Source organism: Kitasatospora sp. NPDC034533 (assembly GCF_055575155.1).
This window is the reverse complement of record NZ_JBVITE010000022.1, coordinates 57544-103719: the sequence shown is the minus strand read 5'-3', so window position 1 is coordinate 103719 and position 46176 is coordinate 57544. Positions and strand designations below refer to the sequence as shown.

The 46176-nt window shown below is 74.5% G+C and carries 39 protein-coding genes (1 of these 39 only partly in view); 20 read left to right on the top strand and 19 right to left on the bottom strand.

Annotated elements, in window-relative coordinates; all coding sequences use genetic code 11:
* Positions 1-90: 90 nt before the first annotated feature.
* Positions 91-897 carry an SDR family oxidoreductase gene (locus ACZ55U_RS18140; protein ID WP_465527128.1) on the bottom strand — a complete coding sequence of 269 codons (807 nt, stop codon included), beginning with the start codon at positions 895-897 and terminating at the stop codon, positions 91-93.
* 295 nt (positions 898-1192) lie between these two features.
* Positions 1193-1453 (bottom strand): hypothetical protein, encoded by a 261-nt coding sequence (locus tag ACZ55U_RS18135; RefSeq protein ID WP_465527127.1) that lies wholly within the window; start codon positions 1451-1453, stop codon positions 1193-1195.
* Positions 1454-1765: 312 nt separating this feature from the next.
* Between ACZ55U_RS18135 and tgmA the strand changes: the two genes are divergently transcribed.
* The 3 genes from tgmA to tgmC are packed head-to-tail and all read left to right on the top strand — an operon-like array spanning position 1766 to position 4148.
* The gene (tgmA, locus tag ACZ55U_RS18130; protein WP_465527126.1) at positions 1766-2041 is read left to right on the top strand and encodes a putative ATP-grasp-modified RiPP; all 276 of its coding nucleotides are present in this window, start codon (positions 1766-1768) and stop codon (positions 2039-2041) included.
* Complete coding sequence (gene tgmB, locus ACZ55U_RS18125; RefSeq protein ID WP_465527125.1) at positions 2038-3006, top strand: ATP-grasp ribosomal peptide maturase; 969 nt, start codon at positions 2038-2040, stop codon at positions 3004-3006. The genes tgmA and tgmB overlap by 4 nt, the downstream gene beginning before the upstream one ends.
* Complete coding sequence (tgmC, locus tag ACZ55U_RS18120) at positions 3003-4148, top strand: ATP-grasp peptide maturase system methyltransferase (RefSeq protein ID WP_465527124.1); 1146 nt, start codon at positions 3003-3005, stop codon at positions 4146-4148. Before tgmB ends, tgmC begins: the two co-directional genes overlap by 4 nt.
* A gap of 126 nt (positions 4149-4274) precedes the next feature.
* Here tgmC and dnaE read toward each other — a convergent pair whose 3' ends face one another.
* Entirely contained in the window at positions 4275-7877 is a 3603-nt protein-coding gene (dnaE, locus tag ACZ55U_RS18115) for a DNA polymerase III subunit alpha (protein WP_465527123.1), read from the bottom strand.
* Between the two features lie 145 nt (positions 7878-8022).
* On the opposite strand from dnaE, the gene ACZ55U_RS18110 reads away from it, so the two are divergent.
* The 4 genes from ACZ55U_RS18110 to ACZ55U_RS18095 all read left to right on the top strand — a co-directional run bounded on the left by ACZ55U_RS18110 (position 8023) and on the right by ACZ55U_RS18095 (position 12259).
* The gene (locus ACZ55U_RS18110) at positions 8023-8961 is read left to right on the top strand and encodes a LysR family transcriptional regulator (RefSeq protein ID WP_465527122.1); all 939 of its coding nucleotides are present in this window, start codon (positions 8023-8025) and stop codon (positions 8959-8961) included.
* A gap of 186 nt (positions 8962-9147) precedes the next feature.
* Positions 9148-9765 carry a SigE family RNA polymerase sigma factor gene (locus ACZ55U_RS18105; RefSeq protein ID WP_465527121.1) on the top strand — a complete coding sequence of 206 codons (618 nt, stop codon included), beginning with the start codon at positions 9148-9150 and terminating at the stop codon, positions 9763-9765.
* Entirely contained in the window at positions 9765-10463 is a 699-nt protein-coding gene (locus tag ACZ55U_RS18100) for a hypothetical protein (RefSeq protein ID WP_465527120.1), read from the top strand. The genes ACZ55U_RS18105 and ACZ55U_RS18100 overlap by 1 nt, the downstream gene beginning before the upstream one ends.
* Positions 10464-11038: 575 nt before the next feature.
* Positions 11039-12259, top strand: a complete 1221-nt coding sequence (locus ACZ55U_RS18095; RefSeq protein ID WP_465527119.1) for a glycosyltransferase — start codon at positions 11039-11041, stop codon at positions 12257-12259.
* 69 nt (positions 12260-12328) lie between these two features.
* Here the strand turns inward: ACZ55U_RS18095 and ACZ55U_RS18090 are convergent, their stop codons facing one another.
* The 3 genes from ACZ55U_RS18090 to ACZ55U_RS18080 form a co-directional block, all read right to left on the bottom strand.
* Positions 12329-13828, bottom strand: coding sequence for a glycoside hydrolase (locus tag ACZ55U_RS18090; RefSeq protein WP_465527118.1), 1500 nt, complete (start codon positions 13826-13828; stop codon positions 12329-12331).
* 231 nt (positions 13829-14059) lie between these two features.
* Positions 14060-15316 (bottom strand): MFS transporter, encoded by a 1257-nt coding sequence (locus ACZ55U_RS18085; protein ID WP_465527117.1) that lies wholly within the window; start codon positions 15314-15316, stop codon positions 14060-14062.
* Positions 15307-15852: a MarR family winged helix-turn-helix transcriptional regulator gene (locus ACZ55U_RS18080; RefSeq protein ID WP_465527116.1), complete on the bottom strand. Its 546-nt coding sequence runs from the start codon at positions 15850-15852 to the stop codon at positions 15307-15309. The genes ACZ55U_RS18085 and ACZ55U_RS18080 overlap by 10 nt, the downstream gene beginning before the upstream one ends.
* A gap of 242 nt (positions 15853-16094) precedes the next feature.
* On the opposite strand from ACZ55U_RS18080, the gene ACZ55U_RS18075 reads away from it, so the two are divergent.
* Positions 16095-16895, top strand: coding sequence for an ABC transporter ATP-binding protein (locus ACZ55U_RS18075; RefSeq protein ID WP_465527115.1), 801 nt, complete (start codon positions 16095-16097; stop codon positions 16893-16895).
* On the top strand, positions 16892-19480 hold the full coding sequence (locus tag ACZ55U_RS18070; RefSeq protein ID WP_465527114.1) for an FtsX-like permease family protein: 2589 nt from the start codon (positions 16892-16894) through the stop codon (positions 19478-19480). The genes ACZ55U_RS18075 and ACZ55U_RS18070 overlap by 4 nt, the downstream gene beginning before the upstream one ends.
* Positions 19481-19524: 44 nt before the next feature.
* On the opposite strand, the gene ACZ55U_RS18065 is transcribed toward ACZ55U_RS18070, so the two are convergent.
* Positions 19525-19983 carry a MarR family winged helix-turn-helix transcriptional regulator gene (locus ACZ55U_RS18065; RefSeq protein ID WP_465527113.1) on the bottom strand — a complete coding sequence of 153 codons (459 nt, stop codon included), beginning with the start codon at positions 19981-19983 and terminating at the stop codon, positions 19525-19527.
* Between the two features lie 53 nt (positions 19984-20036).
* Here ACZ55U_RS18065 and ACZ55U_RS18060 point away from each other — a divergent pair, with 53 nt between their 5' ends.
* Positions 20037-20903 carry an alpha/beta fold hydrolase gene (locus ACZ55U_RS18060; RefSeq protein WP_465527112.1) on the top strand — a complete coding sequence of 289 codons (867 nt, stop codon included), beginning with the start codon at positions 20037-20039 and terminating at the stop codon, positions 20901-20903.
* Between the two features lie 84 nt (positions 20904-20987).
* Here the strand turns inward: ACZ55U_RS18060 and ACZ55U_RS18055 are convergent, their stop codons facing one another.
* From ACZ55U_RS18055 to ACZ55U_RS18045, 3 genes are all read right to left on the bottom strand, one after another.
* Positions 20988-22382: an erythromycin esterase family protein gene (locus ACZ55U_RS18055; protein WP_465527111.1), complete on the bottom strand. Its 1395-nt coding sequence runs from the start codon at positions 22380-22382 to the stop codon at positions 20988-20990.
* 222 nt (positions 22383-22604) lie between these two features.
* The gene (locus tag ACZ55U_RS18050; RefSeq protein WP_465527110.1) at positions 22605-22952 is read right to left on the bottom strand and encodes a VOC family protein; all 348 of its coding nucleotides are present in this window, start codon (positions 22950-22952) and stop codon (positions 22605-22607) included.
* A gap of 237 nt (positions 22953-23189) precedes the next feature.
* Positions 23190-23702: a GNAT family N-acetyltransferase gene (locus ACZ55U_RS18045; RefSeq protein ID WP_465527109.1), complete on the bottom strand. Its 513-nt coding sequence runs from the start codon at positions 23700-23702 to the stop codon at positions 23190-23192.
* Positions 23703-24067: 365 nt separating this feature from the next.
* Between ACZ55U_RS18045 and ACZ55U_RS18040 the strand changes: the two genes are divergently transcribed.
* From ACZ55U_RS18040 to ACZ55U_RS18030, 3 genes are read left to right on the top strand one after another with little or no spacing between them, the layout of a single operon-like run.
* Entirely contained in the window at positions 24068-24607 is a 540-nt protein-coding gene (locus tag ACZ55U_RS18040) for a (2Fe-2S)-binding protein (RefSeq protein WP_465527108.1), read from the top strand.
* On the top strand, positions 24604-25608 hold the full coding sequence (locus ACZ55U_RS18035; RefSeq protein ID WP_465527107.1) for an FAD binding domain-containing protein: 1005 nt from the start codon (positions 24604-24606) through the stop codon (positions 25606-25608). The genes ACZ55U_RS18040 and ACZ55U_RS18035 overlap by 4 nt, the downstream gene beginning before the upstream one ends.
* A complete protein-coding gene (locus ACZ55U_RS18030; protein WP_465527106.1) occupies positions 25605-27722 on the top strand; it encodes a xanthine dehydrogenase family protein molybdopterin-binding subunit in 2118 nt (705 codons plus the stop codon). The genes ACZ55U_RS18035 and ACZ55U_RS18030 overlap by 4 nt, the downstream gene beginning before the upstream one ends.
* 790 nt (positions 27723-28512) lie before the next feature.
* Here the strand turns inward: ACZ55U_RS18030 and ACZ55U_RS18025 are convergent.
* The gene (locus tag ACZ55U_RS18025) at positions 28513-30462 is read right to left on the bottom strand and encodes an AfsR/SARP family transcriptional regulator (RefSeq protein ID WP_465527105.1); all 1950 of its coding nucleotides are present in this window, start codon (positions 30460-30462) and stop codon (positions 28513-28515) included.
* Positions 30463-30572: 110 nt separating this feature from the next.
* Between ACZ55U_RS18025 and ACZ55U_RS18020 the strand changes: the two genes are divergently transcribed.
* Entirely contained in the window at positions 30573-31451 is an 879-nt protein-coding gene (locus ACZ55U_RS18020; RefSeq protein ID WP_465527104.1) for an alpha/beta hydrolase, read from the top strand.
* A 155-nt stretch (positions 31452-31606) separates the two neighbouring features.
* Here the strand turns inward: ACZ55U_RS18020 and ACZ55U_RS18015 are convergent, their stop codons facing one another.
* The 5 genes from ACZ55U_RS18015 to ACZ55U_RS17995 form a co-directional block, all read right to left on the bottom strand.
* Positions 31607-31891, bottom strand: a complete 285-nt coding sequence (locus ACZ55U_RS18015) for a hypothetical protein (protein WP_465527103.1) — start codon at positions 31889-31891, stop codon at positions 31607-31609.
* Positions 31888-33042, bottom strand: coding sequence for an inorganic phosphate transporter (locus ACZ55U_RS18010; RefSeq protein WP_465527102.1), 1155 nt, complete (start codon positions 33040-33042; stop codon positions 31888-31890). Before ACZ55U_RS18010 ends, ACZ55U_RS18015 begins: the two co-directional genes overlap by 4 nt.
* A 210-nt stretch (positions 33043-33252) precedes the next feature.
* Complete coding sequence (locus tag ACZ55U_RS18005; protein WP_465527101.1) at positions 33253-34524, bottom strand: hypothetical protein; 1272 nt, start codon at positions 34522-34524, stop codon at positions 33253-33255.
* Between the two features lie 536 nt (positions 34525-35060).
* Entirely contained in the window at positions 35061-35603 is a 543-nt protein-coding gene (locus ACZ55U_RS18000) for an NUDIX hydrolase (protein WP_465527100.1), read from the bottom strand.
* A 275-nt stretch (positions 35604-35878) separates the two neighbouring features.
* A complete protein-coding gene (locus tag ACZ55U_RS17995) occupies positions 35879-36235 on the bottom strand; it encodes a beta/gamma crystallin domain-containing protein (protein ID WP_465527099.1) in 357 nt (118 codons plus the stop codon).
* A 398-nt stretch (positions 36236-36633) separates the two neighbouring features.
* On the opposite strand from ACZ55U_RS17995, the gene ACZ55U_RS17990 reads away from it, so the two are divergent.
* Entirely contained in the window at positions 36634-37251 is a 618-nt protein-coding gene (locus tag ACZ55U_RS17990) for a TOPRIM nucleotidyl transferase/hydrolase domain-containing protein (protein ID WP_465527098.1), read from the top strand.
* A gap of 156 nt (positions 37252-37407) precedes the next feature.
* Here the strand turns inward: ACZ55U_RS17990 and ACZ55U_RS17985 are convergent, their stop codons facing one another.
* Together ACZ55U_RS17985 and ACZ55U_RS17980 are read right to left on the bottom strand one after the other, a co-directional pair.
* Positions 37408-37734 (bottom strand): nuclear transport factor 2 family protein, encoded by a 327-nt coding sequence (locus tag ACZ55U_RS17985; protein WP_465527097.1) that lies wholly within the window; start codon positions 37732-37734, stop codon positions 37408-37410.
* 62 nt (positions 37735-37796) lie between these two features.
* Positions 37797-40571: a DUF7824 domain-containing protein gene (locus ACZ55U_RS17980; protein ID WP_465527096.1), complete on the bottom strand. Its 2775-nt coding sequence runs from the start codon at positions 40569-40571 to the stop codon at positions 37797-37799.
* A 66-nt stretch (positions 40572-40637) separates the two neighbouring features.
* On the opposite strand from ACZ55U_RS17980, the gene ACZ55U_RS17975 reads away from it, so the two are divergent.
* Both ACZ55U_RS17975 and ACZ55U_RS17970 read left to right on the top strand, forming a co-directional pair.
* Positions 40638-40814, top strand: a complete 177-nt coding sequence (locus ACZ55U_RS17975) for a hypothetical protein (RefSeq protein ID WP_465527095.1) — start codon at positions 40638-40640, stop codon at positions 40812-40814.
* A gap of 100 nt (positions 40815-40914) precedes the next feature.
* Positions 40915-41394 carry a hypothetical protein gene (locus ACZ55U_RS17970; protein WP_465527094.1) on the top strand — a complete coding sequence of 160 codons (480 nt, stop codon included), beginning with the start codon at positions 40915-40917 and terminating at the stop codon, positions 41392-41394.
* A 367-nt stretch (positions 41395-41761) separates the two neighbouring features.
* On the opposite strand, the gene ACZ55U_RS17965 is transcribed toward ACZ55U_RS17970, so the two are convergent.
* Positions 41762-42367, bottom strand: a complete 606-nt coding sequence (locus ACZ55U_RS17965) for a DUF2690 domain-containing protein (RefSeq protein WP_465527130.1) — start codon at positions 42365-42367, stop codon at positions 41762-41764.
* Between the two features lie 952 nt (positions 42368-43319).
* On the opposite strand from ACZ55U_RS17965, the gene ACZ55U_RS17960 reads away from it, so the two are divergent.
* The 3 genes in view from ACZ55U_RS17960 to ACZ55U_RS17950 are tightly spaced (each overlapping or abutting the next) and all read left to right on the top strand, a layout consistent with a single transcriptional unit that may run on beyond the window.
* Complete coding sequence (locus tag ACZ55U_RS17960) at positions 43320-44423, top strand: bifunctional DNA primase/polymerase (protein ID WP_465527093.1); 1104 nt, start codon at positions 43320-43322, stop codon at positions 44421-44423.
* The gene (locus ACZ55U_RS17955; RefSeq protein WP_465527092.1) at positions 44420-46045 is read left to right on the top strand and encodes a DNA primase family protein; all 1626 of its coding nucleotides are present in this window, start codon (positions 44420-44422) and stop codon (positions 46043-46045) included. The genes ACZ55U_RS17960 and ACZ55U_RS17955 overlap by 4 nt, the downstream gene beginning before the upstream one ends.
* On the top strand, positions 46042-46176 hold the beginning of the coding sequence (locus ACZ55U_RS17950) for a DUF6009 family protein (protein WP_380698979.1). It continues 270 nt past the right edge of the window; 135 of the gene's 405 nt are visible here — the first part of the coding sequence; the start codon lies at positions 46042-46044; the stop codon falls past the right edge of the window. The genes ACZ55U_RS17955 and ACZ55U_RS17950 overlap by 4 nt, the downstream gene beginning before the upstream one ends.

Genomic DNA, 46176 nt, shown 5'->3' with positions numbered 1-46176 from the left:
CCGCCGCGATCTGGCACAACGACCAGACCGGGCAGCCCGTCATGCGTTCCCTCACCGCGTACGACCACTGAACCCCTTGGCATCAATCATCTAGGGGGTACCCGTCGCCGTCGTCGCGATGCCGCCGTCCACCGGGATGACGGTGCCCGTGAGGTAGGCCCCGGCCCTGCTGGCGAGGAACACGGCGACACCCGCCATGTCGTCGTCGCGGCCGAGCCGGCGCAGAGGGGCCGCCGCCGCGATCGTGTCGCCGATGGCATCGAGCGCGGACGCCGTCATCCGTGACGGGAACACTCCGGGTGCTACCGCGTTCACCGTGACGTGCTGAGGGCCCAGCTCCCTGGCGAGCACATGGGTGAGTTGATGGAGTGCCGCCTTGCTGCTCGCGTACGAGTAGTTGGGCGACTGGGCGACGTGGATGGCAGCGATGCTGCCGATGTTGATGATCCGCGCGGGATCGTCGACGGTGCCCGCCCGGCGAAGTGCGGGAAGCAGCGCCTGCACCAGCCAGAACGGCGCCTTGAGGTTGAGGTCGATCACTGTGTCCCACGCCTCGTCCGGGAACGTCGCCAGCGGCTCGCGCCACATCGCTCCCGCGTTGTTGACAAGGATGTCCAGGCGTTCCGAGTCGGCCTCGACGAGATCGGCGAGGCGCCGGCACTCGTCGTGCCGGGACAGGTCGGCGGGAATTGCTCGGACGTCGCCGAATTCGGACATCAGGTGCTGCGCCTCCGCGCACGCGTCCGCCTTGCGTGAGCTGATGACGACGCGGGCGCCCGCCTGGAGGAGACCGCGCGCCATCATCATGCCGATTCCCTTGGTACCGCCGGTGACAAGGGCGTACTTCCCGCTCAGGTCGAAGAGTTCTGTACGAGTGGTGAATTCGGCGTCCGCCATGGATCTCCGTCCCTTCTGCCGTGAAACGATGCGCCGACACGGTCGCGCACGCATGCGGGGCAGCTGAATCGAACTGGTGGGGAAAAGGCCTGCAACGCGTTTCCATGGGCGTTGTCGGCGCTTTCGACTCAACCAGGTTGACAGGCGTCCGTGGCGTCTGGGAGACCCTGGTGAGACCGGTACTGTCAGAACCCCTTTGCCCGGTGCGCTGAGTCCGGAGATAGCCGAGATCCTCCCGGGCCGGCCGGGCCGGAATCGCCGTTGCACACGGTCTGGTCGAGGCTCTTCCGCCCGGCTACGGCCGGTAGCGCCCGGCGAGGTCGCCGTAGCCGCCCGCCGTCCAGACCCTCTCGCGGAACTCCGCGAGGTCGAGCGCCCCCGTGCCCTGTCCGGCGGTGGGCGGGAAGTGCGCGGTGCCGCAACGGGCGCAGTACCAGGCCTGGTTCCAGAGCCGTTCGGCACGGGGCCGGCCCTCCAGTCGCCGCCGCCTGGCGAGGAACAGCGCGATCGCGCCCGCCACCAGCGCGACCGCGACGGCCAGGAGGACGTAGGACACCAGGAGCACGGTCGGGGTGCCGTGCGCGTCGGCGAGGGGGCCGGCGCGGGTACGGCGTCGTTGATCGGCATGTGCGAAGTCCCCCGAAAGCATGGCGGTCGAGCGACCGTTCGCATCCGGATGGACGCCGCCGCACGGCTCGCGGTTGCGGCCCCCGGAGGCCGGGAGGTGCGCCGGTGCGGGCGGGGCGGGAGGACGGCGCCATTCCGTCAACCTGGCATATTCCGTCCTCCTGGACGGACTTGAAAGCGACCCCGCGCAGCAGCAGAGTGTTGGCCAGTGAACCGGCACCATCGATACGAGGAGGATGCAATGACGCAGACGCCCGTACCGTGGGGCATCGGCAGGATGGCGCCGTACGCGGCCACCGCTGCCACGCTCCCGGCGCTCACGCCCGTGATCGACCCCGAGACGCAGATCGCGGTCGTCGTGGACGAGGACGGCCGCACGGTGGAACTGGGTTCCCACGGCACCAGCACCAGCGGGCTCACCCCGACCACCACCCGCCCCGGCGACGGGGCCGCGCCGGGCGGCGCGACGGACACCGACAGCACCGAGTCCTACGACCAGGATCAGAGCGGCAGTTGACGCTCCACCGCACACGGCCGGTGCTGGTCCTGACCAACCCCTACGACGTCACCGCGGACGTCGTCCTGCGCGTCCTCGCGCGACGCCGCGTCCCCGTGGTCCGTCTCGACCCCGGCACCGACCTGCACACGGGCTCCTCGCTGACCGCCTCGTTCCGTACCGGCGGCCGGCGGGGCACCCTGCGCACCCCGAGCCGTGAGCTCGACCTCACCGAGGTGGGGTCCGTGTGGGTGCGCCGGGCCTCGCCCTACGAGGGGCCGGCCGACCTCGACGGCCCGGAGCGCCGCTTCGCGGCCTCGCAGTCCCTGTGGGGCGCGGGCGGCGTCCTCGCCTCCCTCCCCGGGGCGCACTACGTCAACCACCCGTGGGCCAACCGCGCCGCGGAGCACAAGCCCGCCCAGCTCGCCGCCGCGCAGCGCTGCGGGTTCGCCGTCCCGGACACCCTGATCACCAACGACCCCGAGGAGGCACGGGACTTCGTGGCGGTCCAGCCCGCCGGGGCGGTCTACAAGCCCGTGTGGAACACCCCGTACGCCGTCGACGGCGAGCCGCGGGCGGTGTGGGTGCGGGAGGTGCGGGCGCGGGAGATCACGGACGCGGTCCGGGCCTGCCCGCACCTGTTCCAGGCCCGGGTGCCCAAGGCGTTCGACGTCCGGGTGACCGCCGTCGGCGACCGGCTGTTCGGGGTGCGGATCGACAGCCCGGACCTCGACTGGCGCCGCCGCCAGGACCTGATGGCCTGTACGCCGATCGCCGTGCCCGAGCCGGTCGCGCGGTCCGTGGCCGGCTACCTGGACCACTTCCGGCTGGTGTTCGGGGCGTTCGACTTCGTCGTGACGGATGACGGCGACTGGTCCTTCCTCGAATGCAACCCCAACGGTCAGTGGGCGTGGCAGCCGACCGGGACCACCGAGCGGATCGCCCACGCCCTCGCCGACGAGCTACAGAGAGGCCCCGACGCATGAGCACCTCCCAAGAGCTGCGCGCCACCTTGGTGGCCGGCCTCGCCGAGAACGGCGCGCTGTCCGATCCGGCCTGGATCAAGGCGGCCGAGGCGGTTCCCCGCGAGCTCTTCGCCGGGTCCTACTTCGTCCCGGTCGAGGGCAGCGACCCGACCGGCTACCGGGCGGTGCGGCCGACGGACCCCGGCTGGCTGGAGGGGGTCTACAGCGACCGCACGCTCGTCACCCAGCTCGACGGCCGCATCGGCGCCGACGACGTGGGCGGCGCGGAGCCGGTGGTCGGGGCCCCCTCGTCCTCCTCGACCCTGCCGTCCCTCGTCCTCGGGATGTGGCAGCTGCTCGGGACGGACAGCGGGCACCGCGTCCTGGAGATCGGCACCGGCACCGGCTACTCCACCGCCCTCGGTGCCCACCGGCTCGGGGACGCGAACGTCACCAGCGTCGAGTACGACCCGCGGGTGGCCGAGCGCGCCGCCGCCGCCCTGCGGGCCGCCGGCTACGCGCCCCGCCTGGTCGTCGGCGACGGGCTGCGCGGCGACCCGGGCGGCGGCTCCTACGACCGGCTGATCGCCACCTGTTCGGTCCGCTACCTGCCGCTGCCCTGGCTGCACCAGGTGAGACCGGGCGGCCGCATCCTGGTCACCGTGTCGGGCTGGAGCTACGCCTCGGGCCTGGCGGAGCTCACCGTGACCGGGCCCGGCGAGGCCACCGGCCGCTTCCTGCCGGGCCACACCAGCTTCATGATCGCCCGCCCGCACGACCGCCCCCCGCACCCGGCCCTCGCGATGCTGCCCGGCGACGAGCGGCCGAGCGTGATCGACCCGGCCGTCCTCGACGACTGGACCGGCGGCTGGGTCGCCCAGCTCGCCGCCCCCTCCGCCGAGCGCATGGGCGCCGGAGGGGCGCAGATCCTCTCCGACGTGGCCACCGGCTCCCAGGCCCGCACCGCGCCCCGCCCCGACGGGGGGTGGACCGTCACCCAGCGCGGCCCGCTGCGGCTGTGGGACCGGGTCGAAGAAGCCGTGCGGCTGTGGCGGAGGGCGGGCGAGCCGCACCAGGACGGCTTCGGGATCACGGTCTCGGCGGCCGGACAGCGGGTGTGGATCGGCGAGGAGGACGGCCCGGGCTGGAACCTGCCGATCTGATCCGGGGCCGTCGCCTCACGCGGCGCCTTCCCGGCCGCGCGCCGCGCCCGGCGGAGGTGCCGCTTGGTCACGGCCGCCTTGGTCACGGCCGGTTCGGCGGCGGGGCCAGGGCGTTCACCCGCCCGGTCACACCGGGCCGGCCCAGGCCTCCGCGCCGAAGGCCGCCTTGATCTCGGAGACGATGGTGGCGGCGTCCACGGTGGCGGGCAGGCCGTAGACGGTCGTCTTGCGGGAGTCGCGGACCACGAGGCGCAGCGGGGTGTCACCGGGGTGGGCGGCGAGGATCCGCTTGAGTTCGGCGACGGACCGCGGGGTGACCTTGTGCGCGGGCAGCAGGATCCGGGCCGGCGGCCCGCCGGTGTGCTCGGCGGCGGACAGGTCCAGCAGCTCGATCTCCCGGCCGTGCAGGCTCAGGGCGCCGTCGCGTTCCTCGATCCGGCCGCGGACGGCGACGGCGTTGTCCTCGGCCAGGGCGTGCCGCACGAGCGGGTACACGGCGGGGAAGAAGAGGACCTCCAGGCCGGCGTCGCGGTCGGCGAGGGTGGCGACCGCCCAGGGGTTGCCCTTCTTGGTGACCTTGTGCCGGACGTCGGTGACCAGCCCGCTGAGCCGGATGTCGCCGCTGGTGCGGCCGGAGGTCAGGAGGTCGGCGACGGAGCAGTCCCGGGCGGCGGCGAGGAGGTGCTCGGCGCCGTCCAGGGGGTGGGCGGAGACGTAGAGTCCGAGCATCTCCCGTTCGGTGGCGAGGAGTTGGCGGCGCGGCCACTCGGTGTCGTCGGCGGGAGCGTCGAGCCCGAAGGCGGGGAGGGTGTCGTCCGTGGCGGCGGCGTCGGCGAACAGGTCGTGCTGGCCGAGGCCGGCCGCCTTCTTGACCGGGATGACCGCGTCGATGGACCTCTCGTGGACGGCGGCGAGGCCCTGGCGGGTGTGCCCGAGGGAGTCGAAGGCCCCCGCCTTGATCAGCGAGTCGACGGCCCGTTTGTTGAGGGCCGGCAGCTCGACCTTGCGCAGGAAGTCGGCGAAGGAGGTGAACGGCCCCCGGCGCCGGCGGGCGTCGACGATCGCCTCGATGACGCCGTCGCCGACGTTGCGCACCGAGCGCAGGCCGAACCGGACGTCGTCGCCGACGGCCGTGAACTCGGCGACCGACTCGTTGACGTCGGGCTGCAGGACGCGGACCCGGTTGCGCCGGGCGTCGGCGAGGTAGAGGGCGGCCTTGTCCTTGTCGTCGCCGACGGAGGTGAGCAGGGCCGCCATGAACTCGGCCGGGTGGTTGGCCTTGAGGTAGGCGGTCCAGTAGGAGACGAGGCCGTAGCCGGCGGTGTGGGACTTGTTGAAGGCGTAGCCGGAGAACGGCAGCATCACGTCCCACAGCGCCTTGGTCGCCTCGTCGGAGTACCCGCCCGCCCGCATGCCGGCGCTGAACCTGTCCCACTCCGCGGCCAGCACCTCCGGCTTCTTCTTGCCCATCGCCCGGCGCAGCATGTCGGCGCCGCCGAGGGTGTAACCGGCCAGCCGGCGGGCGATGGCCATGATCTGCTCCTGGTAGACGAGCAGGTGGTGGGTGGGGCCGAGGATCGGCTCCAGGGCCTGGGCGAGTTCCGGGTGGATAGGGGTGGGTTCCTGCTTGCCGTTCTGGCGCAGCGCGTAGTTGGTGTGGGCGTTGGCGGCCATCGGGCCGGGCCGGTAGAGGGCGTTGGCGGCGGCGATGTCCTCGAAGCGGGTGGGTTCCATCAGTTTGAGCAGGGCGCGCATGCCGGCGCCGTCGAGCTGGAAGACGCCGAGGGTGTTGGCGTCGGCCAGCAGCCGGTACGTCCGGGCGTCGTCGAGGGGGATGACGGTGGTGGCGGGGTCGTCGGTGGCGGGCGCGACGGTGGCCAGCCGGATGCCGCGGTTGGCGCGGACGTTCTCGATGGCCTGGTCGATGACGCCGAGGTTGCGCAGGCCCAGGAAGTCCATCTTGACCAGGCCCATGGCCTCGCAGGACGGGTAGTCGAAGCCGGTGATGCGGGCGCCGTCGGCGGCGCGCATGTGCAGGGGGATGCGGTCGGTGAGCTTCGTCTTGGAGAGGATGACGGCGGCGGCGTGCACGCCGGTGCCGCGGGTGAGGCCCTCGACTCCCCGGGCGGTGTCGATCACCCGGCGGACGTCCGGTTCGTTCTCGTAGAGCCGCCGGATCCCGCCGGCTTCCGCGTGCCGGGGGTGGGCGGGGTCGAAGATCGCGGCGAGCGGGGCGGACTTGCCGTTCTGGTCGGGCGGCAGCGCCTTGGTGATGCGCTCGCCGTGCGCATAGGGGTAGCCGAGGATGCGGGAGGAGTCCTTGATGGCGTTCTTGGCCTTGATCCTGCCGAAGGTGGTGACCAGCGCGGTGTACTCGTCGCCGTACTTGTCGATGACGTAGCGGACCATGCGCTCGCGCTGACGGTCGTCGAAGTCGAGGTCGACGTCCGGCGGGTTGATGCGCTCGGGGTTGAGGAAGCGTTCGAAGAGCAGGCCGTGCTCCAGCGGGCACAGTTCGGTGATGCGGGTGGCGTAGGCGACGAGGGAGCCGGTGGCGGAGCCCCGGCCGGGGCCGAGCGGGATCCGGTTGTCCCGGGCGTGGCGGCAGATGTCGGCGACGACCAGGAAGTAGGAGCTGAAGCCCATCGGGCCGATGACGGCCATCTCGGTCTCGAAGCGCTCCAGCACGTGGGCGGGGACCGGGTCGCCGTAGCGGGCGGCCAGGCCCTTGAGGGCCTCCTTGCGCAGCCACGACTCCTGGGTCTCCCCCTCGGGCACGTCCGGGTAGCGCGGCATCTCGTCGACGTGGTCGAAGACCTCCGCGTAGGACTCGATCCGCTCGGCGACGAGCAGCGTGTTGTCGCAGGCCTGCGGGAGTTCGGCGAAGAGCGCGCGCATCTGCCGCGCCGTCCTGAGGTGGTAGCCGGAGCCCTCGAAGCGGAAGCGGTCGGGGGCGTCCTTGTTCTTGCCGACGCCGATGCACAGCAGGTTGTCGTGGGCGTCGGCCTGGTCCTCGGTGGTGTAGTGCGCGTCGTTGGTCGCCAGCGGCGGGATGCCCAGCTCGCGGCCGAGGCGCAGCAGTCCTTCGCGGACGTCGCGTTCGATGGCCAGGCCGTGGTCCATCAGCTCCAGGAAGTAGTTCTCCCGGCCGAAGATCTCCTGGTAGGCCGCGGCGGCGGCCTTGGCCTCGTCGTACTGGTCCAGGCGCAGCCGGGTCTGGACCTCTCCGGAGGGGCAGCCGGTGGTGGCGATGATGCCGTGCGGCCGTTGGGCGATCAGCTCGCGGTCCATGCGCGGTTTGCCGGCCGGGAACTGGCCCTCGTAGCTGGCCAGGGTGCTGAGCCGGAAGAGGTTGCGCAGGCCTTCGGCGGTGGCGGCCCACATGGTCATGTGGGTGAAGCGTCCGCCGCCGGAGACGTCCTTGGAGCCCTCGCCGTCGCCGCCGGCGGTGCGGCGGCCGCCCGGGGCCCAGAACTCGCGCGTGCGGGCGAAGCGTGAGGAGGGGGCGACGTACGCCTCGATCCCGATGATCGGTTTGACGCCCGGGAAGTCCTTGGCGACCTGGGCGAACTCGTGGGCCCCGAACATGTTGCCGTGGTCGCTCATCGCGACGGCGGGCATCCGCTGGCGCGCCACCTCGCCGAACATCGGGCGCAGGCGCTGTGCGCCGTCCAGCATCGAGTACTCGGTGTGGTTGTGCAGGTGGACGAAGGATCCGGATCCGGGCATGCGGGGGCCACCTCGTGACTCGTGGGTCTTCGGGGTCACAACCGTCCGTTGGACCGGTTCATCTAAGTCACGGTGCTGACGGCGGTTCAAACAACGGGGTGGCGGGTGAGCCACAAGCGATGCTTGTACCGGTAGGTTGCCGGGTGTGGATCTCAACGCCGTGCGCACGTTCGTCGCCGTCACCGAGGCCGGCCGGTTCCAGGCGGCCGCGGACGATCTGCGCCTCACCCAGCAGGCCGTCTCCCGGCGCATCGCCGTGCTGGAGCGGGACCTCGGGGTGCGGCTGTTCGAACGGACGGCGCGCGGCGTGCTGCTGAGCGTCGACGGCCAGGCGTTCCTTCCCCACGCCCGCTCGCTGCTCCGGGCCGAGGAGCGCGCGCTCGCCTCGGTGCGCCCGGGTGCGCGGGCGCTGCGCGTCGACGTGGTCGGCCGCCGGGTCGGCCCGGCCGGGCTGCTGCACGACTTCCACACCGCCCGCCCGGACCTGCCGCTGGACGTGGTGACCCTCTTCGACCTCGACCAGGCCGTCGAGGCCCTGCGGGCGGGCTCCGTCGACGCCACCTTCCGTGCCGTCCTCACCCCCGGGCGCCGGCTGCCCGACGGCATCGAGGGCATCGGGGTGTACGACGAGGCCCTGAGGCTGTGCGTCGGGCCGGCGCATCCCCTGGCCCACGCGTCGGCGGTCGCGCCGGCGCAGCTCGCCGGACGGCGCGCCTGGATGCCCGGCAACACCGCCGGTACCGAATGGGCCGCCTACTACGAGGAGTTCGCGGCGGCCTTCGGCATCACCCTCGACACGATCGGGCCGGACTTCGGCATCGAGGTGCTCCTCGACACGATCGCCGGCTCCGACTCGCTGGCCACCTTCCTCGGCGAGCGGACCCCGCTCGTGTGGCCGGCCGGCCACGACCTGCGGCTCATCCCGCTGCGCGACCCGACGCCGGTCTACCCGCACTCCCTGCTCTGGCACGCGGACAACGCCCATCCGGCCCTCGCCGCGCTGCGCGACTACCTGCGGGCGGTGCGGCCCGGCCCTCCCGCGGGCGGCGTCTGGGCGCCGGGGCGGGGCGGGGGGCCGTCGTGAGGCCGGCCCCGCCGTCTCACCGGCTCGTCCGGTAGCGGTGTCCCCGTCCTCCTCGGCTGTCCTTCGGCCGTCCGCGCCGGCGCCGGGGTGCCCGAGGGCGCCGTGCAACCCTTTCGGCCGCGCGGCGGTGAGTAGGGCAGAGCGGCGGCCCGAGCGGGTCGCCGCGTGGACGCGACGAGGAGACGGATGACCGCGATCACAGGGCACATCCCGGTGGAGGACCGGCCACGGCCCGTCACGACACCGGCTTCCGCGAGCGGGGCCGGCCTGCGGGAGCTCGGCTTCGAGGCGTTCGCCGCCACCCGCTGGCCGCGGCTGGTGCGCACCGCCTACCTGCTGACGGGCGACCACCACGAGGCCGAGGACGTGGTGCAGGCGACGTTCGCCAAGGTGTTCAGGAACTGGTCCCGGATCAGCCGCCTGGACGAGCCGGACGCCTACGTCCACCGGGCCCTGGTGAACAACAACCTGGGCCGCCACCGGCGGCGCCGGGTCCGGCAGCTGCTGGTGCCCGTGCTGCCCGACCGGGCGTGCGCCGCGGGCGGCGGCCACGGGGTCGAGGAGCGCTCGGTGCTGATCCAGGCGCTGGCGGAGCTGCCGCAGCGCCAGCGGGCGGTGGTCGTGCTGCGCTACTGGGAGGACCTGAGCGAGCGCCAGGTCGCCGAGGTGCTCGGCTGCTCGCCGGGCACCGTGAAGAGCCAGGCCAGCCGGGGCCTGGCGAAGCTGCGCGGACACCCGGCGCTGGCCCCGTACGCGGTGGGCACCGGTTCGAGCATCGACGGCACGGACGGAGGCGACAGGTGATGGACACCGAGGACATGGTGCGCGGCGCGCTGCGGGAGGAGGCGGCCCGGGTCGCGGTGGCGGACTGGTCCGCCGGGCCCGTGCGGGACCACGTGCAGCGGCAGCGGCGGCGCCGGGTGGCGATGGGGGCGTCGGCCGTGGTGGCCGCGCTCGCGGTCGTGGCCGGGGCGGGAGCGGTGCTGTCCGAGCAACGCGGGGCCCAGGTCGCGGCGCCGGCCTCGCGGCCGCTCCTGCTACCGGAGGGGCCGGCTCCGGAGGCCGTGGTGGTGGAGCCCGGCCGGCAACTGCCGCTCGGCCGCCCCGGCTGGTGGATGCGGCTGACGGACCGGGAGGTCTGCATCCACGACGCACCCTCGTACCAGAGCGACCCGGGGTGCGGCGGGTACTCCTGGGCGGGAGACGCGACCGAGATCACGATGCAGTACTACGGAAGCCCGCCGGAGTACCGGGAGGGCCTGTACAACCTCGTCTACCACGGGCCCGGGAAGGTCGCCCGGATGGCCATGGAGCGGGACGGTAAGGCGTACTGGGCCACCGTCGCCTCGCTCCCCGGGGACCCGGGTTTCGCCGCGGGCTACGTCTGGGGGCCGAGCGAGAAGCGCTCCGACGGTCCGACGGCGTACCCGATCGACGGCATCAGGCTCGCCGCGTACGACGCCCAGGGGAGGGTGCTGGCGAGCAGGACGCTGTCGCCCTGAGCGGGCCCGGCCGTGCGCGCTCGCGGGGGGCAGGGCCCGCCGCCGCGGGCGCCCACGCCGCCCTCGTGGGAGGAGCCGGCGCGTTCCCACGTCCGGGTACGGGCCCGGGCGCGGGAGGCTTCGAGGCAGATCCGTGGGTCGTGGCCGACGGGCACGCGGGGGCGACCACGCCCGATGGTTTGACCGGGCGAGTTCGTCGCGGTCGAGGCCGAACTCCCGCCCCGCCGTGAGCCGTTCGGCCCGGGACGGGAGCGCCGCCAGGGGGCGGCCGGCGCCGCCCCGGTGCCCAGGAACAGGGCCAGCACCACCCCATGGCGCCCCCTGCGAGTCGGTCCGGTGCGGGGACGGCCGGGCCGCTCCGGCACGGCCCCGTCACCAGCTCGGTGTGGGCACGGCGTGCCGGATGGTGCGGACGTACAGGGGTGCGGGGAAGCGGAGCCACGGAGACTCAGGGTCGCGGGCGATGCGAGCCGCAGAAGGTGCCGACGAGCGCCGCCCCGAGCCGGACGGGCGGTTGCGGATGGTCAGCGGATATTCAGGGGACCGGCACCGGCCGGCCGTGCAGAATCGCCCCCATGCGCATTCTGATCGTCACCACCGGCTCCCGCGGGGACGTCGCACCGTTCACGGGCCTGGGCCGGCGCCTGGTGGACGCCGGACACCGGGTCGCCGTGGTCGCCCACCCCACCTTCGCGGCCTTGCTGGAGTCCTGCGGCCTGGAGCACCGGCCGCTGCCGGGGGACCCGGAGGAGCTCATCCGTGCCAGGGCCCGCGCGACCTCCCGGGAGGAGACCCGTGCGCTGATGGCCGCGTTCGTGGACGGGCTCGCCGACGGCGTGGCGGACGCCGTGGCGGGCGGGGCCGACCTGCTGCTCACGGCCTTCGCCCCCTCGCCGCTGGCCCAGACGGCGGCGCAGGCCCACGGCGTGCCCGTCCTCGGCACGTACCTCACGCCCGCCTTCGCCACCCGGCAGTTCCCGCTGCCCGGCCCCGCCGGCGCCGCGGACCTGGGGCCGGAGGGCAACCTCGCCGCCGGCCAGGAGCGGGTGCACAGCGCCGAGCGGCTGTTTTCGGGCGCCGTGGCGCGGATGCGCGAGCGCCTCGGCCTGGCCGGGACGACGCCGCCGGAACCGCTCGGGTACAGCCGTCCGGTCGTCCACGGCTACAGCCCCCGGCTGCTGGCGCGCCCGGCGGACTGGCCGGAGCAGGTCGAGGTGGCGGGCTTCTGGTGGCCCGCCCGGCCGCTGGACTGGCGGCCTCCGGCCGAGGTGGTCGACTTCCTCCAGGCCGGTCCGGCGCCGGTGTTCATCGGTTTCGGCAGCATGGCGCCGGGCGAGGGCGCGCGGCTCGGCGAGCTGGTGACGGCGGCGGTGCGGCAGGCGGGTGTGCGCGCGGTGGTCCAGGCTGGCTGGGCGGGGCTGGAGGCGGCGGGTGACGGGGTGCTCTCCGTCGGCGACCTGCCCCACGACTGGCTGTTCCCCCGGGTGGCCGCCGCCGTCCACCACGCCGGGGCGGGCACCACCGGCGCGGCGCTGCGCGCCGGGGTCCCGGCGGTGCCGGTGCCCGTCATGGCCGACCAGCCGTTCTGGGCGGCCCGGCTGCACCGGCTGGGCGTCGCCCCGGAGCCGGTGCCGTTCGAGGAGCTCACCGCCGAGCGCCTCGCCGCCGCGATCACGGCCGCCCTGGCCGAGCCGGTCCGCCGCCGCGCGGCCGACATCGCCGCGCTGATGGCCGCCGAGGACGGCGCCGGCGCGGTCCTCGACCACGTCGCCCGGATCGGCGACGCCGGCCACTGAACCCCGCGCCCTCGGCAGGGCCGGCGAAGCTCCCCGGCCGGGGCGGGCCCGGCCGGGGGACGCGAGCGGCTACAGGTGGACGTCGGAGACCTCGAAGGTCTGGACGCTGAAGGCGCCGCAGTCGGACCAGAACCGTCCGCCGTTCATCACGGTGTCCTCGTAGTACCGGTAGCGCTGACCGTCACCGGCCCCGACGCCGGTGACCCAGCGCTTGACCAGGGCGCCGTGCACGCCGGGCTGCGAGAACGCCGTCAGGTCGAACGTGAGCCACTGCGCGTCCTCGCGGAGATACGCGACGACGACCAGCTTGTGGTTGACGGGGTCGTAGGCCGCGACCGCGTTGTTGTGGCCGGTGTCCATGATCGTCATCCCCGGGCGGATGTGCCGCATGTACTGGGCGAGCACCCAGTACTTGGGGTTGACCTCGACCAGCACCCCCTCGTCGAAGTTGATCGCGCCGAAGCCGTGCCAGTCGAGGATCTGCCAGGCGACCCAGGCCGTCGGGTGGAGCAGGTGCAGGTCGGCGTGGAGGTTCTCCGCGAGGGCCAGGCCGTGCGCCCACCCGTCGCCGTACTCCGAGTTCCAGATCCGCTTGCCGTCGGCGGACACCGCGTCGTACAGCCCGACCCGGTCGCCGCCGAGCTCGTCGTAGCCGTGCACGTTGACCCGGCCGACGGCGGCCTTGGTCGCGGCGTCGAACTCCGGGCTGGTCCAGGTGTTGCGGGCCAGCGCGGTGCCGTTCTCGTCGAGGCCCGCCACCAGTGTCCCGGTCAGGCCCCGGACGTCCAGGTGGGCGCGGGTCCGCCGGATGAGGTCGGCCTGCTGGGCGTGGGTGTAGAAGCAGCCTTCCTGGGTGGTGTTCATCACCGCCTTGTTGCCCCAGTTCAGACCCGGCTCGTTGAACGGCTGGACGGAGGCGAAGTCGATGCCCCAGTGGTCGTGCGCGTACCGCGCCACCGTCGCCAGGTAGGCCGCGTGGCGGTCGAAGTTGCCGTCCTGGAGGTTGCAGAGGCCGTCCGCGGCGCCTTCCGGGTTGTCGTTCTTGAGCATCCACCACATCGGCGAGTTGGCGAAGAGCTCGAAGGTGTCCACGCCCCGGGCCTTCGCCTGCTGGAGCACGCCCCGCTGCTTGGCGTCCAGGGTCCAGTCGAAGCTCGACGAGGCCGGATCGGAGGAGTACCAGTCGAGTTGGAAGCCCTCGATCTTCTTGAACCCGTCCAGCGGGACCGCCATCTTCCGGGAGCCGATGGTGTTGCTCCCGGACCCGCCGGCGCAGTACCGGACGATGTTCATGCCCAGGCCCGGCAGCTGGTGGCCGAGGAAGGGCACGGTGTCGCGGGTGAACAGCAGGTCGGCCAGGTCGTCCCGGGGCCCGATGCGGTTAGCCCACCAGCCCAGCGAGGTGCCCCAGCCCTCCCAGCGGCGGGTCCACGCCACGTTCGCCGCCGGCGGCTTGACCTGGATCGATCCGATCGGCTGGCCCGCCCAGGACCTCCCGGTCCCGGCGACCAGGGTCATCGCGCCGAGTGGCGCTCCCACGAGTCCGCGCAGCAAGGTACGGCGTTCCATCGGCCCCCCACAAGCAGTCGCCCCCGGCCGGGCGCGAGATCCATCGTGCACCGTCGAAATCACGGGGAGCCTAGCCCACCGTGGACACATCCGGTAGGGACGGAGGAGAACTGATGGACGAAATGTGCACACCCGGGTCTGCCGCGCCCGTCACGCACCCGTGCGGCCGGGCCCGGCGGCCAGGGGTTCACCGCCGAGCGCCGGGGACGGGCCGCGTGCCCCGGGCGGGGCTCACGGGCCGGTCGCGGCCGCCCGTGGGTCGGGCGGGGCGGAGGAACCGCGCAGGTCCGTCGTGGTGGCGCCGACCGCGACGACGGCGCCCAGGCACAGCAGGCCGCCGCTGACGATGGCGGTCGTCCCTGACGTGACGTCCGCGACGAGGCCGCCGCGCATGCTGCCGACGTCGGGCCCCGCCTGACCGACGATCTGTTCGGCGGCGCTCACCCGGCCGAGCAGTTCGGGCGGGGTGTGCGTCTGGACGACGGTGCTCCGGGAGACGACGGAGACGGTGTCGGCGGCGCCGGCCAGGGCGAGGAAGGCCAGCCCGGCCCAGGGGTTGGACGACAGTCCGAACAGCGTCAGCGAGACGCCCCAGGCGGCGGATCCGCCGAGCATGACCAGGCCGGGGCGCGGGAGGCGGGTGAAGGTCCCGGAGAACAGCGACGCCGCGACGCCGCCGACGGCGACGGCCGTGAGGAACAGTCCGAGGGTGCGGGGGTCGCCGCCGAACCGTTCGGCGTTGACCAGGGGGAACAGGCTGGTGGGCATCGACAGCACGGTGACGGCCAGGTCGGTGAGCAGCGCCCCGCGGATGACGGGGGTGCGCACCAGGAAGGCCAGGCCGTCGAGCACCCCGCGCAGGCCCGGCCGCGCGGGCTCGTCCCCGGGGTCCATCCGGGGCAGGCCGAACGCGCCGTGGAGCGCGGCGGTGAAGGTCAGCGCGTCGATCAGGTAACAGGCGCCGACTCCCAGCCAGCCCACGATCAGTCCGCTCAGGGCGGGGCCGAGCAGCATGGCGCCCTGGAAGGCGATGCCCCTCAGCGCCAGTCCCGCGGCCAGCTGGTGCTTGGGCAGCAGGTGGGGGATGAAGGTGCGCGAGGCCGGGCCGCTGCCCGCGACGAAGCAGGACTGGAGGGCGACCAGCGCCAGGACGCCGGCGGCGGGAAGGTGCCCGAGGAAGCCCTGGACCGCGAGGAGGAGCGAGCACACGGCCTGCCCGGCGACGGTGAGGAGGTAGAACCTTCGGCGGTCCACCCGGTCGACGAGCGACCCGGCGAACAGCCCGAGCGCGATGAGCGGGACCGCCTGGGCCAGTCCGACGGCGCCCGTCCAGGTGGGGCTCTTCGTCGTCTGCCAGACCTGGAAGATGACGGCGACGAGCGTCATCTGGCTGCCGAATCCGGACAGGGCCTGCCCGATCCACAGCCGCCGGAACGCCGGTGACGACCGTAAGGGGGTCACGTCGATCAGGGTGCGCCTCAGTCCCATGCGGGGTCCTGCGCCAGCTTCTCGGCGATCCGGTCCCGGAAGCTCCTGCGTTCGAGGGCCCGTTCGATGTCGGTGACGACCCGGGAGAGGGGGTAGGGGATCTCCGCCTCCAGGTCGGCGATCGCGGCCTCGGTGGCCCGCCATTCCGCCGCCAGGCGGTCCACGACACCGCGTGCCTTGTCGGTGAGCGCGACCTTCCGGGTGCGCGCGTCGTCGCCCACCACGGTCTCGACCCAGCCGGCCGCGCGCATCGCGGCGACCTTCTGGCTGAGCGCCGAGTGCGTGCGCTGGACGGACTCGGCCAGCTCCGCGATGGTCATGGGGCCGCAGGCGTGGAGGCGCAGCAGCTCCAGGACGTGGCTGGGCTTGAGCCCGTCGATCTGCCGCTCGGAGTAGACGTGGGCGATGTCGGCGTCCATCGAGGCCTGGAGCAGGCGCAGGGGGCGCCACAGGCTCTGCCTCGTCGGGTCGGGTGCTTGGGAATCCGGTGCCTGGTGGTCCGGCGGCTGGGGGTCCGGTGCTTGGGGATCGGCCATGCGGCGCATCGTAACAGCACTTGTATAAGTGCTGTTGCTTTTTTGCCCCGTCCAGGCCATCCGGCGCACGCACCCGTTGCCGGGGAGAGCCGCGGACAGCCGGGGACAGCCGGGGACAGGGGGCGGCCGGGGGTTAACCCCACCCCCCGTCCGCCAGCAGCCTCCATGGTTCGCCGCGGCCGCCGTTCCTAGCCTGGGTCGGGTCAGTCGACCAGCGACGATCCGCGAGGGAAGGCCACACCATGGCACGCCGCCACGACCGTTCCGAGTACGGGCCGAACGGGCCCGCCGGCCACGACCGGGCCGCGATCGAGTTACGGGCGGTGTGGCGCAGCTACGGGCGCGGCGCCGCGACGGTGCACGCCCTGCGGGGCGTCGACCTGGCCCTGGGACACGGCACCTTCACCGCCGTCATGGGCCCCTCCGGCTCCGGCAAGAGCACCTTCCTGCAGTGCGCCGCCGGTCTGGACAAGCCGACCTCGGGCGAGGTGTTCCTCGGCGGCGAGGAGATCACCGGCCTGAGCGAGAACCGGCTGACCGAGCTGCGGCGCAGCCGGATCGGGTTCGTGTTCCAGTCGTTCAACCTGCTGCCCTCGCTGAGCGTGCTGCAGAACGTGCTGCTGCCGCTGCGTCTGGCCGGTGAGCGTCAGGACCGCAGCAGGGCCCGGGAGTTGCTCGCGCAGGTCGGTCTGGGCGAGCACGCCTCGCGCCGGCCGGGCGAGCTGTCCGGCGGGCAGCAGCAGCGGGTGGCGATCGCGCGGGCGCTGATCACCCGCCCGGACGTGGTGTTCGCGGACGAGCCGACGGGCGCGCTGGACACCAACACCGCGCACGAGGTGCTGACCCTGCTGCGGCGCGCGGTGGACGAGTTGGGCGCGACGGTGGTCATGGTGACGCACGATCCGGTGGCGGCCTCGTTCGCCGACCGCGCGGTGTTCCTGGCCGCCGGCGCCCTGGCGGGCGAGCTGGCCCACCCGGATCCGAAGGCCGTCGCCGACCGGATGGTCACGCTCGCCACCTCCCGGCTGGGGGCGGCGGCGTGAGCAACGGACTCGCCCGCGCCTCGGTGCGCTTCCGGCCCGCCTCCTTCGCGGGCACGTTCATCGCCCTGCTCTTCGGCGCGGCGGTCATCATGGCCTGCGGCACCATGCTGCAGACCGGCATCACCGCCACCGTGCCCGCCGTCCGCTACGCGAACGCGCCGGTCGTCGTCGCCGCCGAGCCGGACGTCGAGATCGTCCTCAAGGTGAACAAGAAGGAGAAGTCCTACGACCGGCCCGTCCCCGACCGGCCCCGGGTGGACGCCGCCCTGGCCCGGCGCATCGCCGCGCAGCCGGCGGTGGCGGCGGCCCGCCCGGACTCCGCCTTCCCGGTCCAGCCGGGCGCCGTGACGCCGGGCCTGACCGGGCGCGGCTACGCGGCGCTCGGCATCGCCGGCGGCGCGGACACCCTGGTCGAGGGCCGCGCCCCCGCCGACGGCGAGGTCGTCCTCGACGCCGCCACCGCCCGCGACGCCCGCCTCGCGCCGGGCGCGAGCCTGAGCCTGGTCGCGCCCGGCGGCAGCGGCACCTACCGGATCTCGGGCCTCGCCGCGCCGCAGAGCGCCGGCCCCACCGCCTGGTTCGCCGACGACACGGCCGGCCGGCTCTCCGGCCACCCCGGCCGCGTCGACGCCGTCGCCGTGCAGCCGCGCGAGGGCGTCAGCGCCCAGGACCTGGCCCGGCAACTGCGCGACGCGCTGCGCGACACCGCCGGGCGGGACGCCGCCGGGGCCTCCCCCACCGGGCTCAGGGTGGTCACCGGCGACGACCGGGGCTCGGTCGAGCAGCCGGCGCTGGGGGACGGCCGGGTGCTGCTCATCGCGATCGGCGGTTCCTTCGGCGGCACCGCGACGATGGTGGCCGTCTTCGTCGTGGTGTCCACCATCGCCCTGGCCATCGGGCAGCGGGCCCGCGAGTTCGCCCTGCTGCGCGCCGTCGGCGCGACGCCCCGCCAGATCCGCCGCACCATCGCCACGGAGGCGGTGCTGGTGGCCCCCCTCGCGAGCCTGCTCGGCCTGGTCCCGGGCGTGCTCCTGGCCCGTTGGTGGTTCCACGGCCTCGCCTCGCGCGGCGCCGTCCCCAAGGGCGTCGAGCTGGACGTCGGCCCGCTGCCGGCGCTCGTGGCCGTCGCCACCTGCCTGCTCGCCGCGCTGGCCGCCGGGCACCTCGCCGCCCGCCGGCCCTCCAACCTGCGGCCCAGCCAGGCCCTCGGCGAGGCCTCGGTGCCGCCGGCGCGGATGGGCGTGCTGCGGAGCCTCCTCGGTGTGGTGGCCGTCGCCGGCGGCCTGGTGCTGATCGTGGTCGCGGCGAGCCTGGACGGGGAGAACGCCGCCAGCACCGCGCTGGGCGTGGTCATGTGCTTCGTGCTGGCCATCGCCCTGCTCGGCCCCTGGGTGGCCCGGGCCGCCGCCGGAGTGCTCGGCCTGCCGCTGCGCGCGGGCGGCGCCGCCGGTTCGCTGGCCGCCGACAACGCCCGCGCCAACGCCCGCCGGCTGACGTCCGTGCTCACCCCGATCGCGATGGTCACCGCCTTCTGCGGCACCATGCTGTTCATCCAGAGCAGCGTCCAGCACGCCACCGGCGAGCAGGTGCGCGAGGGGATCGTCGCCGACCACGTGCTCGGCTCCACCGGCCCCGGCCTGCCCGCCACCACCGTCGAACAGGCCGCCCGGGTGCCGGGCGTCGACGCCGCCGTGGGCGTGCTGCGCACCGGCGCCGTCTACCGCTCGGCCGGCAAGCTCCGCTCCGCGGGCGCCCTCGGTGTCTCCGGCGACCCGGCCCAGCTGCCCCGGGTCCTCGACCTGGGGGTGCGGACCGGTTCGCTCGCCGACCTGGCCCGGGGCTCCGACACCGTCGCCCTCGACGCGGCCCTCGCCGACAAGCTCGGCCTCAAGACCGGCGACCGCGCCGCGTTCTGGCTCGGCGACGGCACCCAGGCACAGCTGACGGTCGTCGCCACCTACGAGCGCGGCCTCGGCTTCGGCCAGCTGCTGCTGCCCCGGGCGGCCGTGGCGGCGCACGCCGGCGTGGCCTACGACAGCCAGGTCCTGGTCGCGGACGTGCCCGGCGCCGACCGCGCCGACGTCGCCGCCCGGCTGGCGAAGCTGCCCGCCGAGGCCTCCGCCACCGCGACGGCCACGGCCTACGGGCTCACGGTGGCCGACCCCGCCGGATACGTCGCCCAGACCGACCGCCGGCGCGAGGCCGGTGACTGGGCGAACTCCGTGATGGCGGCCGTGCTCGGCGGCTTCGCGGCGATCACCGCCGCCAACACGCTGGTGATGACGGTCCTGGACCGCCGCGGCGAGGTGTCCCTGCTGCGCCTCGCGGGCGCCACCCGCCGCCAGGTGCGCGGCATGATGCGCTGGGAGGCCCTGCTGGTGGCCACGGCCGGGCTGCTGCTGGGCAGCGGGATCGCCTGGATCACCCTGGTGCCGATCGCCCGGGGCCTCGCGGGGGCCGCGCCGTACGTCCCGCCGGGCACCGCCCTGCCGCTGGCCGCCGCGGCCGTGGGGCTCTGCCTCGCGGCGACGGCCCTGCCGGCCCGGGCCCTGCTGCGGGCCCGGCCGCTGGCGGCGACCGACTGAGCCGGGGCGCTTCCGGGCGCCGCGTCCCCGGCGCCGCCGGGCCTTCAGGCCTGGTCGGCGCCGGGGACGTGCGCGGCGTAGAGCCGCTGGAGCAGGAGGTTGAGCTGCTCGCGCTCGGTCCCGGTCAGGGCGGCGAGGAACCGGTTCTGCTCGGCCGCCGCCGCCGAGGCGATCGACCCGACGAGGGCGGATCCCCCGTCGGTGAGGACGACGACGCGGCGGCGGCGATCGGTGTCGTGGGGGCGGCGTTCGACCAGCCGCCGCTCCGCCAGCTGGTCGAGGACGGGGACGATGTTGCGGGCGTCCATGGCGACGAGTTCCGCCAGGCGCCGCTGCCCGACCGCGCCGTGCCGTCCGAGGGCGACCAGCACGGCGTACTGGGCCTGGGTCAGCCGGTGTTCGCCGAGGAAGGCCGTCCAGGAGCGCGCCGTGAGGGAGCCCAGCCGCGCCAGCAGGAAGCCGGTGCCCCGTTCGAAGGCCGGCCGGTCGTGGTCACCGCTCATGGACGCATCCTAGGGCAATAGACATGCCACATGTCGTTTGGTAGACATGAATCATGTCTACTGATCCGCGCCACTCGACCGTGGTGGCCGACGGCGTCCCGCTCCACGTCGTGGAGTCCGGCGCTCCCGAGGGCCGGCCGTTCCTGTTCCTGCACGGCTGGCCGGAGTCGTGGCGCACCTGGCTGGGGGTGATGGAGGCCGCCCGGGACGAGGCCCGGATCATCACGATCGACCTGCCGGGCATCGGCGGATCCACCCGGGCGGTCGGCGGCGGATCGAAGCTCCGGCTGGCGCGGACGGTCCACGCCCTGGTGCGGGAGCTCGGCCTCACCGGCGCCACCCTGGTCGGCCACGACGCCGGGGGGATGGCGGCCTACGCCTACCTGCGGCAGTTCACCGACGTGGACCGCGTCGTCATCATGAACACCGTCGTCCCCGGCGTCGCCCCGTGGGACGACGTCCTGCGCAACCCCCACATCTGGCACTTCGGGCTGCACACCGTCCCGGACCTGCCCGAAACCCTCGTCCAGGGGCGCCAGGCGGCGTACTTCGACTACTTCTACGACGTCCTGTCCGCCGATCCCCGGCGGATCACCGCCGAGTCCCGGGCCGCCCACGCCGCCGCCTACGGCAGCCGGGAGGCGCTCACCGCGGGCTTCGACCTGTACCGGGCCTTCGAGCGGGACGCCCGGGACAACGCCGCGTTCGCCGCCGCCGGCCCGGTCGGGACACCGCTGCTGTACGTGCGCGGCGACGGCGAGGGCGGCGACATCCGCGACTACGCCCGGGGCCTGCGCGAGGCCGGGGTCGAGGACCTGAGCACGGCGGTGGTGGCCGACGCCGGGCACTTCGCCCAGGAGGAGCGGCCCGCCGAGGTCTGGGCGCTGATCCGCGACTTCGCCGCCACCACGGCGGGCTGAGCGGCCGACGGCCGCCCGCCGCCCGCCGCGCGGGCGGTGGACGGCGCGCGGGCGGTGGACGGCGGGCGGCCGTTGAGCGGGCGGTCAGAACTTACGCGCCTGGGTGACCTGGTTCAGGTGGATCAGGACGTCGTAGGCCCGGCCGATCGCGAGCCGCGGCATCGGGTCGCTGACGTAGACCGAGCCCGCCTCGTGGGTCGGGCGGCTGACGTCCAGCCAGTCGCGGGCCGCCCCGGGAGCGGTGCGCAGGTCGACGTAGTAGTCCCGGTGGCGGACCTGGTCGAGGGTGTACTCGTTCATGTCCGGCGTCGCCGCCGGGACGGTGACGGCCTTCCAGTCGTCGGTCAGGACCGCGTCGTTGGTGAGGAAGGAGCCGCGGTCGAAGGTGAAGCCGATGGCCACGTAGTCGCGACCGTAGGCCTCGCGCAGCCAGGAGCCCTGCGGCTTGGGGTACAGGAGGCTGTCGGTGGCCAGGTAGCCGGCGTGCCCGTTGTGCGCCGACACCATCACCTTGCCGCCGGTGCGGCGCTGCCACCACGCGGTGCTGTCCGCCATCGCCCGGTCGCGCAGCTGCTCCGCGGCGGCCACCGAGGCCGGGTCGCCGGTGTCCAGGGTCGCGAAGGCGAAGGTCTCGGCGATGTTCCGGGCGTGCTGCACGGCCCACGCGTGGGCGTCGTCGCCGGAGGCACCGGTGCCGGCACCGCCACCACCGCTCGCGGTGACCAGGTCGAGGGCCTGCCGCGCCTTGGCAGCGTTGTCCCGGCGCTCGGCGAGCGGCTTCCCCAGGTAGGCGAGGACGTCGTCGAACGGCCGCAGGCCCGCGTAGAGTCCGTCGAGCTGCGGGAGCAGGTCGGGGCGCGCTCCGCGCACGTAGGAGGTGACCCGATCGAACATCCGGTCGCCGAGCCTCGGGAGGCCGAGGTCGTCCCCCACGAAGTGGACCGGATTGCGCGGGTGGCTCCGGTTGTGGGCCCGCATCCAGGCGATCAGGTCGGCGAACTCCTCGCGGTCCCACGGGCTGCCGCCCAGGGCGTCCTTGACGACCTGCCGCGCGTCGCCCGGTCCGCCCTGGACGTACTCGTCGATCTCCAGGCCGCTGCTCCAGCTCGTCTCCAGGGCGAAGGTGGTGAAGCCCTTCTCCTCGACGAGGTGGCGGAACAGCCGCTGCTTCATCGCGAAGAACTCGTGCGAGCCGTGGGTGGCCTCGCCGACGCCGACCACCTCGGCGTCGCCGATCATCGAGCCCAGGGCCCGCAGGTCGGCGGTGCCGCCGCCGGGTTCCGTCGTCCGCAGCGGCTGGGCGACGCTCTCCAGCGCGCGCACCACGGCGGAGCGCCGCGCCGCTTCCGTGGCGCCCGTGCCCGTCACGCCCGTGCCCGCCGGCGCGGCGACCGCCGCCACCGGGACCAGCACGGCGGCGGCCACCGCCGCCGTCGCCGCCAGCAGCCCGCGCCGCGCGATCCGCTCGTTGCCTGCCATCGTTGTGATCACCTCGACTCGAAGGAACGCCGACCACCTCGGCGTTCATCGAGTCGATCTTCACCTCGGCGGGGCCCGCGGCGCCCTGGGGAGGGCCACCGTCCTCGCCGGGGGGCGGCCCTCCGCCCGAATCCGGTGGCAGTCCCCCCGGCCGACGGGGGCCCGCCGTGCGTTAGGGCACCGACGCCCGCGCGCCGCGCGCCCGGCGCGCGGGACGGGCCGTCAGAGGTGGCCCAGCACGTTGACCACCCGTCCGTTGGGGTCGCGGACGAAGAAGCGCCGCACGCCCCACTCCTCGTCCTGCAAGGGGTGGACGATCTCCGCACCGCTCGCCCGCATCGCCGCGTAGGCCGCGTCCACGTCGTCCACCTCGACGCTGAGGTCGGGGGCGACGGGCGCGGTCCGGTCGGCGGTCATCACGCTGATCTGCGCCGCCGGGCTGGACGGGGAGGCGAGCGTCATGATCCAGCCGTGGTTCATGACCTCCTCGAAGCCCAGCAGTCCGTAGAACTCCCGGCTCTCCTCGGCGGCCTGCGACCGGATGTTGGGCACGACACGGCGAACGGCCATCGATGACTCCACAGGTGAACGGATCCGTCTTCGGGTCTTCCCAGGGGTACTACGGCCCGCCCGGTGCCGCACGCACTCGCCGCCTCTCCCAGGTGACACCGGCCCAGCCCGTCATCGCACCGCTCCCCCGTCCGCGCAAGCCCCCCGCCCGCGCAAGCCCCTCCGGACACGTTCGCACCAGGGACCGACAGCGCCGGTCCCGGGCCGCTCCGGCCCGGGTGGCCGCCCGCTCCCGGCCTACGCGTGCTTGAGCAGCCGCACCTCGGCGATGGCCGTACCGTCCTCCTCCTCGTCGAGGCGGGTGGTGCCGTCCCGCACGAAACCGGCCCGCTCGTAGAAGCGGATGGCGGAGGTGTTGGGCGCGTAGGCGTACACGCACAGCGGCCGGCGGGCCCGTGCCTCCAGGTCGGCGACCGCGTGGCCGAACAGGCGCGCGCCCAGGCCCGTGCCGATACGGCCCGGCTCGATGTAGAGGCCGTAGACCTCCGCCGCCTCGCCACCGAGGTCCGGGTCGCCGTCGGCCGGCCCGGTGCGGCAGAAGCCGGCCACGGCGCCGTCCTCCTCGGCGACCCACAGCCGGTGCCCGTCCGGGAGGTCGGCCAGGTACTCGGCCCAGTCCGCCCGTTCCTCGGCCGGATCCAGCCCGTCGAGGTACGCGGGGCTCATGAACCCCCCGTACGCCGCCCGCCAGGACCTCACCTTCAGCTCGCCGATCGCCGACGCGTCCTCCACCACCGCAGCACGGATCATGCCCGGGAGTGTAGGAGCGGGGTCGTCCGTTGTCGCACGGTTTTCCGCCGGCCCCGGGCCCGCCGCACCGTCCGGCCCCGGCGGCGGGCCGCGGAAGACGGGGTGTTTGGCCCGCCGGATCCGGGTCAGAAGAGGGCCGCACGGGCAGTGCACGGTCCGGACGGCGGCCCCACACCCCCCGGGGTCCGCCGTCCGGATCCGCTCTCGGATCGGCGGGACCGGCGGGGCGGCCGGGTCCGGCGTCCGGGAGCCGCGGCGCCGCTCCCCCTCGCACGGCGGGCGCGGGAGCGCCGGGCTGCCGCCGCCGGTGTGACGGGGCGCCGCGCGCCGTGTGCGCGCGGCCGGGCCGGGGGAACCCTGGTCCGGTGGAGAGGGACATCACCGTACGGGTCGACGGCACCGAACGCCGGCTGACCGTCGACACCCGCACGACGCTGCTCGACGCGCTGCGGGAACGGCTCGGAGTGACGAGCCCGAAGAAGGGGTGCGACCACGGGCAGTGCGGCGCCTGCACCGTGCTGTCCGGCGGACGGCGCGTGCTGGGCTGCCTCACCCTCGCGGTCACCCAGGACGGCGCCGACGTCGTCACCGCGCAGGGGCTCGCCGACGGCGGCCTGCACCCGGTGCAGCAGGCGTTCGTCGACTGCGACGCGCTCCAGTGCGGCTACTGCACCCCCGGGCAGGTGGTCTCCGCGGTCGGGGTGCTCGACGAGTTGGCGCAGGGCTGGCCGAGCGCCGTCACCCGGGGCCCGGACGCCCCGCGGCTGGAACGCGCCGAAGTGGCCGAGCGGATGAGCGGCAACCTCTGCCGCTGCGCGGCCTACGTCAACATCGTCACCGCCGTGCTGCGGGCGGCCGGACAGCCCCCGGCCCGGCGGGCCGCCGGGCGGGAGGTGTCCGGGTGAAGCCGTTCGACTACCTCCGTCCCGCCGACGCCGCCACCGCCGTGCGCCGCGTCGCCGCCGATCCGGACGCGGTCTTCCTCGGCGGCGGGACGAACCTGGTGGACCACCTCAAACTGGGCGTCGCACGGCCCTCCCTGGTCGTCGACGTCAGCGGTGTGCTGCCGACCGGCGTCGAGGAGCTCGGGGAGGGCGCCCTGCGGATCGGCGCGGGAGTGAGCAACAGCGCCCTCGCCGCCCACCCCCGGGTGCGCGAGTGGTTCCCGGTGCTGTCGCAGGCGCTGCTGTCGGGGGCCTCGGGGCAGCTGCGCAACATGGCCACCACCGGCGGCAACCCCCTGCAGCGCACCCGCTGCGTCTACTTCCAGGACGTCACGACCCCGTGCAACAAGCGGGAGCCGGGCTCGGGCTGCTCCGCGATCGGCGGGTGGACCCGCAACCACGCGATCCTCGGCGCGTCCGAGCACTGCATCGCCGTCCATCCCTCCGACCTGGCGGTGGCGCTGGCCGCCCTCGGGGCGCGGGTGCGGGTGCTGGGCCCGGGCGGGGAGCGCACCGTCCCCTTCGTCGACCTGCACCGGCTGCCCGGCGACGCCCCCGAACGCGACACGGTGCTCGAACACGGCGAGCTGATCACCGCGATCGACCTGCCGGCGCTGCCGATCGCCCGCCGCTCGGCCTACCGCAAGGTCCGCGACCGGGCCTCGTACGCGTTCGCGCTGGTCAGCGTCGCGGCGGCGCTCGACGTCCGGGACGGGGTGGTGGTGGACGCCCGGGTCGCGTTCGGCGGCGTGGCGCACGCGCCCTGGCGCGCGTACCGGGCCGAGGAGGCGCTGCGGGGCGCCCCCGCCACGCAGACCGCCTTCCGGGCCGCCGCGGACGCGGAACTCGCCGCCGCCCGGCCCGCCGAGGGGCTGGACGGCGGCAACGCCTTCAAGATCCCCCTGCTGCGCCGCACCCTCGCCGCGACCCTGCGCGGCCTGGCCGGAGAGGACACCCCGTGACGTTCCCGGACGAGCCGGACGAGCCGGCCGCCGTCGGCCGCGACCTGCCCCGCCGGGACGGCGCCGTCAAGGTCCTGGGCACCGCCACCTACGCCCACGAGACCCCGCTGGCGGACGCCGCCCACCTGCACGTCGTCCGGGCCACCGTCGCCCGGGGGCGGGTCACGGAGCTGGACACCGCCGCGGCCGAGGCGCTCGACGGCGTGGTCGCGGTGCTCACCCACGGCAACGCGGAGCGCCTGGCGTCCACCGAGAACCGGGAGCTGGCGGTCCTCCAGGACGCGGAGGTCGCCTTCCGCGGCCAGGTCGTCGCCGTGGTCGTCGCCGAAACCTCCGAGGTGGCGAGGCACGGCGCCGCCCTCGTCCGGGTCGGCTACGCGCAGCGGGCGCACGACGTCGAACTGCGCGCCGACCGCGGGGACCTGTACGCGCCGGAGCGGGTGAACCCGGACTTCCCCACCGACACCGCCGAGGGCGACGTGGACGCCGCGATGGCACGGGCCCAGGTGAGCGTCGACGAGACGTACAGCACCGCGCGTTACCACAACAACCCGATGGAGCCGCACGCCACGGCGGCCCTGTGGGACCCGTCCGGCGAAGGGTTCCTCACCCTGTGGGACTCCACCCAGGGCGTCCACTCGACGCGCTCCGCCGTGGCGTCGGTGTTCGGTCTCGACGAGGCGCGGGTGCGGGTGGTCTGCCCGTACGTCGGGGGCGGGTTCGGCTCCAAGGGGGAGCCGCACGTCAACGTGGTGCTCGCCGCGCTGGCCGCGAGGGCGCTGCCCGGCCGTCCGGTGCGGCTGGCGCTGACCCGCCGGCAGATGTTCGACCTGACCGGTTACCGCACCCCGACCATCCAGCGCTGCCGCCTCGCGGCCGACCGGGACGGCAGGCTCACCGCCGTCGCCGTCGATGTCGTCGAACAGACGTCGCGCATCAAGGAGTTCGCGGAGCAGACCGGCGTCCCCGCGCGCATGATGTACGCCTCGCCGAACCGGCGCACCACCCACCGGCTGGCCGCCCTCGACGTGCCGGTGCCGTCCTGGATGCGCGCCCCGGGCGAGTGCCCCGGGATGTTCGGCCCCGAGGTGGCGATGGACGAGCTGGCCGAGCGCCTCGCCCTGGACCCGGTCGACCTGCGGATCCGCAACGAGCCCGCCGTCGAGCCCGGCTCGGGCAAGCCGTTCTCCAGCCGCGGCCTGGTCGGCTGCCTGCGGGAGGGGGCGGCGCGCTTCGACTGGTCGCGGCGCGATCCTCGGCCGGGCGTGCGCCGCCGCGGCGACTGGCTGGTGGGCACGGGGGTGGCGGCCTCCACCTACCCGGTCAGCCGGATGCCGAAGTCGACGGCGACGATCCGGCGCGAGGGCGGGGGCTACGTGGCCGAGATCGGTGCGGCCGACCTCGGGACCGGTACCTGGACGACGCTGGCGCAGATCGCCGCGGACGCGCTCGGCGTGCCGGTGGAGCGGGTGGAGGTGCGGATCGGCGACACCGACTACCCGGTGGCGTCGGTGGCCGGGGGCTCCTCGGGCATGACGACATGGGGCTCGGCCGTCGTCGAGGCCGCGCGCGCCCTGCGCGACCGGTACGGGGCCGAGCCGCCGGACGGGGCGCACGCCTGCGGCAGCGTCGGGCCGGCTGACCGGCGGTTCGCGATGCACGCCTTCGGGGCGCAGTTCGCCGAGGCGCACGTCCACGTGGACACCGGCGAGGTGCGGGTGCCGCGCCTGCTGGGCGTGTTCGCCGCGGGCCGGATCATCAACCCCCGCACGGCGCGCTCCCAGTTCGTCGGCGGGATGACGATGGGGCTGTCCATGGCCCTGCACGAGAACGGGGTGCTCGACCCGCGGACCGGCCACGTGGTCAACCACGACCTCGCCGAGTACCACATCGCGGCGAACGCGGACGTGGACGACATCGAGGCGGTCTGGCTCGACGAGCACGATCCCCACGTCAACGCCATGGGGTCCAAGGGCATCGGGGAGATCGGCATCGTCGGGACGGCCGCCGCCGTGTCGAACGCGGTGTGGCACGCCTGTGGGGTGCGGGTCCGGGACCTGCCGATCACGCTGGACAAGCTCCTGCACGCGCTGGAGGAGCGGGACGAGCGGTGACGCCCCGGGGGTGGGCCTTGGCTGCTCACCACCGAAGGACGTGGAGGCCTCTGAGGGACGTGGAGGCCCCGGCGAGCGGCGCGAGTGGGCCCGGCCCGCTCGCGTCCCTCGCCCCCCGTGGGGTTCGCTCGGGCTCCGCCTCGCCCAGGCCCTCGCCTCCCGTCCGGGGCACGGTCACGGCCGCTGTCCCGCGCAGGCGGGCGACACCGGCGTGATCAGCACGGCCGCTCGCGCCGGCCTGCGGGCGGATGCCGGATCCGGTCGATCCCGCCGGTGTGCCGCACGTCGAGGGAGAAGGCCGCGGCGTTGCCGAGCACGGCGCCGGCCACCCCCGGCGAGGACGACGGTCGGGCGCAGCGGCCCGGACTGACGGCCCGGCAGGGAGAGCTTCGCCCGCGGTCCCGCCACCCGGCTCCGCGACCAGAACCCAAGGGGTCGTCATGGCCTTCTCCGGTTCGGCTCGTTACCGGCCTTTCATGACGTCGGCCGCGTGTCCCGACGGCGGGTGCCCATGCCGGGCACCCGGGGGGCGGAGCCCGGTGGAAGCGGTTCGCGGGTTTGGCCCGCCGGATCGGGGTGAGACGAGGAGCGGGTCGGCAGGGAGCGGCCCGGACGGCATCCCACCCCATCCCCTCGGGGCCGCCGTCCGGGCCCACTGCCGATGGCTCAGAGCCCGGCCACCGTGACGACCACACACCGGCGGCCGGGCGCGAGGGGAACCCGTGGACCGGAAGGACGCGGCACCGCCCTTGCCCCGCCTGGCCACCGGTCGGATGATCACCGCCGGCGCTCACCCGGCCGCGGCGAGTGCCTCCGCCTCCGCCAGGTATCGCGCCACCGGACCCAGGGTCAGCATGCCGCTGCCCGCGCCCGCGTGCTCCGTACGGGCGTCGCGCAGGGCGGCCCCGGCGCGCGCGGCGATCGCGCGCTCCCCGAGGAGCACGGCGGCGCGGGCCGTCAGGCACCACATCGCCTCCTGGAGGTGGTCGTGCGGCGGCTCGGGCGCCGCGGCGAGGGCGGCCCGGGCCTGTTCGGCCCGGTCCTGGGCGAGCAGCACCAGGGGGTGCGCCCACGGCCGGTACGGCCCCCAGTCCAGGCGCGGGTCGGTGGGGGCGGGCCGGTCGTGCAGCAGCCGCAGCCCCAGGAGGGCGAGCGGGAACAGGCCCCGGTGCAGCCCCGGCATGCCGGCCGTCCGCAGGGCGTCCTCGGCGGCCCGGTACTGCTGGGCGGCCGCGGCCGCGCCCGGTCCGCCGGGTTCGCCGGGTTCTGCGGGTTCGGCGCTGCGGGCGGCCGTGATCCGGGCCCGCAACCACCCCGTGAGGACGGGGACGAGGGGCGCCTCGGTGGTGGCGGCGAGCCGTTCGGCGGCCTCGGCGTGCGCGGCCGCGGCGTCGAGGTCGCCGAGGGCCGAGGCGCACTGCAGGCGGACGAGTCGTCCGAGGACGGCGAAGTCCGGCAGGTCGTGACGGGTGGCCAGGTCGAGGATCTCGGCGCCGACCGCGTCCCGTTCGGCCGCGAGCCCGCAGCGGGTGAAGGTCTGGAGGAACACCCCGTTGAGGGCGAACGCCAGCAGGGCGGGATCGGCGAGCTCCCGCGCGAGCGCCTCCGCCCGCCGGGCCGCCCGCAGCGCGCGCTCCCGCTCCGCCCCGGACAGGTCGCCGCTGCGGCTCTCGACGGCGATCGTGGCCAGGAGGCGGGCGCGCAGGTCGGCGGGGCCGTCGGGGCCGAGCGCGGCGAGGGTGCGTTCGGCGGCGGCGACGACGGCGCGGGACTGCTCGGGGTCGTCGGCCCGGCTCCACAGGGCGGGCACGTCGTAGGCGCCGATGATCCGGGCGGTCAGCCGGAGGTCTCCCGTGCGCTCGGCCGCCCGGACGGCGGCGAGGCGCTCGCGCCGCGAACTCACGAGGGCGTCGCCGCCGGCCAGTGCGAGGGTGCGGGCCAGGTCCACGGTGGTGCGCGGGCCCAGCCGGACGCCGGACCCGCTCCACACGACGCCCTCGGGAGGCGCGGCGCCGCTGAGGATCTCCGTCTCCAGCCGCCGGAGTTCCGTGCCGGGGTCCAGCCCGAGCTGGTCGGCGAGCATCGCGCGGGCGCGGCGCAGGGCGGCCAGCGCGTCGGCCTGGCGCCCGGCGCGGTGCAGCGCCCTGGCGAGCAGCCCCCAGGCCGGCTCGCGCCACGGGTGTTCGGCGACGTGGGCACCCAGTTCGGCGACCAGGTCGGCCCCTTCCCCGGAGTCGAGGAGGAGGCGGGCGCGCAGTTCCACCGCTTCCAGCCGCCACTCCTCCAGCCGGGCCCGCTCGCGCTGCGCCCACGCGGAGCCGGTCACGTCGGCGTAGGCGGGCCCGCGCCAGGCCGCGAGTACCGCGCCGAGGTCGCCCACCGCGCCCGGGTCGCGCCGGGCGCGGGCCAGGGCGTCCTGGAAGCGGTGGACGTCCACGGCCTCGCGCGGCAGGCGCAGCGCGTAGCCGGGGCCTTCGGTGACGAGTACGCGCGGTGGGGTGCGCGGCGGCCGGTCGGGTTCGAGGGCGCGGCGCAGCGCGGCGACGAAGGTGCGCAGGGCGCCGACGGCGCGGGCCGGCGGGTCGGTCCACAGGTCGTCGACCAGGGTGTCGGTGGTGACCATCCGCCCCTCGGCGGCGACGAGCCGGGCGAGCACCTCCCGGTGGCGGGGGCCGCCCAGGTCGACGGGGCTTCCGTCGTCACGCAGGGCCCGTACGGCTCCCAGCACGTCGATTCGCATGCCTCCATCCTGCGTGCCGGGGCCGACCGCGCCCAACCGTACTGATCGGATGCTGATCGCCGTCGTCCAGGCTGGCCCGGTCGGTCCCCGACTCGAAAGGACGTTCTCCCATGACGCTCACTGTTCCCGGTTTCGACCACGTCCGCCTGCCCGGTGCGGACGGTGTGGAGCTGGCCGCCGCCGTCGGCGGCAGCGGCAGCCCGGTCGTGCTGCTGCACGGCTTCCCCCAGACCCACCTGATGTGGCGGCACGTCGCCGGGCGGCTCGCCGGCGAGCACACGGTGATCTGCCCCGACCTGCGGGGCTACGGCGCCAGCGACAAGCCGGCGGCCACCGGCCCCGAGGTGTACGCGAAGCGCACCATGGCCGCCGACGTCGTGGCCCTGGCGGCGGCGCTCGGCCACGAGCGCTTCGCCCTCGTCGGCCACGACCGGGGCGCCCTGGTCGCCTTCCGGGCGGGGCTGGACCACCCCGGGACCGTCACCCATCTCGGCATTCTCGACGTCGTGCCGACGCTCGACATGTGGAACGTGCTGCACGGCGTGCCGGCGGCGGTCGGCTACCACCTGTTCCTGATGGCGCAGCCGCCGGGCCTGCCGGAGACGATGATCGCCAACAGCGCGGACGCCTTCTTCGGTTCGTTCCTCGACGCCTGGGCCGGCGACCGGGCCGCCATGCCGGCGGACGTACGGGCGGAGTACCTGCGGGCGAGCGCCGCGGCGGTGCCGTCGATCGTCGCGGACTACCGGGCCTCGGCGGGCATCGACGTGGTGCACGACCAGGCGGACCTGGACGCCGGGTCGCGGCTGGCCATGCCCGTGACGGTCGTCCAGCAGGACTGGGGGGCGCAGCTGGGCTACGACGCGGCCGGGGTGTGGAGGGCGTGGGCGCCGGACCTGGACCACCGGCTGACCCGGGCGGGGCACTTCATGGCCGAGGAGGCGCCCGAGGAGATCGCGGCGGCGATCCGGGACCTGCTGGCCCGCTGAGCCTCCGCTCCCCCGGGTGCGCCGGGCGGACCGGGCTCCGTTCCGCGCGCCCGGGGGTGCCGGCGGTCGGCTCGCCGTTCGGCCGGCGGTGGGCAGCGGGCCGGACAGCGCCGGGGCGTACGGGCGTGCGCTCAGCTGCGGGTGACGATGACCGTTCAGCTGTGGGTGACGATGACGGAGATGCCCCAGCCGATCGCGGCGAGGACCACGGCGAAGCACAGCGTGGCGACGGCGTAGCCGGGTGCGCCGGGGGTGGGGCGGCCACCGGCCCCGGGCCGGCCCGGGGCCGGTGGCCTGTCGGGGGTGGCCGGGACGTCGGGGGTGGCCGGGGGGTTGAGAGCGCGCACGCCGACGGCGAACAGCGCGGGCAGGCCGGCGCCGGCGAGGATGCCGACCACGACGATCTTCCAGAGCGCGTTCGGGTCGATCCAGGAGCTCATCGGGTCACCTCGTCGGGGGCGGTCTCCGGGACGACCGACCCGGTCCACGCGGCGTTGACGTTCTCCGGGGTCACGGCCGGGTGGCGGGAGGCCGCGTAGAAGGCGACCGAGGCCACCACCAGGACGGCGAAGACGGCCACCACGCCGCCGGTGCCGCCGATCCCGTGGGCGGCCCAGTAGGCCAGCGCCCCGACCAGGGCCGCGGCCGGGAGGGTCAGCAGCCAGGCCACCACCATCCGGCGGGCGATGGTCCACCGTACGGTCGCGCCCTTCCTGCCGATCCCCGTGCCGAGGATCGACCCGGTGGCGACGTGGGTGGTGGAGAGGGAGTAGCCGAAGTCGGCGGAGGAGAGGATGACCGCGGCCGAGGCCGACTCTCCGGCCATCCCCTGCGGCGGTTCGATCTCCACCAGCCCCTTGCCCAGCGCCCTGATCACCCGCCAGCCGCCGACGTAGGTACCCAGGGCGATGGCCGCGGCGCAGGAGGCGATCACCCATGCCGGGGCCCTCGCCCCGCTGCTCAGCGCTCCGTCGGCGATCAGGGCCAGGGTGATGACGCCCATGGTCTTCTGGGCGTCGTTGGTGCCGTGGGCGAGCGAGACCATGCAGGCCGAGCCGACCTGGCCCAGCCGGAACCCGCGGGTGCGCGCGTCCTCGGCGACCTCGCGGGTGAGGTGGTAGACGAGGCGGGTGCCGAGCGCGGCGACCAGGGCGGCGATGACCGGTGACAGGGCGGCCGGCACGATCACCTTGGCCACCAGGCCCTGCCACTTGACGGCCGAGGCGCCGGCCGCCGCCATCGTCGCCCCGACCACGCCGCCGATCAGCGCGTGCGAGGAACTGGAGGGGATCCCCGCGTACCAGGTCGTCAGGTTCCACAGGATGCCGCCGGTCAGCCCGGCCACGACCACCGTCAGCGTCACGTCCCGGCTGTGCACCAGGCCGCCGGCGATCGTCGCGGCGACCGCCGTCGACAGGAACGCGCCGACCAGGTTCAGCACCGCCGAGACGCCCACCGCGATGCGCGGCGGGAGGGCGCCGGTGACGATGGAGGTCGCCATGGCGTTGCCGGTGTCGTGGAATCCGTTGGTGAAGTCGAAGCCCAGCGCGATGACCACCACCAGCGCCAGGACCACGTCGTTGCCGCTCACGGGCACGAACCTAGCCCGCCGGTCCCCGTCCGGGGCGGACCAGCGCGCCGTACGGGGCGTGGAAGCACTCCCGCGCTCCCCCGATTCGGGGGCCGGGAGCGGGCTGCGCTCCCGGGCCCCCGACCTTCCTGACCGCCCGGGGCCTCCGGCCTGGCGGCCTGCGCGGCCGAAGCCGCCGCTCGCGGATCAGCGGATCAGCGGATCAGCGGATCAGTTGTCGTCGGCCGGTCCGTCGTCGATCCGGTCGTCGAGGACGATCCGCGGCTGGATCAGCGGAGCGCTCCCACCGTCCTCGCCCGCGGGCCGGGTGCGGTTGACCACGGCGGCGATGCGCTCGTAGCAGGTGACGGCCAAGGCCCAGGTCTCGATACCGCTGTGACCGTCGACGCCGTTGTAGGCGGTCCTTCGCAGGGCGTTGAGGAGCGCGATGACGCTGCGGCCGGACAGGACCGTGTCCTCGTCGCTGCCGCTGACCGGCTCGGAGAAGTGGGTGGTGCCCGCGATCTGCGCGGCGAGGAAGTCCCAGGTCTCGGAATGGCAGGAGATCGCGACGGTCCTCACCGCCGCCGCCTTGCGCAGGGTGGCGACGTGGGTGGGCCAGGTGAACGACTCCGGGATGAGGTCGGACACGCCTCCGGCCGGGCCGTCGGCGTTCTCCGCGACAGCCGGCTCGGCGGCGGGTTCCGATTCCGGTTCCAGCTCGGGCTCGGTGAGATCCGTCCGCGGCCGGAGCCGGTCCGCGAGCTGGACCGCGATCAGCTTGGCGAAGTCCTCGGTGAGGCCGCCGGGCCGGCCGGCCGGCGCCGCCTCGTCCGGCTCCGGCGTCGGTGCTTCGGCCTCTCCCCCGGTCTCGACGGGTGTCGGCCGAGCGCGGAGGAGGTCGGCGTAGACCTCGGCCGCGATGCGGCGGACCTCTTCCTCGCTGAGGGCCGAGGGGGCGGTGGGCTCGCCGTCGGCGGCGGACTCGGTCACGGTGATCTCCTTGCAGTCGGGCTCCGCGGCCTGGCCGGGAGCGGACGGGAGTGCCGGTCGGGGTTCGGGACCAGCCGTCCGGGTCTCGACACCGTCCCGAACAGGGCCGGTGGCCGGAGCGGTCGCACTGTCGTCGGCTGTGGGCCGGGGCTCCTCGGAGACCGGCGCCACCGCAGGGTCGCGCTGGGTTCCCGGCCCATGGCCGCCGGTTCCCGTCGAGGCCACGTCCCCGGCGGCACCAGCGGTGTCCCTCAATGCGGCGAGCTCACTTCGAGCGGTGCCCAGCTGTCGGCGGAGCGTGCGGTTCTCCTGAATCGCGCGCTCGGCCAGTTCCTGTGCCTTGGCGATCGTCCCGAAGGCGCTGTCACGGTGCTCGCTCAGCCCGGTCGACAGCGACTTGGTGAGTTCGGAACGCAGAACGTCGGTGTTGTTGCGGAGTTCCTCCAGGCCGGCCTGCAAGGTCTTCGCGATCTCCGCGCGCAGCAGTTCGACCTGACGGGCAGTGCCCATCGTGTCCCCTCCCATCTCGCACACCTGTGAGGGCGGCTGCTACAGCGTGGCCGCGTGGGCTGACGGACGCTGAGGGGATCGACGCGGCTGTCGGGAACACGTCCACCACTGTCCGAGATCGGATCATCACGCGGAGGCGATGAAAAGCCAGTTCGAGGGAAATGACACTGGCGATCGATCGAACGACCTGCTGTCGGTCGAGTGGGGCGTACGGCATCGCCGGGAGCCTGACCGGGCGGGTGGACGCGTCCGCAGCCGAGGAGGACGACCTGCGGCGCCACCCGTTCACGGCTCCGGTGGCGTGCGGGACGGGCCTGGACGGCTTCGGCGCCGCCGGCGGGGTCGGTGCCGGTGAGCACGGCGATCCGGCGGAACCCGGCGACGGTGAGCTGGGCGAGGGCGCGGCCGAGCGTGGCCGAGCGCGGCCGAGCGTCGGGGTGCGGCCGACGTGGGTGTCGGCCGACACCGGCACCTTCGATATGCGGTGCGGCACGGCATCGGCGGCTGCCCTTGCGGCCCTCCCGGCCCCAGGGCGGTCATAGGAGGTTCAGCAGGTCCAGGGCGAGGTAGGCGGCAGCGGTGTCGGTCATCTCGCCACGGCGGAGCACATGGGAACGGAACTCCGCCAGGTCGAGGGTGACGACGTCGATGAACTCGGTGCGCTCGGGGGTCGGTTCGGCGACCTTGACACAACCGGTGGCGAGGAAGGCGAAGCGACGGGCGTCGGAATAGGCGTCCAGCCAGTACGATCCGGCGGCCCGGACATCGCCCTGGTAGCCGGTCTCCTCCAGCAACTCCCGTGCGATGGCGTCCAGGGCCTCTTCGCCGGGTTCGAGGAAGCCGCCGGGAAGCTCGTAGAGCACCTGGCCGGGTCCGGGCCGGTACTGCCGGGCCAGGATGACCTGCCGGTCGGTGGTGAGGGCGAGCACCGCGCCGGCCGGGCGCTCGCTCTTGACGTAGAACTCCTCCATCCGCCCGTCCGGCAGCTCGTACTCGACGCGGTCCACGGACCGGCCGAACTTGCTGAACACGATGGTGCGTTCGATCTCGCGCCACGACGTGGTGATGCCGTTCGTCATGGTCCGGACTGTACGGCCCCGGCCGGTCGTGGATAACTGTTCCGCCAACCCGACCCCGCGCCGCTGGAATTCGGTCGAAACGTTTGGAAGGCCCGGGCAGGGCATTTCCCGGTGTGGGCGGGGTGCGGTCGCGGAGAGCGGGTGTGAATGGAGAATTTCACGAATCTGCGTTGTGGGGCGTGGGGCGACCGGAAATCCGCGAACCGGCCGGTTTCCGCGTGACGGTCCTGTGTTCTCCCTCCGGAGGGAGGACACAGGACCCGGTCGGCGCGGAGTCAGAGGATCTGGATCTCCTTGACCAGCGGCGGACGGTTCGGGTAGGTGATGTCGGTCCAGCGCGGGACCTTCACCGAGTCGCCGTTGGCGTCGTAGTAGATCAGGTCGTTGTTGCCGGTGGAGATCCGGTCGACCCACCAGTTGCCGAAGGAGGTCCGGCCGGCGTTCGCGTAGCAGTCGACGCTGTCCCGGCCGTTGAGGTGCGACCAGATCTTCAGGAAGTCGTTGCGGTTCCCGTCGCACTGGACGTGGTCGATGGCGAAGGCGTTGCCCGACGGGACGGCCACGGTGAACACGGCCGCCGCCGCGAACGCGGTGGCCAGGGAACTCACGATCTTCTTCGTTTTCGAGAACACGGATTCTCCTCGGACGAATCACACGCGAATTGATTCCGGGTCACGAACCCAGGCCGCTGCTGCCAAATCCGGCTGGGTCGTGCTCGATCAGCTTCTCCGTCGGCCCGTACACGGTCAACCGCGGTCGCCGTGCACTGACCGCGTACCGGCCATCCCTGTCCGAACCTTCCGTGCACGGTGGGAGGGATGGGGCCGGTGGGGTGTGCGCGGGCGCTCCGGAGTGCCGATATCCGCAGGGCACCGGTCGGCCGGGGAATGGCGCGGAACCGGTCGCACCACCGCGGCTCGGAAGGCGCGCCGGCGGCGCACGGCTTACCCTTCGCGCTGCCCGGCCAAGGCCGCGCGTCCTGCCGAAAAGTCCGTGGCCGGGCCGGCCCGGGCGAGGGCAGAATCGCCCCATGGCGGACATGGAGGCGTTCCGGGAGGCGGTCATCGGCTGGGCCGCCGGGGGACCGGGCGAGCCCGCGGACGAGCTGGCCGGGCTGCTGCGGGTGCGGACGGCGTTGCTGCTGGAGGGGCCGAGCGACCTCGCCGCCGTGGAAGCGCTCGCCGCGCGCCACGGCCGGGACCTGGCCGCCGAGGGGGTGTGCGTCGTCCCGATGGGCGGGGCGATGAGCGTCGGCCGCTTCGCCACCCTGCTCGGGGCGCCGGGGCTGGGCCTGCGCCTGGCCGGGCTGTGCGACGAGGGCGAACAGGGCTTCTACGAGCGCGCGCTCGAACGGGCCGGCGGGCCGCGCGACGGCTTCTTCGTGTGCGCGGCGGACCTGGAGGACGAACTCATCCGCGCGCTGGGCGTGCCGCGGGTTGAGGAGGTGCTCCGGGCCGAGGGCGACCTCGCGGCCTGGCAGACCTTCGTGCGTCAGCCCGCCCAGCAGGATCGGCCGGCGCACCAGCGGATGCGGCGCTTCCTGGGCACCAAGACGGGGCGCAAGATCCGTTACGGCCGCCTCCTGACCGAGGCCCTCGGCCCGGAGCAGGTCCCGGCGCCGCTGCGGGGCCTGCTGCTGCACCTGTGACGGCGGGGTACCGGGCTGTTCCTTCGAACGGTCCGGTACCGCGCGCCAGTCCTGCGTGATGGTTCCCGCGCGCCGGTCCCGGAAGGCCGCTGACGGAAGGGCCCTGGCGGAAGGCCGCTGACGGCCCGTTCGGCCACGGCGGCCCGGGCCCGGCGGTCAGCCGAGGAAGTCGACTCGGTCGATCAGGCCGTCGCGGACCCGGTAGGCCACCAGCACACGAACGGGCCCGTCCGCGATGCCGTGCGCGATCTCGTGGTCCACCACCCAGTCCCCCTCGGTGAGCCGGCCGACGATCTCGGCCCGGCAGCGGCCCTCGGCGAACTTGCCGGCGTACGCCTCCCGCACGGCGTCGCGCCCGAGCAGACTCTCCCCGCCGCGGCGGTTGATGCGGACGTCGGGGGCGTACGTCGCCGCGAAGGCGTCGAGGTCGTGGCTGTTGTAGGCGGCGAGCTGCCGTTCGACGACGGTCTCCGGGGTGGTCATCGGTTGATCATGCGGGAATGTCCCTTCGCTCGTCCAGGGTGGACCGGAGTGAACCGGGGTGGTCAGGCCGTCAGGATCCGGACCAGGCGCGCCGCCTCCGCCCGGACGCGGGTGGGGGCGGCCGGTGCGGCCAGGGCGTCGAGGGCGGGCAGGGCGGTGCGGACGCCTTCGGCCGCCGCGCACTCGGCGGCGAGGGTGAGGGCGCCCGCCAGACCGCGACGGCCGGGCTCGTCGGCGAGAGTGGTGACCATCGCCGCGAGCACCTCCCACACCGCCGGGCCCGCACCGCCGCGCGCGGCGTCCGCGAGGACGGGCAGGAACCGGTTCGGCTTGGCCGCCGTCAGGCGCCAGAGCGCCGCGAGCCACTCGCCGAGCGCCTCCGGGCGCAACCGACCGCGTGCCGTCAGGGCCAGCAGGGCGTCCAGCGCGGCGGTGCGCTGCTCCGGCCCGGCGGCGGTCAGCCCGTAGGCGAGCAGCAGGTGGCTCGTGGGGCCGAACTCGCCGGGGGCCTCGGCGAAGCGGGGCAGCAGGGGGTTGACGCCCCGGACGCCGGGCGTCGCGGCCGCCTGGGAGACCGCGGCGGGCAGCCCGTGGGCGGCGACGGTCTCGGGGTGCCAGGGCGCCAGCCAGGGCAGCTGGACGATCTCGGCGGGCGACATCAACGGCGCGCCCGCGAAGCGGCTGCTCTCGGTGGGGTCGGGCAGGGTGTGCAGCAGCCCGGTGATGCCGTCGGGTATGGGTGCGGGTACGGCGGTGGCGGCCAGCGGGGCGATGCGCGGGAGTGTGGGCGGGGCCCAGCCGTAGCCGGAGATCCGCTCGGGCTGGTCCGGGGTCTGGGTGTGGAACCCGTCGGGGGCGGGCGGCGGTGTGTCGGTGGGCAGGTCGCAGCCGAGTGCGGCGGCCTCGGCGCGGACGGCCTCCAGCGCCTGCGGGGGCGTCCGCAGCAGGGCCTGGGCGAGGTCGGCGGGCCAGGGGCGGGCGCCGGTCGCGCGGTACGCCGCGAGCCGTTCGATGAGCACGGCGGGATCGATGCTGCCGTCACCGGCGGTGGGGGTGGCGAGCAGCAGCGGCACCGGGGCGTCGGCGACGCTGTGCGCGGCTTCGAGGACGCGCAGGGCCGGGATCACGGCGGGAGTGCGGAGGTGGGCGGGGAGGCCGAGCAGTTCGGCCGCGTGGGCGTCGGACTCCTGCGGCCGTCCGGTCAGGGTGTCGACCAGGCAGCCGAGTGCTCCGCCGAGGTGGCGGGCCTCCCCGGGGTAGACCCGGTGTCCGACGCGGCGTGCGGCGATCGGGGCGAGGGCGGCCCGCAGGGCGGCCGCGTCGCGGTGGTGTTCGGCGACGAGCGCGGCCAGCACCGTCTCGAACTCGCCGGGGTCGGGCAGCCGGTCGACCGTCAGGGCCCCGAGCCGCTCCACGAGGTCGAGCGGCCCGGCGGGTGCGGTCGGCAGCGCTACGGGCCCCGCCGGTGCGGTGGCGATGGGGGCGGCGGCAACAGGCGGGGCGGTGACAGGCGCGGCGACGGCGTCCGGGAGCGCGAGCAGGCGCCGGGCGTCGGCCTGGAGGGCCGGGCCGAGGGCGGTGGCGGCTTCGCGTACGGCCTCGGCGGTGGCAGGGGCGGCGTGCGGCAGGTGGCGGGCGGCCAGGCCCAGGGCGCGTTCCTGGACGGCGGCGGCCGGGTGGGCGAAGGCCTCGGCGACGGCGGGAAGCAGGACGTCGACCACCGCGAGGTCCCGGCGCAGCGCGGCGTCCGCCCAGGACAGCTGGGTGGTGGCGAGCGTCTTCTCCGGGCGGGCCAGGATCGCCGCCGTGAGTTCGGCGAACTGGTCGGCGGGCAGCCGCTCGTCCACGGACCGCAGGGCTGCCTGGGCGGCCTTGGCGGCGCCCGTCGCGCCGTCGGCGGCCAGTCGCACGTGGTCGCCCGCCCGGGCGAGGACCTCCTCGGCGCCGGGGGCCAGCGCCGCGTACAGCTGGAGGAACCCGCGCAGGTTGCCGGGCCGGTCGCCGCGCAGCAGACGGCCCAGGCACAGGTCGATCAGTTCGGCGCGGTCGAGCACGCCTTCGGCCGCCAGGGCGGTGAGCGCGGTGGGCCACGCGTCGTCCGGCCCGGAGCGGGCGGCGTACGGGTCGGCGAGCTCGGTGCCGACGTCCGGGACCTCGAAGAGCCGGCGGACGAACTCGGCGAGCCGGGGCTGGGCCCGCAGCCAGGAGCGCAGGGTGCCGTGGTGAGGCACCGGCTCGCGCAGGCCCCGGTCGGCGAACCACTCGCCGATCTCGCGGTGGTTGGGGTAGCGCGCCATGCCGCCCTGGCGCACCCAGCCGGTCACGTAGCCGTCGGTGGCGGGCGGTTCGGCGCCGGACCAGACGGCGAGGCCGTGGGCGAGGAACCAGCGGACGTGGTCGCCCCGGGCGGGCAGCCACTCGGCGAGCCGGACCGCGAGCTCGCGCTGGAACGCGGCGTCCCGGTGCGGGCCGATCAGGGCCAGCAGCAGGGCGTGGGCGTCGGCGTTGGTGGAGCCGCCGCCGGGCAGCGGCCAGGTGAGGAAGAGCAGGCGGCGGGCGGTCAGCCAGTCCTGCGCCTCGGCCGGGGTGGCGGCGCTGAACACGCCGGCGAACTGGAGGGCGGCGAGCTGGTCGTAGGCGGCGCTGTAGCGGCTGATGTCGCCGGAGGAGAGCTCACGCACCAGCTCGGTGCGGAGCTTGCGCAACGGGGCTCGCAGATGGCGCAGTTCGGCGGCGGGGACGGGCGAGAGCCGGTCGATCACGCCCTGGGGGATCCGGGCGGCGATGAGCGCCCTCACCTCGTCCCAGCTGATCGTCTCGTTCGTGCGGTCGGTCACGACGCCCCTCCGTCCGGTTCGGCTGACGACCCGGAACATAGCGCGGCCCACTGACAGTGGCAGTGGATGCCGGAGCTGGGGCTGCTGACGCGCCTCGCTGTCAACGGCGCCACCGCCGTCACCGGCTTCTGCGGCGCCCGCCTCGTCCGCGCCCCGGGGCTTGGCGGCCCGCCCACGTCGATCGGCTACCGGCTACCGGCTACCGGCTACCGGCTACCGGCCCTGATGCTCCGTCCGGGGTGAGCCCGCCGGTTGCGTGGGCATGATCACCGGCGGCGGCGGGCTCCGGCAGTCCGCCACGACGAATCGATCGAAGCAGCTCGAAGCGAGGGGACGAGACGCCATGGAGGCGAGCACGACTGGTCCGGCAGCCCGCGCGCGGCTGCTGGAGCACCTCACCGAAGCGCTCCGGAACCTGCCCACCGGCTCGGCCCTGGTGCGGAGGCACCCCGACCTCCCCCGGGCGGCCTTCGCTCCCGCTGCCACCGCGCGGTTCCGGAACGACTTCGCCGACGTCGAGGAGGACGACGACGCCCCGGCGCGCTTCGGCGCCACCTACTGGGTGTCCGGTGTGGCCCTGGCCGACTCCGACCGGTGCGTCGACCTCCTGCTGACCGCCTGGCGGAAGGACGGCTGGCACACCCGGGTGCCCCGGGACTCGGGCCCGCGCGCCGCATACGCCACGACCACCGACGGGTTCACCCTCGCGCTCCTGCAGAGTGTGCAGGGGTACCTCAGCCTGCACGGCTCGACGCCCCGCTTCCTGCCCGGCCCGAACGAGGACGACTCCTTCCCGGAGCGCATCGATCGCCCGGCGCCGTGACCGGGGCCGGGGGGTGTGCCTGGTCAGCCAGGGCGTCGGCGGGCGCAGCCGGCCGGCCGGCCGGCCAGGGCGCTCAAGGCCGAGAGGTGGGGCGAGGCGGCGGGCCATCCGCCTCACGCCCGGTCAGGGGCGGGAGCCGGTCTCCCCGACCGGGTCGGGGAGAGCTCGACGCGTGGCCTCAGGGCCACAGACCGCTCGATCGTGGCGCGGATGCCAGGAACACTCCGGACGGCGGGCAGAGGGCCTTCTGACGGCCTTGCCGGGCCCTCCCGAGGGGCTTGATCCAGGTCCACCCGAAGAGCGACTCAACCGGGTCTGGGGGGGGCGCCCTGGTCACCGTGCTCCGACGGCTGATCAGCGCAACGGGTCACACACCGCCCTTGTGCCACTGCCCGTACGACCACCGGCCGTCGGCGTCCAGGATGCCGACGCGGTGCCGGTGGTCGGCACCGACCATGGAGGTGAAGGCGGGACCCGAGGCGACGGTCGGGGCGTCGTAGGAGGCGCCTCCGTCGATCTGCACCCGGATCGTCCAGCCGTTCGACTCCTCGCCCTGCGCCCAGACCGCGTCGCACCGCTTCGAGTACCGGAGCCACACCTGGGGGTGCAGGCCGCTCCCCGGGTGGGTCACGGTCCCCGGAACCGTCTGGGCGTCCGAGCCACATCCCGTCGCCTTCGGGCTCTTGCCGTCACAGGCGTTGCCGTGGCAGCCCGCGGCGCCTGCGCTCGCCGTGGCGGCGGGCCCGGCGAGCTGCGGAACCACTGCCGCGGCAGCCGAGAGAACCAGCGCGGTGACCCTGCTCGATGCGCGCACTGCTGATGCCCCTCTCCGTCGGCGGCCCCGGCGGGAACCGCTCTTAGCACGTAGGTACAGCCTTTCGCCCGGTTCCAGGGGGAGAAGACCGCAAGGTTCACCGGAAAGAGGACATCGGGCGCGGTCCGGACGGCGCGGATGCGGGCACGAGCGCGCCATCCACGGTGGACGGCCACGGTGGATCGACCGGGTCAGGCGTACCGGCACTCCGCGGCAGCGCGGCCTGCTCGGCGGGCCACCACCGATCGCGCACCCAGTCGGCAACGGACGAGTCCTGCCCACGCGGAAGTCTCCCTCGGTCGCTGCCCTCTCCCCCGCCGGCGCCGTGCCGTCCACATGTCTGTTCCTGGGTCGCTTGGGTCGCTGAGTCGCTTGGGTCGCTGCCCACGCCCCTGCCAACGGCCACCGAGTACGGCCTGGGGCGGCGGGGCTCCAGGCCGGATCCCCCCAGGTGAACGCCTGTGCCCGGTAGAGAGGTGGCAGCGACTCAGCGACTCAGCGACCCAAGCGACCGACGGTTCGGAGTCATCACGGCTTCCTGGAGGGAGGAACGCGCCCCCTGCGGCTTCGGTCGCTGGAGCTACCGAGCGACTCAGCGACCGTCCATCAAGCACCCCGGACACGCGCGACACGCCGGGGAAAACGCCCCCAGAGACTCAGTCGCTTTCAGTCGCTGAGCTTCAGTCGCTCCACAAAACCCCAGGTCAAGGTATGTTTGCCCACCTGATCAGCGACCGAAGCGACTCAAGCTCGGGTATATGAAGACATTCCCGTGTGCGTGTGCGCGTTATAGACCCGGGCTTCAGTCGCTTCAGTCGCTGTTTGCTGTTGAAAACGGCTTTGACCTGCGAAAATGCCGGAGTGACCGAAGCAGCGACTGAACGGGCTCAGTCGCTCCCCCAGGTCTCGGTCGCTCAGTTTGTCCGCAAAGGCCGGTGGTAGCGGTTCGTACGTCCTCGCTCGGCTAGTCTGTGTGAGCTATCTTCTGAACTTCGGTCGCTTCAGTCGCTGATCTGGTACCCGCCAGTGCTCTGACCTGGCATTTTGCCCTCAGCGACTGAATGAGCGACTCAAGTCCGGGCAGCTACCGAACAAAGGGGAAGGGACCAGCGTGACGGCGCCGAAGGCCGTGGGGAGCGACCGAGCGGACCGCCAGCCGGAGGCGCTGGCCGTTGCCGGCTGGTGTGCTGCCCAGGGCTGGCCCGTCCATCCGCTGGCCCCCGGACGCAAGACCCCGCCCGCGAACTGCCAGGCCTGCCAGGACTCACCGCACTCCCCCGCCGACTGCTCCTGCCCCGCCGCCGGTCGCTGGTGCCACGGCTTCCACGCAGCGACTCTGGACCAGCGAGTCCTCGACACCTGGTGGCGCGTCAACCCGGACTTCGGGGTCGGCGTCGCCTGCGGTCCGGCCGGGCTGGTCGTCATCGACGTCGACAGCCACACCAGCGTCGTTCCCGCCCGGGACCGCATCCTGCCCGGAATCCCGATCCACGAGGGCGTCGACCTGGACGGGCTGGAGAACGGCTACCACACCATCGCCCTGCTGGCCGCCCTGCGCCGGGCCGCTGACCCCACGACGGACGAGAGCACCCTGCGCGTCCGCACACCCTCCGGGGGCCTGCACATCTGGTACCAGGACCACACCGACCGCCGCTTCACCTGCTCCACCGGGTCCTCCGCGGGCCGCGCGCTGGCCTGGCAGGTCGACGTCCGGGCCCACGGCGGCTACATCGTCGCCCCCGGCACCGTCACCGCCGCCGGCACCTACACCGCGCTCCCCGGTGCCAGGATCCCGGCCCCGCTGCCCGAGTGGCTCAGCGAGGAACTCGTCCGGACCGGCCACCTCAAGGACCGCCCGGGGCGGCACGGCGTCCTCCAGCCGGCCGTTCCCGACCGCGCCCGCCGGGCCGTCGTCGCCGCGGGCGGCGGAAAGCAGGGCGCGGAGCGGGTCCTCGACACCGTGCTCCAGGACGTCACCGCCTGCGCCACCACACCCGAGGGAGCCGGCTTCACCGGCAAGCTCAACCGCGCCGCGTACACCGTGGGGGGCCTGGTCTCCGCCGGCCACCTCACCCACGCCGCCGCCGAACAGCTGCTCCTCGACGCCGCCCGCACGGCCCGTCCCGCCCAGGACAGGCACAACTCCGCCGTCATCCGTTCCGGCCTGGCGGCCGGAAGCCGGCAGCCCCTGCACATCGGGAGGGCCCGCGGATGACCGATCGTACCCGCCGCAAGAGGACGGTCTTCGACCCCGTGGCCGCAGCCCAGCAGATCCTGGACTACCCGCCCGTCCCCGGTCCAGCCCAGGCCCCCTGGCACGGCACAGCCGTCCAGGAGAGCCTCCTCGACAATCCGCCCGCCGCTGCCCCGGCCGCGGCGGCGCCCCCCTCGGTTCCGCCGACAGCTGCCACATCCCTCGTCCAGGCCCCCACCGGCCCCCAGGCGACCCCGCACGGCCTGCTGCCCGACTCGCTCTCCGACCGCGGCAACGCCAAGCTCTTCGTCCACCTCTACGGCGGCGACTACCGGCACGTCCCAGGCCTCGGCTGGTACCGCTGGTCCGCGCACCGCTGGCAGCTCGACGAGGACGACACCGTCCTGTGGGCGGCCGGCGAGATGGCCGAGAGCATCGCCACCCATGACCCGCGCGGCGTCTACACCAACACCGACCTGCGCCGGCACCGCCGCCGCGCCCTGTCCACCTCCGGCATGAACGCCATGCTCGCCCAGGCCAAGTCCGCCCCAGGGATGGTCCTCAACGCCGCCCTCCTCGACGCCGACGCCTACGCCCTGTGCACCCCCGGCGGCGTGGTCGACCTGCGCACCGGGGCGATCGTCCCGCCCGACCCGAAGGTCCACCACCACTCGCGCTCCACCACCCTGGCCCCCGCCCGGATGCGCACCCCGCGCTGGGACCGCTTCCTCTCCGACACCTTCGGCGACGACAAGGAAGGCCGCCAGACCCGCGACTTCCTCCACCTGCTGCTCGGCTACTCGATCAGCGGCGACGTCGGCGCCCAGGTCATGCCCTTCCTCTACGGCCAGGGCAAGAACGGCAAGTCCGTCCTGCTCGACGTGATGATCCAGCTCCTCGGCGACTACGCCGACGCGGCCCCGCCGGGCTTCCTGATGGCCAAGACCTTCGACGGCCACCCCACCGACCTCGCCGAACTCCACGGCCGGCGCATCATCGTCTGCTCCGAGCTCAAGCCCGGCGACCGCTTCGACGAGGCCCGGGTCAAGCTGCTCACCGGCGGCGACAAGATCAAGGCCCGCCGGATGCGCCAGGACTTCTTCTCCTTCGAGCCGACCCACAAGCTCTGGCTGCTCGGCAACCACCGCCCCGAGGTCGGCACCGGCGGCTTCGCCTTCTGGCGGCGCATGCGCCTGATCCCGTTCGAGCGGGTCGTCCCCGAGGAACGCAAGATCGACAACCTGGCCCACGTCCTGGTCGCCGAGGAGGGCCCCGGAATCCTCGCCTGGCTCATCGACGGCGCCCGCCGCTACTTCGCCGGCGAGAAGGACCTGGCCGGCCCCCAGGCCGTCCAGACCGCCACCACCGCCTACGCCGAGACCGAGGACCACGTCGGCCGCTTCCTCAAGGAGGCGTGCGTCACAGGCGAGGGAATGCGGGCCGAACAGTCCCAGCTCTTCGGCGCCTACACCCGTTGGTGCGGCTTCGAGGGGGCCAATCCCGTATCCGGGCGTGCATTCGCGGCACGAGTCCGCGAGACACTGGGTATGACCTCTCCCAAGGAGATGGTCCTGTCCAACAGCCGTAAGTTCTACCCGGGCATCGGCCTGATCACCGACGACACAGAGGAGCACACCGCGTGAGCGCGCTGATCGACCCGGCCGAGCTCGCCCACGAAACCGACCTCGTCTGGCTGGAGGACACCTCCGACCTCGACTACGTCCGTCAGTCGCTGGACCGCCTCACCACCCGCCGCGGCCGCCCGGCCTACCAC

Excerpts from the sequence above, each read along its gene's own strand:
- ACZ55U_RS18140 (WP_465527128.1), bottom strand. The coding sequence starts at position 897 with ATGGCGGACGCCGAATTCACCACTCGTACAGAACTCTTCGACCTGAGC.
- tgmA (WP_465527126.1), top strand. The coding sequence starts at position 1,766 with ATGACGCAGACGCCCGTACCGTGGGGCATCGGCAGGATGGCGCCGTAC.
- tgmC (WP_465527124.1), top strand. The coding sequence starts at position 3,003 with ATGAGCACCTCCCAAGAGCTGCGCGCCACCTTGGTGGCCGGCCTCGCC.
- dnaE (WP_465527123.1), bottom strand. The coding sequence starts at position 7,877 with ATGCCCGGATCCGGATCCTTCGTCCACCTGCACAACCACACCGAGTAC.
- ACZ55U_RS18105 (WP_465527121.1), top strand. The coding sequence starts at position 9,148 with ATGACCGCGATCACAGGGCACATCCCGGTGGAGGACCGGCCACGGCCC.
- ACZ55U_RS18100 (WP_465527120.1), top strand. The coding sequence starts at position 9,765 with ATGGACACCGAGGACATGGTGCGCGGCGCGCTGCGGGAGGAGGCGGCC.
- ACZ55U_RS18095 (WP_465527119.1), top strand. The coding sequence starts at position 11,039 with ATGCGCATTCTGATCGTCACCACCGGCTCCCGCGGGGACGTCGCACCG.
- ACZ55U_RS18090 (WP_465527118.1), bottom strand. The coding sequence starts at position 13,828 with ATGGAACGCCGTACCTTGCTGCGCGGACTCGTGGGAGCGCCACTCGGC.
- ACZ55U_RS18085 (WP_465527117.1), bottom strand. The coding sequence starts at position 15,316 with ATGGGACTGAGGCGCACCCTGATCGACGTGACCCCCTTACGGTCGTCA.
- ACZ55U_RS18080 (WP_465527116.1), bottom strand. The coding sequence starts at position 15,852 with ATGGCCGATCCCCAAGCACCGGACCCCCAGCCGCCGGACCACCAGGCA.
- ACZ55U_RS18075 (WP_465527115.1), top strand. The coding sequence starts at position 16,095 with ATGGCACGCCGCCACGACCGTTCCGAGTACGGGCCGAACGGGCCCGCC.
- ACZ55U_RS18065 (WP_465527113.1), bottom strand. The coding sequence starts at position 19,983 with ATGAGCGGTGACCACGACCGGCCGGCCTTCGAACGGGGCACCGGCTTC.
- ACZ55U_RS18060 (WP_465527112.1), top strand. The coding sequence starts at position 20,037 with ATGTCTACTGATCCGCGCCACTCGACCGTGGTGGCCGACGGCGTCCCG.
- ACZ55U_RS18055 (WP_465527111.1), bottom strand. The coding sequence starts at position 22,382 with ATGGCAGGCAACGAGCGGATCGCGCGGCGCGGGCTGCTGGCGGCGACG.
- ACZ55U_RS18050 (WP_465527110.1), bottom strand. The coding sequence starts at position 22,952 with ATGGCCGTTCGCCGTGTCGTGCCCAACATCCGGTCGCAGGCCGCCGAG.
- ACZ55U_RS18045 (WP_465527109.1), bottom strand. The coding sequence starts at position 23,702 with ATGATCCGTGCTGCGGTGGTGGAGGACGCGTCGGCGATCGGCGAGCTG.
- ACZ55U_RS18025 (WP_465527105.1), bottom strand. The coding sequence starts at position 30,462 with ATGCGAATCGACGTGCTGGGAGCCGTACGGGCCCTGCGTGACGACGGA.
- ACZ55U_RS18020 (WP_465527104.1), top strand. The coding sequence starts at position 30,573 with ATGACGCTCACTGTTCCCGGTTTCGACCACGTCCGCCTGCCCGGTGCG.
- ACZ55U_RS18015 (WP_465527103.1), bottom strand. The coding sequence starts at position 31,891 with ATGAGCTCCTGGATCGACCCGAACGCGCTCTGGAAGATCGTCGTGGTC.
- ACZ55U_RS18005 (WP_465527101.1), bottom strand. The coding sequence starts at position 34,524 with ATGGGCACTGCCCGTCAGGTCGAACTGCTGCGCGCGGAGATCGCGAAG.
- ACZ55U_RS18000 (WP_465527100.1), bottom strand. The coding sequence starts at position 35,603 with ATGACGAACGGCATCACCACGTCGTGGCGCGAGATCGAACGCACCATC.
- ACZ55U_RS17990 (WP_465527098.1), top strand. The coding sequence starts at position 36,634 with ATGGCGGACATGGAGGCGTTCCGGGAGGCGGTCATCGGCTGGGCCGCC.
- ACZ55U_RS17985 (WP_465527097.1), bottom strand. The coding sequence starts at position 37,734 with ATGACCACCCCGGAGACCGTCGTCGAACGGCAGCTCGCCGCCTACAAC.
- ACZ55U_RS17975 (WP_465527095.1), top strand. The coding sequence starts at position 40,638 with ATGCCGGAGCTGGGGCTGCTGACGCGCCTCGCTGTCAACGGCGCCACC.
- ACZ55U_RS17970 (WP_465527094.1), top strand. The coding sequence starts at position 40,915 with ATGGAGGCGAGCACGACTGGTCCGGCAGCCCGCGCGCGGCTGCTGGAG.
- ACZ55U_RS17965 (WP_465527130.1), bottom strand. The coding sequence starts at position 42,367 with ATGGCGCGCTCGTGCCCGCATCCGCGCCGTCCGGACCGCGCCCGATGT.
- ACZ55U_RS17955 (WP_465527092.1), top strand. The coding sequence starts at position 44,420 with ATGACCGATCGTACCCGCCGCAAGAGGACGGTCTTCGACCCCGTGGCC.